General features: G+C 70.7%; 60 protein-coding genes (1 of these 60 only partly in view). 27 read left to right on the forward strand and 33 right to left on the reverse strand.

The features are described from left to right. Window positions 1-35 precede the first annotated feature (35 nt). A complete protein-coding gene (locus tag BLT43_RS16975; RefSeq protein ID WP_090114824.1) occupies window positions 36-965 on the forward strand; it encodes an electron transfer flavoprotein subunit alpha/FixB family protein in 930 nt (309 codons plus the stop codon). A 119-nt stretch (window positions 966-1,084) separates the two neighbouring features. Here the strand turns inward: BLT43_RS16975 and BLT43_RS16980 are convergent, their stop codons facing one another. From BLT43_RS16980 to BLT43_RS16990, 3 genes are read right to left on the reverse strand one after another with little or no spacing between them, the layout of a single operon-like run. After that, window positions 1,085-2,629: a PhnE/PtxC family ABC transporter permease gene (locus BLT43_RS16980; RefSeq protein ID WP_242652336.1), complete on the reverse strand. Its 1,545-nt coding sequence runs from the start codon at window positions 2,627-2,629 to the stop codon at window positions 1,085-1,087. A 1-nt stretch (window position 2,630) separates the two neighbouring features. Next, complete coding sequence (locus BLT43_RS16985) at window positions 2,631-3,311, reverse strand: ATP-binding cassette domain-containing protein (protein ID WP_090114826.1); 681 nt, start codon at window positions 3,309-3,311, stop codon at window positions 2,631-2,633. Then, window positions 3,311-4,180, reverse strand: a complete 870-nt coding sequence (locus BLT43_RS16990; RefSeq protein WP_090114828.1) for a putative selenate ABC transporter substrate-binding protein — start codon at window positions 4,178-4,180, stop codon at window positions 3,311-3,313. The genes BLT43_RS16985 and BLT43_RS16990 overlap by 1 nt, the downstream gene beginning before the upstream one ends. Window positions 4,181-4,332: 152 nt before the next feature. Between BLT43_RS16990 and BLT43_RS16995 the strand changes: the two genes are divergently transcribed. Beyond that, a complete protein-coding gene (locus BLT43_RS16995) occupies window positions 4,333-5,325 on the forward strand; it encodes an aldo/keto reductase (protein WP_207497632.1) in 993 nt (330 codons plus the stop codon). Window positions 5,326-5,394: 69 nt separating this feature from the next. On the opposite strand, the gene BLT43_RS17000 is transcribed toward BLT43_RS16995, so the two are convergent. From BLT43_RS17000 to BLT43_RS17015, 4 genes are all read right to left on the reverse strand, one after another. Beyond that, window positions 5,395-6,078 (reverse strand): type 1 glutamine amidotransferase domain-containing protein, encoded by a 684-nt coding sequence (locus BLT43_RS17000; protein ID WP_090114830.1) that lies wholly within the window; start codon window positions 6,076-6,078, stop codon window positions 5,395-5,397. A 34-nt stretch (window positions 6,079-6,112) separates the two neighbouring features. Next, window positions 6,113-7,141 (reverse strand): NADP-dependent oxidoreductase, encoded by a 1,029-nt coding sequence (locus BLT43_RS17005; protein WP_090114832.1) that lies wholly within the window; start codon window positions 7,139-7,141, stop codon window positions 6,113-6,115. A 15-nt stretch (window positions 7,142-7,156) separates the two neighbouring features. Further along, complete coding sequence (locus BLT43_RS17010; RefSeq protein WP_090114834.1) at window positions 7,157-7,735, reverse strand: TetR/AcrR family transcriptional regulator; 579 nt, start codon at window positions 7,733-7,735, stop codon at window positions 7,157-7,159. 78 nt (window positions 7,736-7,813) lie between these two features. After that, window positions 7,814-8,221, reverse strand: a complete 408-nt coding sequence (locus BLT43_RS17015; protein ID WP_090114836.1) for a VOC family protein — start codon at window positions 8,219-8,221, stop codon at window positions 7,814-7,816. A gap of 218 nt (window positions 8,222-8,439) precedes the next feature. Between BLT43_RS17015 and BLT43_RS17020 the strand changes: the two genes are divergently transcribed. Beyond that, complete coding sequence (locus tag BLT43_RS17020) at window positions 8,440-9,660, forward strand: MFS transporter (protein WP_090114838.1); 1,221 nt, start codon at window positions 8,440-8,442, stop codon at window positions 9,658-9,660. Window positions 9,661-9,675: 15 nt separating this feature from the next. Here the strand turns inward: BLT43_RS17020 and BLT43_RS17025 are convergent, their stop codons facing one another. The 5 genes from BLT43_RS17025 to motA all read right to left on the reverse strand — a co-directional run bounded on the left by BLT43_RS17025 (window position 9,676) and on the right by motA (window position 13,649). Next, window positions 9,676-10,911: a saccharopine dehydrogenase family protein gene (locus BLT43_RS17025; RefSeq protein ID WP_090114839.1), complete on the reverse strand. Its 1,236-nt coding sequence runs from the start codon at window positions 10,909-10,911 to the stop codon at window positions 9,676-9,678. 34 nt (window positions 10,912-10,945) lie between these two features. Next, entirely contained in the window at window positions 10,946-12,043 is a 1,098-nt protein-coding gene (locus BLT43_RS17030) for a carboxynorspermidine decarboxylase (RefSeq protein WP_090114840.1), read from the reverse strand. A 67-nt stretch (window positions 12,044-12,110) separates the two neighbouring features. Beyond that, a complete protein-coding gene (locus tag BLT43_RS17035; RefSeq protein WP_090114841.1) occupies window positions 12,111-12,554 on the reverse strand; it encodes a hypothetical protein in 444 nt (147 codons plus the stop codon). Continuing rightward, window positions 12,547-12,786, reverse strand: a complete 240-nt coding sequence (locus BLT43_RS17040; protein ID WP_090114842.1) for a hypothetical protein — start codon at window positions 12,784-12,786, stop codon at window positions 12,547-12,549. The genes BLT43_RS17035 and BLT43_RS17040 overlap by 8 nt, the downstream gene beginning before the upstream one ends. Next, window positions 12,783-13,649: a flagellar motor stator protein MotA gene (gene motA / locus BLT43_RS17045; RefSeq protein WP_090114843.1), complete on the reverse strand. Its 867-nt coding sequence runs from the start codon at window positions 13,647-13,649 to the stop codon at window positions 12,783-12,785. The genes BLT43_RS17040 and motA overlap by 4 nt, the downstream gene beginning before the upstream one ends. 130 nt (window positions 13,650-13,779) lie before the next feature. Here motA and BLT43_RS17050 point away from each other — a divergent pair, with 130 nt between their 5' ends. From BLT43_RS17050 to BLT43_RS17080, 7 genes are all read left to right on the forward strand, one after another. Further along, window positions 13,780-14,841 carry a hypothetical protein gene (locus BLT43_RS17050; RefSeq protein ID WP_090114844.1) on the forward strand — a complete coding sequence of 354 codons (1,062 nt, stop codon included), beginning with the start codon at window positions 13,780-13,782 and terminating at the stop codon, window positions 14,839-14,841. Then, on the forward strand, window positions 14,838-15,092 hold the full coding sequence (locus BLT43_RS17055) for a MucR family transcriptional regulator (protein WP_090114845.1): 255 nt from the start codon (window positions 14,838-14,840) through the stop codon (window positions 15,090-15,092). Before BLT43_RS17050 ends, BLT43_RS17055 begins: the two co-directional genes overlap by 4 nt. Before the next feature lie 136 nt (window positions 15,093-15,228). Then, window positions 15,229-15,693, forward strand: a complete 465-nt coding sequence (locus BLT43_RS17060; protein WP_090114846.1) for a Ros/MucR family transcriptional regulator — start codon at window positions 15,229-15,231, stop codon at window positions 15,691-15,693. Window positions 15,694-15,782: 89 nt separating this feature from the next. Beyond that, on the forward strand, window positions 15,783-16,757 hold the full coding sequence (locus BLT43_RS17065) for a flagellar motor protein MotB (RefSeq protein ID WP_090114847.1): 975 nt from the start codon (window positions 15,783-15,785) through the stop codon (window positions 16,755-16,757). A gap of 274 nt (window positions 16,758-17,031) precedes the next feature. Then, entirely contained in the window at window positions 17,032-17,748 is a 717-nt protein-coding gene (locus tag BLT43_RS17070; protein ID WP_090114848.1) for a hypothetical protein, read from the forward strand. A gap of 9 nt (window positions 17,749-17,757) precedes the next feature. Next, complete coding sequence (locus tag BLT43_RS17075; RefSeq protein WP_090114850.1) at window positions 17,758-19,254, forward strand: flagellar hook-length control protein FliK; 1,497 nt, start codon at window positions 17,758-17,760, stop codon at window positions 19,252-19,254. A 17-nt stretch (window positions 19,255-19,271) separates the two neighbouring features. Continuing rightward, window positions 19,272-19,943, forward strand: coding sequence for a flagellar hook assembly protein FlgD (locus tag BLT43_RS17080; RefSeq protein ID WP_090114851.1), 672 nt, complete (start codon window positions 19,272-19,274; stop codon window positions 19,941-19,943). A gap of 74 nt (window positions 19,944-20,017) precedes the next feature. Here BLT43_RS17080 and BLT43_RS17085 read toward each other — a convergent pair whose 3' ends face one another. From BLT43_RS17085 to BLT43_RS17105, 5 genes are all read right to left on the reverse strand, one after another. Then, window positions 20,018-20,641 (reverse strand): hypothetical protein, encoded by a 624-nt coding sequence (locus BLT43_RS17085; RefSeq protein ID WP_090114854.1) that lies wholly within the window; start codon window positions 20,639-20,641, stop codon window positions 20,018-20,020. 63 nt (window positions 20,642-20,704) lie between these two features. Next, window positions 20,705-21,478 (reverse strand): flagellar basal body L-ring protein FlgH, encoded by a 774-nt coding sequence (locus BLT43_RS17090; protein ID WP_090114856.1) that lies wholly within the window; start codon window positions 21,476-21,478, stop codon window positions 20,705-20,707. Next, window positions 21,475-22,143 carry a flagellar basal body P-ring formation chaperone FlgA gene (flgA, locus tag BLT43_RS17095; RefSeq protein WP_090114858.1) on the reverse strand — a complete coding sequence of 223 codons (669 nt, stop codon included), beginning with the start codon at window positions 22,141-22,143 and terminating at the stop codon, window positions 21,475-21,477. Before flgA ends, BLT43_RS17090 begins: the two co-directional genes overlap by 4 nt. Then, window positions 22,143-22,928 (reverse strand): flagellar basal-body rod protein FlgG, encoded by a 786-nt coding sequence (gene flgG / locus BLT43_RS17100; protein WP_090114860.1) that lies wholly within the window; start codon window positions 22,926-22,928, stop codon window positions 22,143-22,145. The genes flgA and flgG overlap by 1 nt, the downstream gene beginning before the upstream one ends. 34 nt (window positions 22,929-22,962) lie before the next feature. Beyond that, entirely contained in the window at window positions 22,963-23,718 is a 756-nt protein-coding gene (locus BLT43_RS17105; RefSeq protein ID WP_090114862.1) for a flagellar hook-basal body complex protein, read from the reverse strand. Window positions 23,719-23,915: 197 nt separating this feature from the next. Between BLT43_RS17105 and BLT43_RS17110 the strand changes: the two genes are divergently transcribed. The 11 genes from BLT43_RS17110 (at window position 23,916) to BLT43_RS17160 (ending at window position 34,326) form a co-directional block, all read left to right on the forward strand. After that, on the forward strand, window positions 23,916-25,574 hold the full coding sequence (locus BLT43_RS17110) for a hypothetical protein (protein WP_090114864.1): 1,659 nt from the start codon (window positions 23,916-23,918) through the stop codon (window positions 25,572-25,574). 85 nt (window positions 25,575-25,659) lie between these two features. Further along, entirely contained in the window at window positions 25,660-26,967 is a 1,308-nt protein-coding gene (locus BLT43_RS17115; RefSeq protein ID WP_090114866.1) for a flagellar hook protein FlgE, read from the forward strand. 57 nt (window positions 26,968-27,024) lie between these two features. Beyond that, a complete protein-coding gene (gene flgK / locus BLT43_RS17120; RefSeq protein WP_090114868.1) occupies window positions 27,025-28,449 on the forward strand; it encodes a flagellar hook-associated protein FlgK in 1,425 nt (474 codons plus the stop codon). A 12-nt stretch (window positions 28,450-28,461) separates the two neighbouring features. Continuing rightward, complete coding sequence (locus BLT43_RS17125; RefSeq protein WP_090114870.1) at window positions 28,462-29,526, forward strand: flagellin; 1,065 nt, start codon at window positions 28,462-28,464, stop codon at window positions 29,524-29,526. A 129-nt stretch (window positions 29,527-29,655) separates the two neighbouring features. Further along, window positions 29,656-30,783, forward strand: coding sequence for a flagellar basal body P-ring protein FlgI (locus tag BLT43_RS17130; protein ID WP_090114872.1), 1,128 nt, complete (start codon window positions 29,656-29,658; stop codon window positions 30,781-30,783). Next, window positions 30,783-31,085, forward strand: a complete 303-nt coding sequence (locus tag BLT43_RS17135) for a rod-binding protein (protein ID WP_090114874.1) — start codon at window positions 30,783-30,785, stop codon at window positions 31,083-31,085. The genes BLT43_RS17130 and BLT43_RS17135 overlap by 1 nt, the downstream gene beginning before the upstream one ends. After that, window positions 31,082-31,474, forward strand: a complete 393-nt coding sequence (locus tag BLT43_RS17140) for a hypothetical protein (protein ID WP_090114876.1) — start codon at window positions 31,082-31,084, stop codon at window positions 31,472-31,474. The genes BLT43_RS17135 and BLT43_RS17140 overlap by 4 nt, the downstream gene beginning before the upstream one ends. Window positions 31,475-31,577: 103 nt before the next feature. Beyond that, the gene (locus BLT43_RS17145) at window positions 31,578-32,522 is read left to right on the forward strand and encodes a flagellin N-terminal helical domain-containing protein (RefSeq protein ID WP_090114953.1); all 945 of its coding nucleotides are present in this window, start codon (window positions 31,578-31,580) and stop codon (window positions 32,520-32,522) included. A 160-nt stretch (window positions 32,523-32,682) separates the two neighbouring features. Further along, complete coding sequence (locus BLT43_RS17150) at window positions 32,683-33,081, forward strand: flagellar biosynthesis regulator FlaF (RefSeq protein WP_090114877.1); 399 nt, start codon at window positions 32,683-32,685, stop codon at window positions 33,079-33,081. Window position 33,082: 1 nt separating this feature from the next. Then, window positions 33,083-33,517, forward strand: a complete 435-nt coding sequence (locus BLT43_RS17155) for a flagellar biosynthesis repressor FlbT (protein ID WP_090114879.1) — start codon at window positions 33,083-33,085, stop codon at window positions 33,515-33,517. 14 nt (window positions 33,518-33,531) lie between these two features. After that, complete coding sequence (locus BLT43_RS17160) at window positions 33,532-34,326, forward strand: DUF1217 domain-containing protein (protein ID WP_242652337.1); 795 nt, start codon at window positions 33,532-33,534, stop codon at window positions 34,324-34,326. A 31-nt stretch (window positions 34,327-34,357) separates the two neighbouring features. Here the strand turns inward: BLT43_RS17160 and BLT43_RS17165 are convergent, their stop codons facing one another. From BLT43_RS17165 to fliF, 5 genes are read right to left on the reverse strand one after another with little or no spacing between them, the layout of a single operon-like run. Then, complete coding sequence (locus BLT43_RS17165; RefSeq protein ID WP_242652338.1) at window positions 34,358-35,452, reverse strand: flagellar motor switch protein FliG; 1,095 nt, start codon at window positions 35,450-35,452, stop codon at window positions 34,358-34,360. A 7-nt stretch (window positions 35,453-35,459) separates the two neighbouring features. Then, window positions 35,460-36,287 (reverse strand): flagellar type III secretion system pore protein FliP, encoded by an 828-nt coding sequence (fliP, locus tag BLT43_RS17170; RefSeq protein WP_090114883.1) that lies wholly within the window; start codon window positions 36,285-36,287, stop codon window positions 35,460-35,462. A gap of 4 nt (window positions 36,288-36,291) precedes the next feature. Continuing rightward, window positions 36,292-36,660: a FliM/FliN family flagellar motor switch protein gene (locus tag BLT43_RS17175; protein ID WP_341349853.1), complete on the reverse strand. Its 369-nt coding sequence runs from the start codon at window positions 36,658-36,660 to the stop codon at window positions 36,292-36,294. Then, a complete protein-coding gene (locus BLT43_RS17180) occupies window positions 36,657-37,316 on the reverse strand; it encodes a FliH/SctL family protein (RefSeq protein WP_090114886.1) in 660 nt (219 codons plus the stop codon). Before BLT43_RS17180 ends, BLT43_RS17175 begins: the two co-directional genes overlap by 4 nt. Next, window positions 37,313-39,076, reverse strand: coding sequence for a flagellar basal-body MS-ring/collar protein FliF (fliF, locus tag BLT43_RS17185; protein WP_090114888.1), 1,764 nt, complete (start codon window positions 39,074-39,076; stop codon window positions 37,313-37,315). The genes BLT43_RS17180 and fliF overlap by 4 nt, the downstream gene beginning before the upstream one ends. A 146-nt stretch (window positions 39,077-39,222) precedes the next feature. On the opposite strand from fliF, the gene BLT43_RS17190 reads away from it, so the two are divergent. Genes BLT43_RS17190 through BLT43_RS17205 form a run of 4 tightly spaced genes read left to right on the forward strand, consistent with a single transcriptional unit; the run spans window position 39,223 to window position 41,785 of the window. Then, window positions 39,223-39,816 carry a flagellar basal body-associated FliL family protein gene (locus tag BLT43_RS17190; RefSeq protein WP_242652339.1) on the forward strand — a complete coding sequence of 198 codons (594 nt, stop codon included), beginning with the start codon at window positions 39,223-39,225 and terminating at the stop codon, window positions 39,814-39,816. Between the two features lie 10 nt (window positions 39,817-39,826). Continuing rightward, the gene (locus BLT43_RS17195; protein ID WP_165612653.1) at window positions 39,827-40,780 is read left to right on the forward strand and encodes a flagellar motor switch protein FliM; all 954 of its coding nucleotides are present in this window, start codon (window positions 39,827-39,829) and stop codon (window positions 40,778-40,780) included. Then, complete coding sequence (locus tag BLT43_RS17200; protein ID WP_090114960.1) at window positions 40,764-41,132, forward strand: hypothetical protein; 369 nt, start codon at window positions 40,764-40,766, stop codon at window positions 41,130-41,132. Before BLT43_RS17195 ends, BLT43_RS17200 begins: the two co-directional genes overlap by 17 nt. Continuing rightward, entirely contained in the window at window positions 41,129-41,785 is a 657-nt protein-coding gene (locus tag BLT43_RS17205; protein ID WP_090114892.1) for a MotE family protein, read from the forward strand. Before BLT43_RS17200 ends, BLT43_RS17205 begins: the two co-directional genes overlap by 4 nt. 29 nt (window positions 41,786-41,814) lie before the next feature. Here BLT43_RS17205 and flhB read toward each other — a convergent pair whose 3' ends face one another. Genes flhB through BLT43_RS17245 form a run of 8 tightly spaced genes read right to left on the reverse strand, consistent with a single transcriptional unit; the run spans window position 41,815 to window position 48,030 of the window. Then, complete coding sequence (gene flhB / locus BLT43_RS17210) at window positions 41,815-42,936, reverse strand: flagellar biosynthesis protein FlhB (RefSeq protein WP_090114894.1); 1,122 nt, start codon at window positions 42,934-42,936, stop codon at window positions 41,815-41,817. A 10-nt stretch (window positions 42,937-42,946) separates the two neighbouring features. After that, window positions 42,947-43,702, reverse strand: coding sequence for a flagellar biosynthetic protein FliR (locus BLT43_RS17215; RefSeq protein ID WP_090114896.1), 756 nt, complete (start codon window positions 43,700-43,702; stop codon window positions 42,947-42,949). Continuing rightward, on the reverse strand, window positions 43,702-45,801 hold the full coding sequence (gene flhA, locus BLT43_RS17220; protein ID WP_090114898.1) for a flagellar biosynthesis protein FlhA: 2,100 nt from the start codon (window positions 45,799-45,801) through the stop codon (window positions 43,702-43,704). The genes BLT43_RS17215 and flhA overlap by 1 nt, the downstream gene beginning before the upstream one ends. Window positions 45,802-45,803: 2 nt before the next feature. Then, window positions 45,804-46,574, reverse strand: a complete 771-nt coding sequence (locus BLT43_RS17225; protein ID WP_090114900.1) for a lytic transglycosylase domain-containing protein — start codon at window positions 46,572-46,574, stop codon at window positions 45,804-45,806. After that, window positions 46,571-46,840, reverse strand: coding sequence for a flagellar biosynthetic protein FliQ (locus tag BLT43_RS17230; protein WP_090114903.1), 270 nt, complete (start codon window positions 46,838-46,840; stop codon window positions 46,571-46,573). Before BLT43_RS17230 ends, BLT43_RS17225 begins: the two co-directional genes overlap by 4 nt. A 28-nt stretch (window positions 46,841-46,868) precedes the next feature. Continuing rightward, on the reverse strand, window positions 46,869-47,192 hold the full coding sequence (gene fliE, locus BLT43_RS17235) for a flagellar hook-basal body complex protein FliE (RefSeq protein WP_090114904.1): 324 nt from the start codon (window positions 47,190-47,192) through the stop codon (window positions 46,869-46,871). Window positions 47,193-47,212: 20 nt separating this feature from the next. Continuing rightward, window positions 47,213-47,623 (reverse strand): flagellar basal body rod protein FlgC, encoded by a 411-nt coding sequence (flgC, locus tag BLT43_RS17240; protein WP_090114905.1) that lies wholly within the window; start codon window positions 47,621-47,623, stop codon window positions 47,213-47,215. 17 nt (window positions 47,624-47,640) lie between these two features. Beyond that, window positions 47,641-48,030: a flagellar basal body protein gene (locus BLT43_RS17245; RefSeq protein WP_090114907.1), complete on the reverse strand. Its 390-nt coding sequence runs from the start codon at window positions 48,028-48,030 to the stop codon at window positions 47,641-47,643. 66 nt (window positions 48,031-48,096) lie between these two features. Here BLT43_RS17245 and fliI point away from each other — a divergent pair, with 66 nt between their 5' ends. Next, window positions 48,097-49,476, forward strand: a complete 1,380-nt coding sequence (gene fliI / locus BLT43_RS17250) for a flagellar protein export ATPase FliI (protein ID WP_090114909.1) — start codon at window positions 48,097-48,099, stop codon at window positions 49,474-49,476. A 62-nt stretch (window positions 49,477-49,538) separates the two neighbouring features. Then, window positions 49,539-50,792 (forward strand): Hsp70 family protein, encoded by a 1,254-nt coding sequence (locus BLT43_RS17255; RefSeq protein ID WP_090114911.1) that lies wholly within the window; start codon window positions 49,539-49,541, stop codon window positions 50,790-50,792. A gap of 104 nt (window positions 50,793-50,896) precedes the next feature. Here the strand turns inward: BLT43_RS17255 and BLT43_RS17260 are convergent, their stop codons facing one another. The 3 genes from BLT43_RS17260 to BLT43_RS17270 all read right to left on the reverse strand — a co-directional run. Continuing rightward, complete coding sequence (locus BLT43_RS17260; RefSeq protein ID WP_090114913.1) at window positions 50,897-51,877, reverse strand: branched-chain amino acid ABC transporter permease; 981 nt, start codon at window positions 51,875-51,877, stop codon at window positions 50,897-50,899. Beyond that, window positions 51,877-52,764: a branched-chain amino acid ABC transporter permease gene (locus BLT43_RS17265; protein WP_090114915.1), complete on the reverse strand. Its 888-nt coding sequence runs from the start codon at window positions 52,762-52,764 to the stop codon at window positions 51,877-51,879. Before BLT43_RS17265 ends, BLT43_RS17260 begins: the two co-directional genes overlap by 1 nt. 110 nt (window positions 52,765-52,874) lie before the next feature. After that, window positions 52,875-53,190, reverse strand: the end of a protein-coding gene (locus BLT43_RS17270) for an ABC transporter substrate-binding protein (protein WP_090114917.1). Its footprint extends 887 nt past the window's final position; only the last 316 of its 1,203 coding nucleotides appear in the window; the start codon falls outside the window, past its right edge — the gene reads right to left on this strand; it ends in the stop codon at window positions 52,875-52,877.

A 53,190-nucleotide genomic window follows, 5' to 3' on the forward strand; every position in this document is an offset into this window, starting at 1 on the left:
CTGGTCGAGAAACTCAAAGATCTGGGGGTGGTGTGATGGCTGCTGTCCTGCTTCTGGCCGAGGTCACCGATGGCGAGCTGAACCGCGACGCCACCGCGCGCGCGCTCAGCGCCGCAAGGCAGCTCGGCGAGGTGACGCTGCTCTGCGTCGGCGCCAAGGCCAAGGGCGCGGCCGAGGCCGCCGCCACGCTCGAGGGTGTCTCGAAGGTCCTTTGCGCCGAGGACGCGCTCTACAGCCACCGCCTAGCCGAGCCGGTCGCGGCGCTGGTGGCGCAGATGGCCGAGGGCTTCGAGGTGATCGCGGCGCCCGCGACCACCGACGCCAAGAACGTCATGCCGCGCGTCGCGGCGCTCTTGGACGTGATGATCGTGCCCGACGTGCTGGCGGTGCACGAGGACGGGTCGTTCGACCGCCCGGTCTATGCCGGCAACGCGATCCAGACCGTGCGCTCGCGCGACGCGGTGAAGGTCATCACCATCCGCACCACCGGCTTCGAGCCCGCGGGCGACGGCGGCAGCGCCTCGGTCGAGGACGTCGCCGCGGCGGCCGATCCGGGCCTGTCGAGCTGGGTCGAGGACAAGCTCGCCGAGAGCGACCGCCCCGAGCTCACCTCGGCCGGCATCGTCGTCTCGGGCGGCCGCGGCGTCGGCTCCGAGGAGAACTTCGCGCTGATCGAGAAGCTGGCCGACAAGCTCGGCGCGGCGGTCGGTGCCACCCGCGCCGCGGTCGATTCGGGCTTCGCGCCGAACGACTGGCAGGTCGGGCAGACCGGCAAGGTGGTGGCGCCGTCGCTCTACGTGGCGGTGGGCATCTCCGGCGCGATCCAGCACCTCGCGGGGATGAAGGACTCGAAGGTGATCGTGGCGATCAACAAGGACGAGGAGGCGCCGATCTTCCAGGTCGCCGATTACGGCCTCGTCGCCGACCTCTTCACCGCGCTGCCCGAGCTCACCGAGAAGCTCTGAGCCGCGCGCCGCGCGGACGAGCCGAGGCCCGGCGCGGGATGCCCCCGCGCCGGGCCTTTCTCGTGCCGGGCCTACTTTTCTTTGGAAATACGCAAGAAGCGCGGCCGGGACCGGGCGCGTCAGGCGGCCTCCGCCGCCTCCGGCTCGGCCCGCCGCATGCCCGGCGCCGAGAGCCGCATCCGTGCCCTGATCCAGCCCGACAGCGCGTCGATGCCGAGCGTCAGCAGCGCCGAGACCAGCAGCAGGAGCAGCGCCCGGTCGATGCGCAATTCCTGCACCGCGGCGTCGACGTAGAAGCCGAGCGTGGCGATGCCCAAGAGGCCGAGTATGGCGCTGTCGCGGACGATGATCTCCCAGCGATAGAGGCAGAGCGCGAAGAAGTTGCCCGACAGCCGTGGCAGCAGCTCCCACGCCGCGAGCCTTAGCCCACGCGGCGCGTCCGGGCGCAGGCGCGGCACCAGCGCCTCGCCCTGCCGGCCGAGCAGGTGGGCGATGATCGCGCCGTTGTGCAGGCCGAGCGCGAGGATCGCGGGCAGCATGGAGGGGCCGGTGATTTGCAGGATCAGGAAGGCCAGCATGTAGTCCGGGATCGAGCGCGCCAGCACCAGAGCGAGGTGGCCCAGCAGCGCGCCTAGGCGCCCGGTGACGCGGCGCACGATCAGCGGAAAGCCGGTGGCGGCGACGAGGGCGGCGAGGGCGAGTGCGACCTGCGACAGGACCAGCGTGGCGACGAGGCCGGGCAGGGCCTGCTCGATCAGCACCTTGTCGAGCCAGGGCCAGAGGTCGCTCCAGCCCTGCGCCGAGGCCCAGTCGCCGTGGCGCAGCGGCGCGGGGGTGAGGTCCGACAGGAACCGCATCAGCGCGCCGTCGCCCATCGGCGGGCTGGGATGGCGCGCCAGCAGCCAGGCGGAGGCGGCGAGCCAGAGCGGCGCGAGCTTGAGGCGCATCCAGTGCCGGATCGGCAGGATCAGCAGCAGGTAGACTCCGAGCGCACTCGCGGCCGCGCCGTATTGCGCCTGCCGGAAATCGGTCTCGAGCAGGTAGCCCAGCGTCGGCAGCCCGACGAAGCCCAGAACCGCCGAGGAGCGCAGCCCGCATTCCAGCCGGTAGAGCGTGTAGGCGCCGAGTTCCGGCAGCGCCTGCGGCAGTCGGGCCCAGAGCAGCCGCGACAGGCGCGGCGTGCCGGCGGGCAGGGCGCGGGCGGCGGCGGGGTCGGCCTCGGTCAGGTATTCGGCGAAGACCTTGGCGAAGATGCCGGTATAGGGCAGGGCGATGGCAAGCACGCCGGTCAGCGGCCCGAGCCCGGTGAGGCCGAGCAGCAGGAGCGCCCAGAACAGCTCGTGCACCGAGCGGATCAGGATGCAGAAGGCCCGCACCGGCCGCAGCCCGTAGCCGAAGCTGAGAAGGAAACCCGCCGCCGCGCCGGCGAAGACGCCGCAGACCGCGAAGGCCACGGTCAAGGCAGCCGCATAGGCGAGGCCGCCGGGGTCGGAGAGGTCGGGCGACAACAGCCCCGCGCCGATCCGCTGCAGCGTCATCCACGGGTCGGGGCGCGACAGGTCGAGATCGGCGAAAAAGAGCGCCGCGAGCGTCAGCAGGCCGAAGCCGGCGAGCACGCGGCCGGCGCGCAGGCGGCGCGGCGGGGCGGGGGCCGCGCGCGCCACCTCAGTGCCCGTAGAGCGCGTGCAGGGTGGGCAGCGACAGCTCGGCGGCGGGCCGGTCGAACACGATGCGCCCCGCCTTCAGCCCGACGATGCGGGTGGCCAGCGCCCGCGCGCGCTCCGGGTCGTGCAGCGCCAGTGCCATGGTCGGGAAGCGGTCGGAGAGCGCGGCCAGCAGGTCGCCGGACTGGCGCGGATCGACCGCCGAGACCGGCTCGTCGGCGATCAGGGCTGCGCCGCCGCGCATCAGCGCGCGGGCCAGAGCGGTGCGCTGCTTCTGCCCGCCCGAGAGCGAGGCGACGCGCCGCCGTTCGAACCCCGAAAGCCCCACGCGCTCGATCACCGGCGCGAGGCGGGCGCGTTCGCGCGCCGGCGGGCGCAGCAGGGTCAGCAGACCGTAGGCGGCCGAGCGGTCGTCGAGACCGCCCATCCAGACGTTGTGGAACACCGAGAGCTGCGGCACGAGGCCCGGATCCTGCGGCACCAGCGCGATGCGCGGCGCGGGGCGGGCGGCCTCGAGCTTCAGGCGGATCGCGTTCAGCAACGTGCTCTTGCCCGATCCGCTGTGCCCGAGCAGGACCAGCCGCTCGCCCTCGCAGAGCGAGAGGGTGACGTCGTGCAGGACGGGCGCCCCGTCCCATGACAGGGTCTCGCCCTCGAAGCGGGCCAGCGGCCGTGGTTGCATCAGTCGATCAGATCGAGCTCGCGCGCGGTGTCCTCGATCGGCATGTAGAGGTCGTTGTCCGCCGCGATGAAGCCGGAACGCGGAAAGCTGTCGAGGATCTCGGGGTCGTCGAGCGCGATCAGCGCCTGCTGCACGCGCTCGGCGAAGCCTTCGCCCCAGCGATCGTCCACGTCGCCGCGGATGGTCCAGTTGTAGTCGGGATAGGGCGGGGTGCGCCAGATGATGTCGGTGGCCTCCGCCTCGGGCGTGCCGTCGGCCACGGCCTCGTCGTAGACCGTGTAGTTCAGCGCGCCGAGATCGTAGGCGCCCGAGGCCACCAGCCGCAGCGTCTGGCCGTGATCGCCCGAGAAGCCGACCTCGGAGAAGAGGTCGCGCGGCGCCTCGCCGGTGATGCGGCGCAGGTGGTATTCCGGCATCAGGCGACCCGAGGTCGAGCTTTGCGAACCGAAGGTGAAGCTGCGGCCTTCGAGGCCCTCGGGAAAGCTGCCGTCCTCGGGCTCGGCGAGGCCGGTCTCGGCATTGGCGATGAAATAGGTGACGAAGGTCTCGTCCTCCATGCCCTGCGCGATGGCCCGGCTGCCGGGCACCGCGAGACGGGCCTGCACGCCCGAGAGACCGCCGAACCATGCGAGCTGGATCTGGTCGTTGCGAAAGGCGGTGACGGAAGCCGCGTAGTCCTTCACCGGGACGTATTCGACCGGCACGTCGAGCGCCTCTTCGAGATAGTCGGCCACCTTGCCGAAGCGGGCCTCGAGCTTGGTCTCGTCATTGTCGGGGATCGCGGAGAAATACAGCGTCGGCGCGTCCTGCGCGGCGGCGGGGGCCGCGAGCGCGGCAAGAACGAGGGCGCAAATGCGTGTCGTCGGCATGGGGGTCTCCTTGCGGGTTGCCCCCATCTAGGGCAGCCGCCGCCCTCGTGGAAGCCCCCGATCATGCCGCCGGGCTTTGGACCGCGGGGCGCGGCGGTCTAGCTCTGCGGCAAGGCCCCGTGGCGGGGCGCATGCCAGAAGGAGAGACGGCAATGAGCATGGCGAGCCGCAGTTTCGGCCGGACCGGCCGCAAGGTCAGCGAGATCGGGTTCGGCGCCTGGGCGATCGGCGGAACCTGGGGTGAGGTGAGCGAGGCCGATGCCAAGGCGGCGCTGAACGCCGCGCTCGATGCGGGCGTCACCTTCATCGACACGGCGGATGTCTATGGCGACGGCCGGTCCGAGCGGATCATCGGCGAGGTGCTGCGCGAGCGCGGCGGCGAGCGGCCCTTCGTGGCCACCAAGCTCGGCCGCAGGCTCGATCCGCACGTGGCCGACGGCTACACGCCCGAGGCGATGGAGGGCTTCGTCGACCGCAGCCTCAAGAACCTCGGCACCGATCGGCTCGACCTCGTGCAGCTGCACTGCCCGCCGACCGAGATCTACTACCGCCCCGAGGTGTTCGGCGCGCTCGACGACCTCGCCGCGCGCGGCAAGATCCGTGGCTACGGCGTCTCGGTCGAGAAGGTGGAGGAGGGGCTGAAGGCGATCGAGTATCCGCGCGTGGAGTCGGTGCAGATCATCTACAACATGTTCCGCCAGCGCCCGGCCGAGCTGTTCCTGCCCGAGGCGAAAAGGCGCGACAAGGCGGTGATCGTGCGAGTGCCGCTGGCCTCCGGCCTGTTGACCGGCAAGATGGGTCCCGACACGCGCTTCGCCGAGGACGACCATCGCCGGTTCAACCGCGAGGGCGCGGCCTTCGACAAGGGCGAGACCTTCGCCGGGGTGCCCTACGACGTCGCGCTCGACGCCGTCGCGGCGATCCGCGACCTGCTGCCGGCGGAATCGAACATGGCGCAGGTGGCGCTCAGGTGGATCCTGATGGAAGAGGCGGTGACGGTGGTGATCCCGGGCGCGAAGAACCGCGACCAGGCCAACTCCAACGCGGCGGCCAGCGGGCTGCCGGTGATCCCGCAGGAGCTGATGGACGGGGTGCGAGAGATCTACGACGCCCGCATCCGTCCGCATGTGCACGACCGCTGGTAGGAGCCCTGATGAGAAAGGCCCGCCCGCGCAGGGCGCGGACGGGCCTCGTTGTCCCGATCGGACAGGGCTTCAGCCCTTCAGCAGCTCAAGGAGCTTTTCGGCCGCACCTTCGGACGAGGCCGGGTTCTGGCCGGTGACGAGCTTGCCGTCGGTCACCACGAAGGCGCCCCAGTCGTCGCCCTTCTGGTAGTCCGCGCCCTTCTCCTTCAGCATGTCCTCGAGCAGGAAGGGCACCACGTCGGTGAGGCCCACGCCCTCTTCCTCGCCATTGGTGAAGCCGGTCACGCGGCGACCCTTGACCAGCGGCTCGCCCGCCTCGGTCTGGGTGTGGCGGAACACGGCCGGCGCGTGGCAGACCGCGCCCACCGGGCGGTCGGACTGCGAGAACGCCTCGATGATGCGGCGGCTGTCGGCGTTCTCGGCGAGGTCCCACATCGGGCCGTGGCCGCCGGGGTAGAACACCGCGTCGTATTGCGACGGGTAGATCTCGTCGAGCCGGTGGGTCGAGGCGAGCTGCTCCTGCGCGTCCTTGTCGTCCTTGAAGCGACGGGTGGCCTCGGTCTGCGCGTCCTCGGCGTCGCTCTTGGGGTCGAGCGGTGGCTGGCCGCCCTGCGGCGAGGCCAGCGTGATCTCGGCGCCCGCGTCCTTGAAGACGTAGTAGGGGGCCGCGAACTCCTCGAGCCAGAAACCGGTCTTCTCGCCGGTGTCGCCGAGCCGGTCATGCGAGGTCAGGATCATCAGGATCTTGGACATGGTCGTTCCTTTCCGTGGTGGTGCGGATGCCCGATCAGGCGACGCGGATCACCCGCTTGCCGAAGGCCTCGCCGCGCAGCAGGCCAACGAAGGCCTCGGGCGCCTGTTCCAGACCGTCGATCATCTCCTCGCGGTACTTGATCCGGCCCTGCTGGACCCAGGGGCCGACCTCCTTGGCGAAATCCTGGTAGAGATGGCCGAAATCGTCGAAGATGATGAAGCCGCGCATGGTGATGCGCTTGCGCAGGATCAGCCCCATCAGCCAGTTCATCCGGTCCGGCCCCTCGGGCAGCGAGGTGGCGTTGTACTGCGAGATCAGGCCGCAGACCGGCACGCGGGCATTGGTGTTGAGCTGTTCGACCACCGCGTCGAGCACCTTGCCGCCGACATTCTCGAAATAGATGTCGATGCCGTCCGGCGTCTCGCGCTTGAGATCATCGGCGAAGCTCGCGGCCTTGTAGTCGACGCAGGCGTCGAAGCCGAGCGTCTCGACCGCATGGGCGCATTTCTCGGGGCCGCCGGCGACGCCGACCACGCGCAGACCGAGGATCTTGCCGATCTGGCCGACGGTCGCGCCCACCGGGCCGGTCGCGCCCGCGACCACCAGCGTCTCGCCTTCCTTCGGCTGGCCGATCTGCGTGAGGCCGGCCCAGGCGGTGAAGCCGGGCATGCCGAGCACGCCGAGCGCCCAGGAGGGGTTGGGCATGTTCGGGTCGAGCTTGATCAGACCGGTGCCGTCGGAGACGGCGTAGTCCTGCCAGCCGGAGAAGCTGACGACGCGGTCGCCCTCGGCGAAGTTGTCGTTCTTCGAGGCCGCGACGCGGGCCACGGTGCCGCCGACCATCACCTGGTCGATCTCGACCGGCGCGGCGTAGGAGGGCGCGTCGCTCATCCGGCCGCGCATGTAGGGGTCGAGCGAGAGGAACTCGGTCCGCAGCAGGACCTCGCCGTCCTTGGGCTCGGGCACGTCCACGGTCTCGAGCCGCAGCGTGTCGTCGTTCGGCTCGCCCTTGGGGCGTTCGGCCAGAACCCAGCGGCGGTTGGTTTCGTTGCTCTGCGGCATCTGAGGTCTCCTTGGTTATTGGTGATCGAGCAGCCGGGCCGTGCTGGCCTCGGCGCTGGCAAACGGGGCGGCGTCGTCCGAAAGAGCGGCCATCAGGCTGGCGCCGAGCCAGATCTGGTAGAGCGTCTCGGCGATCCGTTCGGGCTCGGCATGGCGCGGCAGCGAGCCGTCCTCTGCGCCGTCGCGCACCGCCTTCGCGAGGCGGGCGGTGATGCGCGCCACGCCGCGGTCGAGGATGTCGCGCATGCCCGGCGACAGGTCCGCGATCTCGGCCGAGAGCTTGACCACGAGGCAGCGCGCCTCGGGCGCGTCACCGGTCTGGTTGGCACGCCAGCGGGCGAAATAAGCCATCAGCCGGTCGCGCGCTGGCCGGCCGGGCGCGTCGAGCGTCTGCGCGAGGTCGGTGCCGTAGCCCTCGACGAAACCCTCGACCAGCGCGCAGCCGAAGGCCTCCTTCGACTTGAAGTAGTGGTAGAAGCTGCCCTTCGGCACGCCGGCCTCGGCCAGCAGCTCCGACAGCCCGACGGCGGTGTAGCCGCGCCGGGCCGCGAGGCGGCGGCCGGTGGCGATGATATGGTCTCGCGTCTCGCTCATGGCCGCCAGATGGGGCCGACTAGACCGGTCGTCTAGAGGTGCTGACGCGAAGGCAGCCCGCGGGCTGCCCTCGATGGCTCAGAGGTCGGCGAAGCGGCCGGTGCGGGCCAGAACCTCGATCTGGTAGCCGTCGGGGTCGGCCACGAAGAAGAACTTGGCGATCACCTCGCCGCCGGGCTGGAACTCGACGATGCTGCGCGGCTGGTGGCCCAGCTCGGCCAGCTTGTGGTGCAGCGGCTCCAGCTCGGCCTCCTCGACCGAGACGGCGAGATGGCCGTAGCCGTCGCCGAGGTCGTAATCCTTCGGCTCGCCCTTGTTGACGGTCAGCTCCAGCTCGAAGCTCGACTCGGCGTTCGAGAGGTAGATCAGCGCGAAGTCGTCGAAGTCGAGCTTCTGGGCGACCTTCAGCCCGAAGGCCTTGTCGTAGAATTCCAGCGAGCGGGCCTCGTCGCGCACGCGGATCATCGAATGGATCATCTTGGCCATGGCGGCCTCCTTTCCGGGTCGGGTCTGCCAGCCGAATGCCAAAGCCCCCGCGCCGGGTCCAGCGACCTCTCGACACGGGCCGCGCGCCGCGCGAGGGTCGCGGCGCAGCAGGAGAGGTGCATGACGGATCGCGACACAGGCCACGGAACGAAGCCTCCATTTTCGTTCCGCCATTCCGGTTTCCTCCTGCAAGGCAACATGTTGCCGGGGCCCCGCCCATGACCGCCGCGGTCGCGGCCGGGCGCTGGCGCGCGCTGGCGCTGATCTGCGCGGGCGTGGTCTGCGCGATGACCAGCTGGTTCTCGGCCACGGCGATCCTGCCGGACCTCGTGCACGAGTGGGGCCTCGGCCCCGGCGCGCAGGCGTGGCTCACCAACGCGGTGCAGCTCGGCTTCGTGGCGGGCGCCGTGGCGGCGAGCCTCGTCAACCTGCCCGACATCGTGGCGCTGCCGCGGCTGATGGCGGTCTCGGCCGTCGTCGCGGCGCTGGCCAACGCGGTGCTGCTCATGGAGCCGGGGGCGGGCGCGGCGATCGCGGCGCGCGCCGTGACCGGCGCGGCGCTGGCAGGCGTCTACCCGCCCGCGATCAAGCTGATGGCGACGTGGTTCACGCGCGGGCGCGGGCTGGCACTCGGCTTCCTGATCGGGGCGCTGACGCTCGGCTCATCGGTGCCGCACCTGCTGCGCGCGCTGACCGAGGGGCTCGACTGGCGCGCCGTCGTGATCGGCACGACGGCGGCCACGGGCCTCGCGGCGGCGCTGTTCGGGCTGGGCCTCTCGGAGGGCCCGCACGGCTTCGGACGCGCCACCTTCGACCCGCGCCAGAGCCTCGCCGTGCTGCGCGACCGGGGCGTGATGCTCGCCAATCTCGGCTATTTCGGCCACATGTGGGAGCTTTACGCCATGTGGGCATGGTTCCTTGCCTTCGCCACGGCGGCGGAGGCGGAAATCATCCCGTTTCCAACGGGTTCGGCCTCGATGCTCACCTTTCTCGTGGTGGCCTCGGGTGCGGTGGGTTGCGTGCTGGCGGGGGCGCTGTCGGACCGGATCGGGCGCTGCGCGACCACCGCGTGGATGATGGCGCTGTCGGGCGCCTCGGCGCTCTTGATCGGCTTCGCCTACGACGGGCCGGGCTGGCTTCTGGCGCTGGTGGCGCTGGTCTGGGGCATCACCGTGGTCGCCGACAGCGCGCAGTTCTCGGCCGCCGTGACCGAGCTTGCGAAGCCGCAGCTGGTGGGGACCTCGGTCACGCTGCAGCTCGGCATCGGCTTCGCGCTCACCGTGGTGGCGATCCAGATCATGCCGCTGGTGGCGGAGGCGATGGGCGGCTGGCGCTGGGCCTTCCTCGTGCTGGTGCCGGGGCCGGTGATCGGCGCGGGGGCCATGCTTGTGCTGCGCCGCCTGCCGGAGGCGGCGCAGCTGGCGGGCGGGCGGCGCTAGGCCGCCCAGGCCCGGTCAGTAGAGGCGCTCTTCGACGCCGTCCTTGCGGACCCAGGTGCCGAGGCCGATCTCGCTCAGCACCTTGAGGAAGGGCTTGGGGTCCATTTCCTCGACGTTGCGCATCTCGCGCGCGTCCCACTCGCCGGTGGCGATCAGCATCGCCGCGGCCACCGGCGGCACGCCGGCGGTGTAGGAGATGCCCTGGCTGCCCACTTCCTCGTAAGCTTCCTTGTGGTCGGCCACGTTGTAGACCAGCACCTCGACCTCTTCGCCGCCCTTGGTCCCCTTCACCAGGTCGCCGATGCAGGTCTTGCCGGTGTATTCCGGCGCGAGGCTCGACGGGTCGGGCAGGCAGGCCTTCACCACCTTGAGCGGCACGACTTCCTGCCCCTCGGCCAGCTTGACCGGCTGCTCGGACAGCAGGCCGATGTTCTTCAGCACGGTGAAGACGTTGATGTAGTGCTCGCCGAAGCCCATCCAGAAGCGCACGTCGGCATGGGGGTAGTTGGTCGCGAGCGAATGCACCTCGTCATGGCCCGACATGTAGGCGCGCTGGGTGCCGACGACGGGCAGGTCCCAGTCGCGGCCCACCTCGAACATCTCGTTCGAGGTCCATTCGCCGTTCTGCCAGGCATAGACCGTACCGGTGAACTCGCGGAAGTTGATCTCCGGGTCGAAGTTCGTGGCGAAGTACTTGCCGTGGGAGCCGGCGTTGATGTCGACGATGTCGATCGACTTCACCTCGTCCATGTACTCGTCGATGGCGAGGCGGGCATAGGCGTTGACCACGCCCGGGTCGAAGCCGGCGCCGAGGATCGCGGTCACGCCCTTTTCGGCGCAGCGTTCCTTCCGCTTCCACTCGTAGTTGCCGTACCAGGGCGGGGTTTCGCAGATCTTGTCGGGCTCTTCATGGATCGCGGTGTCGATATAGGCGACGCCGGTCTCGATGCAGGCTTCGAGCACGTGCATGTTCACGAAGGCCGAGGCGACGTTGATGACGATCTGCGCGCCGGTCTTGTCGATCAGCGCGGCCACGGCCGCGCTGTCGGTCGCGTCCACCGCGTGGGCTTCGAGGGCGCCGTCGGTCTTGTGGGCCCCCTTTTCACGGACGCTGGCGAGGATCGCCTCGCATTTCGCCTTCGTGCGCGAGGCGATGTGGATGTCTCCGAGCAGGTCGGCGTTCTGGGCGCATTTGTGCGCCACGACCTGGGCGACGCCACCGGCGCCGATGATGAGGACGTTCTTCTTCAAGACCCTCGAGCCTCCTTTCGTGTTGCGCCGCACCTCAGGACAGGGCGGCTTCGAAGTCACCATAGCCGAACTCGCGCACGGTGTTGACCGTGCCGTCGAGCTCGCGCACCGCGATGGCGGGCATGCGCACGCCGTTGAACCAGTTCTTCTTGACCATCGTGTAACCCGCGGCGTCGCGGATCGAGACGCGGTCGCCGGGCTTCAGCGGCGCCTCAAACCGGAACTCGCCGAAGATGTCGCCCGCGAGGCAGGAGTTGCCGCAGACCATCCACTCGTGATCGCCGGTGTCGGGGTGCACCTTGGCGCTCTCGCGGTAGATCAGCAGGTCGAGCATGTGCGCCTCGATCGAGCTGTCGACGATGGCGAGGTTCTTGCCGTTGTCGAGCGTGTCGAGCACCGTCAGCTCCAGCGTGGTGGAGTTGGTGATCGCCGCCTCGCCGGGCTCGAGATAGACCTGCACGCCGTAGTCGTCGGCAAAGCGCTTGAGCCGCTCGGCCAGCTTCTCAAGCGGGTAGCCCTCGCCGGTGAAGTGGATGCCGCCGCCGAGGCTGATCCATTCCATGCGCTTGATCAGGTGGCCGAAGCGGTCCTCGATATGGCCGAGCATCGCGTCGAAGCGGTCGAAATCCGCGTTCTCGCAGTTGTTGTGGAACATGAAGCCCGAGACCCGGTCGGTGACGCGGGCGATGGCCTCGGGGTCGTGCTCGCCCAGCCGCGAGAAGGGGCGGGCCGGGTCGGCGATGTCGAAGCTCGAGGAGCTGATGCCGGGGTTCACGCGCAGGCCGCGGACATGGTCCTTCGCCGCCTCTCCGAACCGCTCGAGCTGGCCGATCGTGTTGAAGATGATCTTGTCGGAGTTGGCGAGCACCTCCGCCATGTCCGCCTCGTCCCAGGCCACCGAATAGGCGTGGGTCTCGCCCGGAAAGCGGCTGTGGCCGAGCTTGACTTCGAAGGGCGAGGACGAGGTCGTGCCGTCCATGTACTGGCTCATCAGGTCGAACACCGACCACGAGGCGAAGCATTTCAGCGCCAGAAGCGACTTGGCGCCCGAAAGCTCGCGCAGCCGGGCGATCTTCTCGAGGTTGGGCAGGAGCGCCTGCTTGTCGATCAGGTAGTAGGGCGTGCGCGGCATGGCGGGGCTCCGTGGCGGCGGTGAAACCTTCGTGAAGCCCGCGATATAGTGACCCCGCGCGCGAGGCTCAACAGCCTCCCTGCGCCGCGTCGCGAAGCCGCATCCAGCGCTGCAGCGCGCTTTCCTCGGCCTGCGCGGCCTCCTGCGCGGCGCGCGCCTCGGCGTGGCGCGCCTCCAGGCGCTGGGCCAGCTTGGCGTGGGTCTTCATCTCGCGGAAGCGGTCGCGCATCTCGTCCTCGAGCGCGCGGGCCTCCGGCTCCAGCGCGGCGCGGGCCTGGTCGAGCCGGCCGATCTCGGCCCGGGCGCTGCGGATGTAGTCCCCGACATAGGGCGCGGATTCGATCGAGACGATATGGCCGTCGCGCTCGAGCGCCGCGCCGGTCTCGCGGCTTTTCGCCTGCAGCTCGTCCATGCGGGCGTGCAGGCTCTGCAGCTCGGTCACGCGCGCCTCGACCTCGAGCCGGCCGAGCCGCTCCAGAAGCGCCAGCGCCCGGACCCGGCGGTCAGCCATCCTTGCCCTCGATCGCGACCAGCGCGGCACGTACCCGTTCGAGGATCTCGGGTGGAAAGCCGTGCATCGCGGGGGGCGGCAGCACGGGGTAGGGGGCGAGCGGGTCGATCTCGGCCTCCGCCTCGGCCTTGTCGCCCTTGTCGGCCTTGCCCTTGTCCTTCTCCGGCGCCTCGCCGGCGGCCAGGGTCAGGCCGGGCCAGAGCGCCAGCAGGACGATCAGCGCGCGCCTCATGCCGCGGGCAGCTCCTTCTGTGCGGCCTCGACCTTGTAGAAGTCGGGCTGCTTGTTGGTCGGGATGTTGCCGCGGCCGATCTCGACGCAGATGTTCGGCGGGTGGTTGGCCACCATGGCGACGAAGATGTCGCGGATGATCGCGTAGAAGGCGCCGTCCTCCTCCTCGATCTGCTTCAGCCGGCCCGAGACCGGGGCGACCATGCAATAGGCGAGGAACACGCCGAGGAAGGTGCCGACCAGCGCGCCGCCGATCATCTTGCCCAGCACCGCCGGCGGTTGGTCGATCGAGGACATGGTCTTGATCACGCCCAGAACGGCCGCGACGATGCCGATCGCCGGCAGGCCGTCGGCCATGGCCTGGATCGCGCCCACCGCGCCCAGCGACTCCTTGTGGTGCTTCTTGATCTTGCGGTTGATCACCTCCTCGGTCTGGTGGTGATCGTCGAACTGCATCGCCAGCATGCGGAAGCTGTCGGTGATCAGCTCGGTGGCGAAGTGGTCCTTCAGGATCTCGGGGTAGCGCTGGAAGATCGAGCTTTCGGCGGGCTTCTCGATGTGCTCGTCGAGCGCGAGGATGCCCTTCATCTTGTAGAGCCGGGTCAGCTCGTACATCAGGTTGAGCAGCGCCTCATAGTGCTGGCTCTTCCATTTCGGGCCCTTCATCACCTTCAGGACACCGGCGCCGGACTGCTTCACCACCGTCATCGAGTTGGCGATCACGAAGGCGCCGAGCGAGGCACCGCCGATCATCATCCCCTCGAAGGGCAGGGCGTGCATCACGATGTCCATGTTGCCGCCCGATAGCATGAAGCCGCCGAACACCAGACCGAACACCATCAGAAGACCAATGATCAGTGTCATCGCCCACTCCACCGCTTTGGCTCGCACGACACGATCGCCATGCGCTATGGGGAAATTGGGATAAGGATAATTGACACCGTTTCAAGCATAAACAAGGATAGTTCCCAAGATTGCACGATCGGTGTATGAAATGAGCAGCGTCGAGACCCTCGCCTACTTTCTCGAAGAAGACAGTCTGCGCGGCGTGATGCGCGACTGGCCCGAGGGCATGCAGCTTCTGGTCTGTCTCGACGAGACCGGGCGCTGCGACCTGATCGTGCATCACGGCGAGGAATCCGCGCGCGTGCTCGAGACGCTGCGCCTCGGGCTCGGTCTCGCGCCAGACGAGCTCGCGGTCGTGCCTGAGGTCGAGGGCTATGCCACGCGCCGCACCCGTTTCTCGCAGGAACAGCAGCTCCTGGCGCTCGCCGCCGCGACCGAGGGGCTGGGCGAAAGCGCGCAGGACTACGCGATCAACTACCGCTTCGCCCGCGAGGAGGGGCTCGACCCCGAGCTGGTGGTCGGCAAGCGGGCGCTGCGCCGCGCCTCCGACGAGGCCGAGGCCGCGGCGCTGCCGCGCGTCGCCGAACGCCCCGGCAGCCGCCGCAGCCTGCCGGCCGAGCCGCGCCAGTTTCCCGAGGGCTACGCCCCGGCCAGCGACCCGGAGCGGCGCGACGGCCGGATCGTCGAGGGGCGCATCCACGGGCAGGGTGGCCGGGTCCGGGTCGAGATCGCGCCCGGCGCACCCGGTGCCGATAAGCCGGTGACGGTCGATCAGGTCGGGCTGAGCGAGGATCTCGGCCGCTTCGCGCTGCCGCGCGAGACGCTGGAGCATTGGCGGCCGGGGCGGTCGCTGCAGATCGACATCCCGCAGGACCGGTTCCCCGAGGCGCTGGCGGAGATGTTCCGCCACGAGGCGCATGCCGCCCAGATCACGGTCACGCCGCGCGCGGTCTTCGTGCGGCCGCTCGGCCCCGTGCCGCCCGAGGCGGCCGAGCCGGACGAGGCGCCGATGGTCGAGGTGGCCGAGGGCTGGGCGCCCGGTCGGGCGATGCGCGCGGCGCTGATCGCGGTTGGCGTGGTGCTGGTCAGCGGCTCACTCGCCGCCGCCTGGAACCCCTTCGCCACGCCCGAGGAGCACGCCGTCACCGCCGCCCCGCCGCAGCAGGGGCTGGCGGCGCTGGCCGCCGGCGCGGCGGAGGCGCGTCCATGAGTGGCACAGGTGCCGGCGACGGTTCCGGCCGGGGGCTGCGGCCGCGGCCGGCGGTGCCGGTCGAGACCAGCGTGACGCCCGACTACATCATCTGCCTCGAGACCGGCCGGAAGCTGGTGCTGCTGCGCCGCCACCTGCGCGAGCGGCTGAACCTGACGCCCGAGGAATATCGCCGCAAATGGGGGCTTCCGCCGGAATATCCGATGGCCGCGCCCAATTATGCGCGAAAACGTGCCCAAATTTATCCATGATTGGGAAAGACTAGTTGAGAATTCCCCGGCTACGTGCAAGGATAAGTCGTAGCCCGTCGAAGAATTCGACGCCGTGCCGCCCGGGGCCAGATCTGCCCCCGGTTGCGCATGAGGTCCCCGCACCAGAGGGCAGAACATGACCAAATCGAATTCGAAAACCGACCTTCTCAGTACCATCGTCGCCTCCTATGCCGCCCGCCCCGACGTCGATTCCGACGACATCGTCGCGCTGGTCGCCAAGCTCAGCCGGGAGCTGGGCCTCGAGGTGGAGACCGAAACCCAACCCGCCGCGACGCCGGCCGCCACTGCGCCCGCCCCGGGCGGGCTGACGCCGGCGCTGCCGCTCGACAAGGCGGTCACCGAGGAAAAGGTGTACTGCCTGTGCTGCGGCAAGGGCTTCAAGATGCTCAAGCGGCACCTGGGCGCCGAGCACGGCCTGACCGAGGCCGAGTACCGCACCGCCTTCGGCCTGCCCGAGGACATGCCGCTGGTCGCGCCGAGCTATTCGCGCCGCAAGGCGAGCTACGCCAAGGAGGTCGGCTTCGGCAAATACGCCCGGACCGGCGGCGGCGTGCCCGGCAAGGGCGAGCGCGTCTCCTGATCGGGGCGGGCCGCGCCCGGCGCGGCCGTTTTGGCAATGACGCAAGGCCGGGCGCGAACCCGGCCCGCACGAGGCTGGGATAGGCAGGCATGGCTGGCGGTCAGACGATCATCATCAAGAAGCACGACGACGACCACCATGACGATCATCACGGCGGCGGCTGGAAGGTGGCCTATGCCGACTTCATGACCGCGATGATGGCGTTCTTCCTGCTTCTGTGGATCATCGCCGCCACCGACGAGGAAAAGCTCGAGGGGCTGGCCGAGTACTTCACCCCCAGCCTGTCGCCCCTGCAGGGCGGGGGCAGCCAAGGGATGCTGCAGGGCCAGCTGGTCGAGCTGGACGGGCAGATGTCCGCCTCGGAGGGGCTGCCGCCGCAGCCCGACATGCCCGATTTCGGCGCCGCCGACCCGCTCGCCGCCTTCGACAGCCGGATGCGCGACCAGCCGCCCGAGGTGGTGGTGGAATACCTGCCCGCCGAGGACGCGCCGCCGAGCCCCGAGCAGATCGAGGCCGAGCGCATGGCGCAGGCCGCCGCCGAACTGCAGGCCCGCCGGGTCGAGCGCGACGCCGATCTCGACCGCATCGAGGCCGAGATCGAGGCCAAGATCGCTGCCACGCCCGAGCTCGCCGGCATCAGCGACAACCTGCGTTTCGACCGCACCGCCGAGGGGCTGCTGATGCAGATCCTCGACGAGGAGGAGCGGCCGATGTTCGACACCGGCTCGGCCCGGATCGTGCCGCATACCCAGGCGCTGATCGAGATCGTCGGCGAGGCGCTGCGCGAGATGCCGCAGGATCTCGCGATCTCCGGGCACACCGATTCGCTGCGATTCGCACGGCAGGACGGCTACGGCAACTGGGAGTTGTCGAGCGACCGCGCCAACGCCACCCGCAGGGCATTGGTCGCGGCCGGGATCTCGCCCGACCGCATGGCGCGGGTCTCGGGCCTGGCCGACACGGTGCCGCTCTATCCCGACCGGCCCGAGGCGCCGCAGAACCGCCGCATCGGCGTTCTGCTGCAGTATCCCGAGCCCTCGATGACCGAGCCGGCCCGGCCCTGAGCGGCCGGGCCGCCCCGATCGGCCGGCGGTGCAGTTCCGCCACGTCGTGGCGGCATTGAGGCAATCGGGACCAAGCTGCCCCATTTCGGCCTCATTTCGCGCTCATCCCCGACATGTCGCCGGATTAAACCCAAACAGGCATGGGCCCGGCGGCAGATAACGAGTTGCCCCGGCCGACCGGAGAGTCGGGAAGGGCTGCAGACAACCAGACCCGACAATACAGGGCGGATAGATGCAGAGCAGTGAACTACTGAAAGCCATCTGGCGGGGCGATTTGGCACGCCCGCAGGCGAGCGCGCCGCAGCTGCGGTTCGCCCGTCTTCTCGACGCGCTGCTGCCGATGCGGCGCGTCGACCTCGTGCGGTCGGGTCCGGGCTATGCCCGCGCCATGCCGGAGCGGACCGAGCTGATGCCGGCGCTCAGCCTCGGCGACGTGATCGAGGAAGAGCTGGCGCTCGCCACGCCTTTCGGGGCGCTGGTCGCCATCGCCGAGGCGCGCGCGCTGCGCGATACGGCGGGCGATGCCGCGCGCTCGGAAATGCTCGGCCGGATGGTCGCGGAGGCGCTGATCGGCACGGCCGGGCAGGGGCTGTTCCCGATCGACCGCGAGACCGACGCGCTCTACCTGCTGGCCCTGTCCTACGACGCGCTGGCGCAGGAGCCGGCCATGGCGGCGCTCGGCCTCGTCGCCGCGCCGTTCCGCGCCGGCCTCGGCGCGGTGCTGGCGAGCTACTGGATCGGCCCCGCCGTGCCCGGCTCGGCCGCGAACCGGCTGCTCAGCGGTCCGCGCGGCCTGTGCAGCCCGCAGTTGCGGGCCTATCTCGCCGATCTCGATGGCAGCTTCACCGCGCCCGATCCGGCGCTGGCCGACCCGGCGCTGGTCCGGCTCGAGGGCGCCCGCCGCGATCATGCCGCCTGGCTGCGCGAGCTCGAGGCGCGGGTTTCGGTCCGGCTCGGCTGGATGGCCGGCGCGCCCGCCCGCGAGGGCTGAGACCGCCCCATGCAGATCCTCACTGCCCTCTCGACCCCGTCCGCCAGCCGCGCCGCCGGCGCGGCCGGGATGGCGGGAGAGGCGGGGGAGAGGACGGGCTTCGCGCGGATGCTGGCCGCCGCCCGCCCGGCGGCGAGCGCACAGCCGGATGACACGGCCGCGACGGGGCAGGCCGACGGGATCGGCGAGATTTCGGCCGATCTGGACAGGCTGGTGGAAGCGACGGCTGCCGCGCTCGACACGGCCGAGGGCGCGGAGCGCATGGCGGTGCTCGAGGGCGCCGCGATCCGGCTCGAAGCCCTGGTCGAGCGGGCCGAAGCCCTTGGCGGCGGCGGGATCGCGCAGGCGGTCGCGGCGGCCGGGTCAGCGGCGGCGGCGGCAGGCGCGCGTCTCGAGGGCCAGATCGTGGCGGGGATCAAGGCGCTGCGCGCCGGTCTTGCCGCGGCCGCGCCACATGGCACGGCACAGGGCCCGCAGGCCGGTGCCCGGCTGTCGGAGGCTGCAACTTTCACCGCCGCCCTGCCGCCCGACCAAACCGGGGCTGCCGCGCCGGCCCTCATCGTCCCTGCAGCGGCTGCTGGCAGCGCCACTGTGGGGCTGCCCGGCGATCCGACGCGGACGACCGGCCTGTCGGCCAAGGCGACCGAGACCGGCGCATTTGCTGCGCTCGCCGTTCCTCGTGGCGGCGCAGCCACGGGGCAGACGGCGGCAACGGCACCGAAGGCCGGCGCCAATGCCGCCATCCCCGGGTCCGGCGATCTAACCGCGCCGGCGCGGATGCCCGGTGCGATGGCCGCCCCGATGACCGCGTCGCCGGAGGCAGGCGCACCGCAGGCCGACGCGGCCGAGGCCGGGGCGGACAAACGCGGTGAGGCGATCAAGGCGGCGGCACTCGCCGAGCCCGGCGGCGCGACCCCGGAGCCGAAGGCGCAGGCCACGCGGTTCTCGGAACTGCTGGCCCGGCTCGAGCCCGCCGGCGAGCCCGGTGGCGAGCGTAGCGATCTGGCGCAGCTGCCGCAGCGGGCCGCCGAGGCCGCGCCTCAGCGCGCGGCACCGGCCATGACCAACGCGGCGCCCGCTGCCGCCGGCCCGCCTCAGCCGGCCAACGGCTTCTCGCGCGCCCTGACCGGACAGATCCGCGACGTTTCACTGGTCGAGGGGCGCACGCGCATCTCGCTCAACCCGCGTGGCCTGGGCGAGCTGGAGATCGAGCTGGTCCGCGACGCCGGCCAGCTCAAGGTCGTGATCCGCGCCGAGCAGGCACCGGTGCTGCAGGCCCTGCGCGCCGACCGCGACGGCCTTCTGAGCCTGCTCTCCGATGGCGGCACGGCGATCGAGGACGGCCAGCTCGACTTCGAGGAGTTCGACCGGGGCGGCGAGCAGCCGGCCCGGGGCGAGGGCGCGCCCTCCGGCTCCGCGCCGGGGACGGCCGCGCCCGAGGCCGAAGACCAGACCACGCAGCCGCAGGCCCCCGTCGCCGCGGGCCGGCTCGACATCACCACCTGACCGGATCGGAGCATTCCATGGACAGCCTGACCCCGACCTCCGGCGCCGCGGCCGCCGCCAGCAAGAGCGCCGCCGCCGAAAGCCGCGACAAGCTCGGCGCCGACTACCAGAGCTTTCTCAAGCTGCTGATCGCGCAGGTCTCGAACCAGGACCCGCTGGAGCCGATGGATTCGACCACCTTCGTGTCGCAGCTGGCGCAGCTGACGCAGGTCGAGCAGTCGATCACCACCAACGAGACGCTCGAGAAGATCGAGGCGCAGCTCGCCGCCGGCAGTGCGCGCGCCGATGTCGCGCTGATCGGGCGCGAGGTGCTCGCGCCGACCGACCAGATCAGGCTCGCGGATGGCGAGGCCGCCTTTGCCTACCGGCTGAATGGCGAGGCGCGCTCGGCCGCGGCGCTGATCCGCGACCCGGACGGCACGCTGCTGCGCCGGATCGACGACCTGCCGACCGGCCCGGGCCAGCGCCACGACGTGGTCTGGGACGGTCTCGACAGCGAGGGGCTGCCGGTGCCGCCGGGCCGGTTCCGGGTGGAGATCGAGGCGCTCGACGCCGAGGAGGAGGCGGTGCTCTTCACCACCTACGCGCCCAGCACGGTGGAGCGCATCGCCTTCCGCGACGGCGCGCCGGTGCTGCGGCTCGAGAACCAGGACGAGATCGCGGCGGGCAGCATCCTCGAGCTGCGCTGACGCGCGGGCGCGCCCCGTCGCGGCGGCCCCGGGCGGGCCGCAGCGACGGAGCGAAAGGGGGCGGGGCGCCCGGCTCAGTTCGACAGCAGCGCCGTTTCCTGCGAGTCGGGGGCCGCCTCGGGCGCGGCCTGCGGCAGATCGCGGCGCGCCACGTCCTGCTTGAAGAAGTTCGGGAACAGCACGTCCTCGACCGGCAGGCCCAGCGCCTGCAGGTCGGCGAGGAGCAGCTCCGACAGCGCCTCCGTGTCGATCGCGGCGCCGGCCATGACCGGCTTCTCGGCCGCCTTGTTCAGCGCGGCGAGCAGCGCGTCGCGCAGCCGCAGCTGCGCCTCGGGCGCGGCGTGCCGGGCGGCGCTCTCGGCGTCGTGCATCGCCAGCGCGACCTCGGCGATGACATAGGTCACGCTGCGCGGCTTCACCACCGGGACGGTCATCCGGCCCAGCTCGACCAGCCGCTCGGTCTTGTCCTTCAGCGCCGCGGCTGCGGCCTCGGCCGTCTCGGTGCCGGCCTGCGCGGCGAAGGCCGCCTCGGCCGCCGCCACCGGGTCCTCGGCCGCCAGCGGCGCGACCTCGGGCGCGGCGGTCTCGGTCGGCGCGTCGGCGCTGGCGGGCGGCGCCGGAAACAGTACGAGCCCCGCGCCGTAGCCTGCCGCGAGGCAGACCACGGGTAGGGCGATCAGGATCAGTTTGGGCTTCATCGGTCCGTCGCTGTCTGTGCGTCACGGTCCCTTCTGCCCGACCAACATGGCGCAAATTGCGTGTCAGTAGGGCAAGATGATGTCGAGCGCATCCTCGCCGTAGCCGCGCTCCTGGGTGCGCGACAGCTGGCCGCGCCCGCCATAGGTGATCCGCGCCTCGGCGATCTTCTCGTAGGGAATGGTGTTGTTCATCTGGATGTCCTCGGGCCGGATGATGCCCGCCACTCGCAGCTCGCGCAGCTCCTGGTTCACCTTCACCTCCTGGCGCCCGGCGATCACGAGGTTGCCGTTGGGCAGCTCCTGCACCACGAGGGCGGCGACCTTCAGCTCGATCGTCTCGCCGCGGGTGATGGTGCCCGAGCCCGAGACGTCGATCGAGGAGCCGATATCGACGATCTCGCCCGAGGGCAGGTCCTCGGGCCCGACGCCGGGCAGGATCCGGTCGATCTGGGTGCCGTAACCGAACAGCACCGGGAAATCGATGCTCGACTGGCCGTCGCGCGAACGCTGGCCGGCGTTCCTGAGCTGGGCGCGGTCGTCGATGCGGATGTCGACGGTCAGGATGTCGCCCACCTCGCTGGCGCGCTGGTCGGCGAAGAAGCCGCCAGAGCCGCCGCGCTCCCACAGCGAGGCGGCCTCGGCGCGCTGGTAGACGCGCGGCGGGGCCGGCGGCGGCATCGGCACCGAGACGGCGGCCGCCTCGGGGATGGTGACCGGGTTCACCGCGATCTGCGTGGTCTGCGGATCGCGGTCGAAGCGGTCGCGCACGCCGCAGGCCGAAAGCAGGGCGGCGCCGGCGAGCAGCAGGACGGCGGGGCGAAGGGGGAGATGGTTCAACGGATGACCTCGACGATGCCCTCGGCGGCGGCGATGCCGGTGAGGGTGGTGTTGCTGGCGGTGTTGACGATGCGCAGCTCCTGGCCGCGATGCGCGTCCGACAGCGCCCGGCCCGGCGCGGTCAGCCGCAGCGGGCCGTCGGAGAAGCGGATCGTCACCTGGTCGCCGCGGTCGATGACCAGCGGCTGCATGACGGACTGCACCATCACCGGCCGCCCCTCGGGCAGCATCCGGCGCACCTGCATGCCGACGATGTTCTCGGGCTCTGTCACGGCGTAGGCGCCGATCCGCGCCTGCGGCAGGCGCAGCTCGACGAGGTCCTCGGCGGCGACGATCTCGCCCGGCATGAGCCGCCGCAGCGGCACCGGCAGCGGCACGGTGACGGCGGCCAGCCCGCTGACCCGGTGCAGGCCGCCGCCGGCATCGACCGCGTTGGCCACGAAGCGGCCCGAGGCCGGGTCGATCCAGAACTCGGCGATCAGCTCGGCCTCGTCGGGCCCGCCGCGGGCGAAGCCGATCTCGAACTCGGCACGCTGCGGCAGCTTCGGGCCGAGCTCGGCGCGCGCGCGCTCCTCGACCAGCACCGCGAGGCTTTCGGCTGCGGCCGGGCCGGACAGCGCGCCGAGCGCGAGCGCGAGCGCGAGGGCGGCGAAGCGGCGGCGCATCACTTGATCTGGTTGGCGGCGGTCATCATCTGGTCGGCGGTCTCGAGCGCCTTGGAGTTCATCTCGTAGGCCCGCTGCGCCGAGATCAGGTCGGTGATCTGCTGGATGATGTTGACGTTGGAGTTCTCGAGATAGCCCTGCCGCAGGAATCCGACGCCGGCGTCGCCGGGGTTGGCGGGCACCGCCTCGCCGGAGGCGGTGGTGGCCTGCAGCAGGTTGTTGCCCAGCTGCTTCATCCCGGCCTCGTTGGTGAAGGTGGCCATGGTGATCCGGCCCAGCTCGACCGGGTTCGGATCGACCCCGACATAGGCCATGACGACGCCGGTCTCGCTGATGTCGACGTCGACGGTGTTCTCGGGGATCACGATGCCCGGGTCGAGCTCGTAGCCCTGCAGCGTCACCAGCTGCCCCTCGGGCGAAAGCTGGAAGGCGCCGTCGCGGGTGAAGGCCTGGCCGCCATCGGGCAGGTTGACGGTGAAGAAGCCGCGCCCGTCGATCGCGAGGTCGAGCTGGTTCTCGGTCGCCAGCAGCCCGCCTTGCGTGTTCAGCCGCACCGTGCCCGCGGTCTCGACGCCGAAGCCGACATCGACCCCGGTGGGCCGGGCGGTGCCGGCCTCGGAGGTCAGCGCGCCCTCGCGTTGCATGGTCTCGTAGATCAGGTCCTGGAACGCCGCGCGGCTGGCCTTGAAGCCGGTGGTGTTGGCGTTGGCGATGTTGTTCGAGATGACGTCGACATTGGTCTGCTGCGCGAGCATCCCGGTGGCGGCAATTCCGAGGGCCTTCATCTGCAAGCTCCTTGGTGGAAAACGGGTGGGGGCGTCAGGTCTGGCCGCCGAGGCGGCGCAGCATGTCGCGCTTGAGGTTGTCCTCCTCGCCGATCAGCTTCAGCGCCCGGTCGTAGGCCTGCTGGATCGACATCATCCGGGTCATCTCGACCACCGGCTGGACGTTGCTGGTTTCGATCGCGCCCTGCACGAGCCGGGTCTCGCGCGCCGCCGGCGGCAGCCCGCCCGGCGCGGCCTCGGGCGGCACCAGCATGCCGGCGCCGAGCCGCTCGTAGGATTGCAGGTCGCCCGGCGCGAAGAGGCCCACGCGCCCCATGACGCCGTTCGCCTCGGAGGAGATCGTGCCGTCCTGCGACACGGTCAGCGCGCCGGCCCCCAGATCGGGCGGCAGCACGATCGGCGCGCCGCCCGGGTCGAGCACCCGCGCGCCGTTCAGCGTCACGAGATTGCCCTCGGGGTCGATCGCGAAGCGGCCGTCGCGGCCCAGGGCGGTGCGGCCCTCGGGCGTCTCGTAGGCGAACCAGCCGTCGCCTTGCAGCGCCAGGTCGAGCGGGTTGCCGGTGCGGCTCAGCGCGCCCTGGCTTTCGTCGAGGAACGAGCCGCGATCGATCAGGAAGTCGGTGTCGCGCCGTTCCGACGGGCTGCCCTCGCGGTGCAGGTAGCTGTCGAACACCACCTTCTCGCTCTTGAAGCCGGCGGTGTTGGCGTTGGCGATGTTGTTGGCCGAGACGTCGAGCGCGGTCTGCATCGCCGTGGCGAGCGACAGGGAGACAAAGGTACTGTTGTCCATGGCTGTTTCCCGTTTCCCACTATGCCGCAACGTCTTTTGACGGCGCCTAACGCTGTTGTTGCGTCATTTGCGGATTCGATCAAGGATAGTCCTTGTCAATTCATGGATACGTGGCGGAATTGCCAAGATTTGCAGCGATATGTTTGGGGCTGGCCCTTGGGGCCGGGGGCGCTGGCGGCGCGGCGGCGGAGGATTACGTGACGCGTCGCGCGGCGCTGATCGCCGCTCTGGCCGAGGCGCCCGAGTCCGCCTCGCCGGCGCGGCCGCTGCTCGACCTCGCCGCCCTGTCGCTGTCGCATGGCCTGCTGCCCGAGGGGCGCTCCTTCCTCGATCGGCTCGGGCCCGATGACACGCTCGATCCGGCCCCGCGCCTCGCGCGGCACAAGCTGGCGCTGCTGGCCTGGGCGCTCGACGGGCAGAGGGTGCCGGCGGACCGGCCCGAGCGCGCGCTGCTCGAGGCCGAGGCCGAGGACGGCTGGGCCGACCGGCCGCTGCACCTCGCGCTCGACCGGGCCCGCTCGGGCGACGCGGCCGCCGCCGCGCCGCATCTGGGGCTGGCCGAGATGCGGCTCGACGCGCTGCCGCCGGCCGTGGCCGAGGCGCTGCTGCCCGAGCTTCTGCAGACCGCGATCGATGCCGGCGCCTGGGAGACCGGGCAGGCGTTGGCGCGACGCTTCGACCGTCATGCCGGCCTGCGCGGCGGCAGCGCCTACCGCTACCTTCTGGGCCGCGCCGCCGCGGCGCATGGCGATCTCGTGCTGGCCTTCGACAGCTTCGCGCTGTCGGCCGAAGGGGCGGATGCCTGGGCCCAGAGGGCCCGGATCGCGCTGATCGATCTGGGCCGCGACAGCGGCGCGCTGCAGGTCGAAGACGCCCGCAGCCTGCTCGAGCATGCCCGCCGCCAATGGCGCGGCGACGAGCTGGAGCTGGCGGTGCTGGAGCGGCTGGTCGAGGCCGAGCTGGACCTGGGCGACCGTGTGGCCGCGCTTTCGGTGCTGGGCGAGATCATCCGCCGCCACCCCGGCAGCACGGCCGCCGAGGCCGCCGGCCCGCGGGCCGACCTGCTGATCACCGCGCTCTACGAGGCCGGCGCCGCGGGCGAGCTGCCGATCGCGGGCTTCGTCGCCGCGCATCGCCGGCTGGCCCCCGAGTTCATGTTCCGCCCCGGCTTCGCCCCGGCGACCGAGGCGCTCGCCGCGCGGCTGCTCGAGGTCGGCGCCACCGATGCCGCGGCGCGCGAATACCGCATGCTGCGCGATCAGCTCGCGGTGCAGCGCGATCTCGACCTCGCGGAGGTCGCGCCCGGCCGCATCGCCCGGCTGGCGCTGGACGAGACCGAGGCGCTGCTGCAGGGCGGGCAGGCCGACCGCGCCGCCGCGGTGCTGGCCGAGGCCGAGCCGATGCTGACCGCCGATCTGGCCGACCGCGCCGCGCTGTTGCGCGCGCGGCTGCACAGCGCCACGGGCGAAAGCGACGCGGTGATCGCCACCCGCATGGGCGCGCCTTCCGAGGGCTACCTGCTGATCCGTGCCCGTGCGCATTTCGCGCGCGGCGAATGGGCCGAGGCGCGCGACGCCTACGCGGCGCTGCGCGCGCGGCCGGGGGCCGAGGTTCCGGCGGGCGACGAGATCAACCTGCTGCTCGCCGCGCATCGCGCCGGCGACGCGGCGCTGGTCGAGACGCTGCTCGCCGACGCGCCCGCGCTGGTCGGCCGGCCCGAATGGGCCGAGGTCGCCCGCCATCTCGCGCCGGCGCCGCCACTTGCGCTGCCGCTGCGCCAAAAATCCGCCCAAGACCGGGTGCAGACTGCCGCCGACGCCTTGCGCCGGCTCGAACTCGTCGCGGGGGACGGCTGATGCCGCCCGCCGCCAAGATCCGGCGCCAAGGCGCCACAGTGCCGTCGGGCCCGTACGCCCGCGATGTTCAAGAAGGACGCGTGACATGAGTATTTCCAACGCGATGCAGACCGGTGTGAGCGGTCTGCGGGCCAACGCCACCGCCGTGGGGCGGATCTCCGAGAACATCGCCAACGCCAACACCGACGGCTACCGGCGCAGCTTCGTGCAGATGGTGACCAGCTCGACGCTCAGCTCGGCCGCCGCACCGGCGCCCGCGGGCGTGCGCGCCATGCAAAGCCAGGACGTCAGCCTCGAGGGCGCGCTGCGCGCCACCGAGCGGCCGACCGACCTCGCGATCGGCGGCAACGGCTTCTTCGTGGTCACCAAGCAGCCGAACGACCCGGTCGAGGCGAACTACATGCTGACCCGGGCGGGCTCCTTCCTGCCCGACGAAAACGGCAACCTGCGCAACGCCGCCGGCTACTACCTCGCGGGCTTTCCCTACGACCAGACCGCCTCGCTCGGCGTGATCGACCGCAACCAGTTCGAGGGGATGCGCACGGTCAATCTCGGCAGCCTGTCGCAGACCGGCTCGCCCACCGCCGCGATGACCGTCGCCGGCAACCTGCCGGGGCAGCAGACCGGCCAGGCCGATCCGGGCGAGCCGTTCCTGAGCTCGGCGGAGTTCTACACGCCGCTGGGCGAGGCGCAGCGACTGCAGTTCTCCTGGCAGCCGACCGACCAGGAAAGCACCTGGGACCTGTCCTTCGCGCATGAGGACGGCACGCAATACGGCGACGTGCGGGTGAAGTTCCACAACAGCGGCCCGCTGGCCGGGGCGCCCGAACTCTACTCGAACGGCAACTCGACCGCCGTGGCGCCCTCGGCCTTCACCTTCGACCCGGCCACCGGCACCGCGACGCTGACCATCGAGAGCGGCGACGCGCCGCAGACCGTCACCGTGGCGCTCGGCGCGCCCGACGAGCACAGCGGCATGACCCAGTTCGCCGGCGACTACTCGCCGCTGAAGATCACCGCCGACGGCGCCGAGAGCGGCGTGCTGGTGCGCACCGAGATCGACGAGCGCGGCGATGTCTACGGCGTGTTCAACAACGGCTCGCGCAAGCCGCTCTACAACATCCCGCTGGCCGAGGTGGCCAACCCCGACGGGCTTCTGGCGACCGACGGCAACGCCTACCTCGTGTCGCGCGCCTCGGGCAACTTCCGCCTGAGCCAAGCGGGCGAAGGCTCGGCCGGCACGTTGACCTCGGGGGCGCTCGAAAGCTCCAACGTCGAGGTGGCGCAGGAGCTGACCGACCTGATCCAGACCCAGCGCGCCTATTCCTCGAACGCCAAGATCGTGACCACCGTCGACGAGATGCTCGACGAGACCACCCGACTGAAGCGCTGAACGCGGGGGTGACGGGCCGCAGAAGGCGCCCGAACCCGACCCCACCGGAGAATCGCAATGAGCATTACCGGCGCCTTCCTGAACGCCCGGAGCGGCCTGGCCGCTGCCGAGGGCTGGGCCGACATCGCCGCGACCAACATCGCCAACGCCAACCGCACCGGCTATGCCCGGCGCAGCGCGCCGCTGACCCAACTTCCGGGCGGCGGCGTCGCGATGACCGGCTTCCAGCGCGCCAGCGACGCCGCGCTCGAGCAGGCACATCGCAAGGAGATGGCGCGCGTCGCCACGCAGCACGCGACCGCCTCGGCGCTCGAGGTCTATGCCGCGACGCTGGGCGAGATCGATTCGCAGACCGGCATCCCGGGGCGGATCGCGCAGTTCCAGAGCGCGCTCGACACGCTGGCGGCGACGCCCTCGGACCCGGCGCTGCAGGAGGCCGCGGTGCGCGCCGCCGATGGCGTCGCCGCCTCGCTGCGGTCTGCCAGCAGCACCCTCCAGCGCAGCGAGGAGGGGCTGCGTCAGGCGGTGGTCGAGGACGTGGCCGAGATCAACGCCCGGCTGGCCAAGGTGGTCGAGCTGAACCAGCAGATCGAGGGGCAGCAGTTCGGCACCGAACGCCGCGCGATGTTCGAGGACCAGCTGTCGGAAAGCCTCGACGGGCTGGCCGAGCTGATCGACGTCCGGGTCCAGCATGACGGCGCCGGCCGGATCTCGGTCTACACCGCCGCCGGCGCGGCGCTGGTCGAGGACAACACCCTCTATTCGCTGGAGTTCGACACCGACGCCACCGCGGCGCGGCTGAGCGTCAACGGCGTCGACATCACCCCCGGCATCGAGGGGGCGCGCGGCTCCGAGGAGGGGGCGCTGGCCGGGCGGCTGGGGTTTCTCGCCCGCGACCTGCCGCGCATGGAGCTGCAGCTCGACGAGCTCGCGCGCGGCCTCGTGATGGGCTTCGAGCAGGCCGATGCGACCGTCAGGGGCGTGGCGGGGCAGGCCGGGCTCTTCACCGATGACGGGTCGGCCTTCAATGCCATGCAGGTCACCGGGCTCGCGGGTCGGATCGCGGTGAACGAGGTGGTGACCGCGGAGGGCGGCGAAAGCTGGCGGATCCGCGACGGCATCGGCGCGGCCGGGCCGGGGCCGGCCTCTGACGGCACCCAGCTTCTGGGCTTCGTCGCAGCGCTGACCCAGACGGAGGAGTTCGACGCGACCGCCGGGCTTGGCACCCGCCGCACGATCGGCGACTTCGCGGCCGGCGTGGTTTCCGCCCATCAGCAGCTGCGCAACGACGCGCTGGGGCGGGCGGAGGCCTTCGCCGCCGGCCGCGACGCCATCCAGAGCTCGCGCCAGTCGGTGCAGGGCGTGAACGTCGACGACGAGCTGCAGCAGCTGATGCTGATCGAGCAGAGCTACGCCGCCAACGCCACGGTGATGAAGACGCTGGGCGAGATGCTCGACACGCTGCTGAACGCGGTCCGTTAAGGAGGGATTGCCATGATCACGATGTTGCGGACCCTGTCGACGATGCAGTCGAACCTGAACGGCCGGCGCCAGGTCGCCGATCTGAGCCGGCAGCTGCAGGAGGCCGGGCAGGAAGCCACGACCGGCGTCAAGTCCGACCGCTACCGCGCGCTCGGCAGCCGGGCCGAGGGCGCGATGATCACCCGGGCGCGGCAGAGCCGGCTCGAGGGCTTCGCCAGCTCGAACGCCACGCTCGACCGGCGGCTGGAGATGATCGGCCGGAGCCTCGACGACATGCGCGAGAGCCTGCAGACCGTGCTGACCCTCGCGGCGCCCAACCTCGGCGAGCAGACGGTGACCGGGCCGCAGCTCCAGGCCGCGGCCGAGGTCGCGCTGGCGCAGATCACCGGCCAGGTCAACCGCAGCTACGAGGGCGTCTCGCTGTTCGCCGGCGTCGAGAACGGCGTGCGGGCCCTGCAGCCCTTCGACGAGCAGAACCCGGCCACCGGCCTGTCGCCGCGCGACGTCGTGGCGGGGGTCGTCGGGGCCGGACCCGGCAACGCGGCCGCCGCCGCGACCATGGCCGACGATCTGGCTGCGAAGTTCGACGCCGCGGCCCCCGGTCCCGACAGCTATGCCGCGACCTTCTACAACGGCGCGGCCCGCAACGGGGACGGCAAGGGCCTGCAGGCCCGGATCGACGAGGAGGAGATCCTCGACTACGGCGTCCAGGCCGACGACCCCGCCTTCGCGAACCTCGTGCGCGGCCTGTCGATGCTGGCCGCGGTCGATGTCGGCGACCTCTCCGACGAGACCGCGCAGGTCTGGGTGAACCGGGCGGTCGAGGCGATGGAGCGGGGGCGCGACGGGCTTCTGTCGGCCGAGACCCGGATCGGCGCGCAGCGCCGCCATCTCGAAAGCACGATGCAGGCGCAAGACGCGCGGCTGACCCTCTACCGCCAGCAGGTCAACGAGCTGGAGGGCGCCGACCCCTACGAGGCGGCGACCCGGCTGACCCAGCTGCAGACCCAGCTCGAGGCCAGCTACGCCGTCACGGCGCGGCTGTCGAAGCTGAGCTTCATCGACTTCATGCGGTGACGCTAGTGGCATGAACAGGGTGCATGAATGCCACCTGTTCATGCCAATCTTTGCAACTGTTCTTGATGCCGGGGCGGCCCCGGCGCTAGCCTGCCCATGATGGCATCACCTGCTCGGAGCCCCCTTGGCATGATCGCACGACTGAGCGCGCGGATACCGGCCCTGGCGCTGGCCATCGCTCTGGCCATGGGGCCGGGCGGTCTTGGCCCGACGCCCGCCGCGGCCGACGTGCGCATCAAGGACATCGCCAGCTTCGAGGGCGTGCGCGAGAACCAGCTCGTGGGTTACGGGCTCGTGGTCGGTCTGAACGGCACCGGCGACAGCCTGCGCAACGCGCCCTTCACCGAGCGTTCGATCGAGGGGATGCTGGAGCGGCTGGGCGTCGGCAACCTGACCGACGAGCAGATGCGCACCCAGAACACCGCCGCGGTGATGGTCACCGCCATGCTGCCGCCCTTCGCGCGGCGCGGCTCGACCATTGATGTGGTGGTCTCCTCTCTCGGCGACGCCTCGTCCCTGCGCGGCGGCACCCTGATCGTCACGCCGCTGACCGGCGCCGACGGCGAGGTCTACGCCGTGAGCCAGGGGCCGATCGCGGTGGCGGGCTTCGCGGCGCAGGGCGCCAACGCCTCGATCGTCGAGGGCGTGCCCACCGTTGCCCGGATCGAGAACGGCGCCACGGTCGAGAACGAGATCGACTTCCGCCTGGCCGAGATGAACAGCATCCGCATCGCTTTGCGCACGCCCGACTTCACCACCGCCAAGCGGGTCGAGCAGGCGATCAACGCGCATATGGGCGGCATCGCCAAGACGCTCGATTCCGGCACGATCGAGGTCCGCTCAGCCGCCAAGACCGACATCCCCGGCATGCTGGCCGAGATCGAGGGCCTGACGGTGCAGCCCGATTCGGTCGCCAAGGTGGTGATCGACGCGCGCTCGGGCACCATCGTGATCGGCGCCGACGTGCGCATCGCCGAGGTGGCGGTGAGCCAGGGCGGCCTGACCGTCATCGTCAAGGAAGAGATCGAGGTGTCCCAGCCCGAGCCCTTCTCGATCGGCAACACCGTGGTGGTGCCGCAGACCGAGGTGGCGGTCGAGGAGCAGGAGGCGCAGTTCTCGATCCTCGAGGGCGATGTCAGCCTGCAGCGGCTGGTCGACGGTCTGAACGCGATCGGCGTGACCGCGACCCAGACCATCTCGATCCTGCAGGCGATCAAGGCCGCGGGTGCGCTGCATGCCGATCTGGAGATCATCTGATGGACCCGACCCTTACCGCCATTTCGCCGCGCCAGCCGGCCGCGCGCCTTGAGGCGACGTCGACCGGGGCGGTCTCCGACAAGGCGCGCGAATTCGAGGCGATGTTCCTCGCTCAGACCGTGGACGAGATGCTCAAGAGCGTTGATCTCGGCGGCATCGGCGGCGGCCACGCCACCGAGCAGTGGCGCAGCTTTCTCGCCCGGGCCTTCGCCGACGAGATGGCGGCGCAGGGCACGACCGGAATCGCGCAGAACATCCAGCGGGCAATCGACCAGTACGGCAAGGGGGAGGGCGGCGCATGAGCGTCCAAGACGACATCGACGCGCTGATCGAACTGCTCGAGGAGGAGATCGCCGAAGTCGGGCAGGGCCGATTCGACGGTCTCGCCGAGGCGATGGTCCGCAAGCAGGCGTTGAGCGATTCGATCGAGGCCGCCACTGGCGAGATCGAGGCCGCGCTCGCCCCCGAAGATGATGAGGCCGAGGCGCTGCGCGACCGGCTCGACCGGCTCTCGGCGCTGGCGGCGCGCGACATGGCGCTCCTGCAGCGGATGGCGCAGGTTTCGGGCGAGGTCGCGCGCGACATGAAGCGCCTGCGCGACCGCCACGGGCTGGGCGGACTCTATGGCTCCGACGGCAAGCGTGGCCGCGACGCCACGTTATCTCCGGCCTCCATGGATAAATCGGTGTAGTGCCACAAACGCGCCCCAATTCAACACTTTAACAAACCTACCGCGGCGGAAGAGCCGACATCGTCAGAAAGACGATCGAACAGTCAGAAACTGGAGAATGACCATGTCTTCGATCCTCACCAACAACTCCGCGATGTCCGCCCTGTCGACCCTGCGGAACATCAACCAGGGCCTGAGCAACACCCAGGACCGCATCTCGACCGGTCTCAAGGTGTCCTCGGGCAAGGACAACGCCGCCTACTTCGCGATCTCCGAATCGATGAAGGGCGACAGCTCGATGACCAAGTCGGTCAACGAGAGCCTGACCCTGACCAAGAACTCGGTCGCGACCGCGCGTCTCGGCGCCGAGCAGTTCTCCTCGCTCGCCTCCGAATTCCGCAACAAGGTGGCCTTCGCCCAGGAGAACAAGGGTGGTCTCGACGAGATCGAGGCCGACCTGACGCGTCTCGTGGCCGACATGGACGCGATCATCTCGCAGTCGACCTTCAACGGCGACGACCTGGTCAACGCGTCGGGCGGCGACGGCCTCGGCGGTGCCGCGACCGGTGACAGCTCGTTCGCGGCGGACGGCACCTATACCGGCGAAACCACCGCGAGCGGTGCCGCGGCCTCCCGCAACGTCGTCAGCGGCGTGAGCCGTGACGCTGCCGGTGCGCTGACGACCACCACGATCTCTGTGGCTCCGGTCGATCTCAACGCCGAGCGTGAGATGTTCCGCGCGATCGCCGACGGCTTCGCGGGCAAGGCCGGCTCCGCCACCGGTGAAGCCTACCTGACGGCGGTTCTGAGCCGCGCCGATACCGCGCAGAGCAACGCCGTCAGCGCCGCAACCACCCTCGGCCAGGCCGAGAAGTCGATCGAGACCCAGCAGGAGTTCCTGACCAAGCTGGCCGACAACCTCGACAGCGGCGTGGGCGCGATGGTCGACGCCAACATGGAAGAGGAAGCGGCCCGCCTGCAGGCGCTGCAGGTCCAGCAGCAGCTGGCCTCGCAGTCGCTGTCGATCGCCAACCAGGCGCCGCAGAACATCCTGAGCCTGTTCCGCTAAACCTCCCGCGGCCCGCCCTTCGGGGCGGGTCGCACCTCCGGGCCGAGCCCGATCCTGCAGACATCTTCGACCGGCCGACGCGTCCGCGCGATCCCGCCCGCGTGTCCGCCGCCCACCGCGCCCCGCCAGAAGTGCAGGGCCCTGAGCGAGAGCAGAACGCATGAGCATCGCCGCCTACAAGACCACCATCCGCGAAAGCGAAAGCCCCCGTCAGATCGAACGTCGCGTGCTGAGCCGCGTCACCGGCCAGCTGGCCGAGCGGGCCGAGGCCTTCGACCGGGCCGAGAACCTTCGCGACCGCAGCACGCTGCTGACCGACGGGCTGCGCGACAACCTCGCCACCAACCAGAAGTTCTGGAACGAGCTGAAGTTCGACCTGTCGCAGCCGGGCAACGGCCTGCCGGCCGAGCTGAAGGCGAGCCTGATCTCGCTGGCGCTCTGGGTCGATCGCCAGACCAGCGCCGTGATGGGCGGCCAGCCCGGCGTGCGCGCCCTGGTCGACATCAACCGCTCCATCGTCGCCGGCCTCGCGGGGCAGGCCACCACCGAGGTGGCGTGACATGGCGCTCAAGCTCACCCTGCGCCCCGACGAGCGGATCGTCGTCAACGGCTGCATGATGCGCAACTCCTCGCGCCGCCACGTGCTGACCATCGAGAGCCACGCCGACGTGGTGCGCGGCCATGACCTTCTCGACGAGGACGCGCCCGTGACCCCGGTCACGCGGGTCTACTATCTCGTCCAGAACGCGCTGATCCACGCCAAGCTGCGCGACGATCTCGTGCCGATCATCCAGAGGGAAATGGCCAACCTCGCCACCACCTTCGGCCATCCCAGCCTCGGCCACATCTTCGAGGCGGCGAACCATGTCAGCACCGGCGACTACTACAAGGCGCTGCGGGCACTGCGCCCGGTGATGGCGCATGAGAGCGAGCTGTTCGAGCACCTGGCCCGCTCCGCCGAGCCGGCCGGGCCCGTCGCCGAGCCCGCGCGGTGATCTCGATCTCGGGCATGACCGCCCGGTTGGGGCTGCAGCTGGCGGACTCGACGCGCGACCGCCAGCTCGAGCTCATCCGCAAGCAGCCCGAACACCAGCGCGCCATCGCCGCCTTCGAGGAGCGGATCGGCAGCGTCACGACGGTCGACCAGCTGATGGAGGACCGGGAGCTCTACGTCTTCGTCATGAAGGCCTTCGACCTCGAGGACCAGATCTTCGGAAAGGCGATGATCCGCAAGGTTCTCGAGAGCGACAAGTCCGACCCGAAGGCGCTGGTGAACCGGCTGACCGACTCCCGCTTCCGCGAGCTGTACGACAACATGGGCTTCGGCGGCGGCGGCACCTTCAACACCAAGACCCTGCAGGCGAGCTGGCGGACCGAGATGGTCGAGCGCTATGTCGGCCAACGCTTCGAGAGCGCCCAGGCCGAGCAGAACGAGACCGTCGGCACGGTGCTTGAGTTCCGCCGCAAGGCCGGTGACATCCGCAGCTGGTTCGACGTGCTCAAGGACGCCGAGATGGGCGAGTTCATGCGCACCGCGCTCGGCCTGCCCAAGGAGATGGTGCGGCTCGACGTCGACAAGCAGGTCGAGCTGTTCAAGTCGAAATTCGACCTCGCCAAGCTCAAGGACCCGGCCGAGCTGGAAAGGCTCGAGCGCCGCTACGTGGCGATCAGCGACGTCAAGGCCGGTGCCGATGCCAGCGCCAACCTGGCACTGCAGCTGATGAACGTGGCGGGGGCGGGGGGGCGGTTCACCCCCGTGACGCTCGACATCACCATGATCACCTCGATCCGCAAGGGCTACTGAGACCGGGGCAAGGCCACCGGCCCCCCGCGGTTCATTCGAGGATGTCCTCCTCCTCATCGCCGGCGCTCGGCAGCTCGATCGCGCCGTCCTCGGCCAACTGCCGCGTGAAGTCGACGATCATGGTCTGCGCGGCGCGGGCGTCGCGGCCGCGCACCGGGCCCATCGTGTTCATCTCGTCGAGCAGCATGTCGCGCGCCCGCGCCGTCAGCGCGTCGAGGAAATGCGCGCGCATCTCCTTGCTCGCCCCCCTGAGCGCCAGCGGCAGCGTGTTGCCCTGCAGCCCGCGCATCACCCGCGCCAGGCTCTGCGCGTCGAGCCGGATCAGGTCGTCGAAGGTGAACATCTTCGCCTTGATCCCCTCAAGCGCGCCTGGCACGCGGGTCTCGAGCGCCTCCTGCAGGGTCTCGAACAGGTCTCGGTCGAGCTTGTTGAACAGGTCGGCCATGCGCTGCTCCATCTCGACCTCGCCCGACTGCGCCCCGGCCGAGAGCATGTCGCTCTGCAGCGTCTCCTCGATCTGCTGCATCATCTTCGGCGGCACCGCCTCCATGCGGATCATCCGTTCGACCACCTCCTGCATCCGCTCCTCGCCCAGAAGCGGCAGCACCTTGGCCGCCACGTCGGGCGAGACGTTGCCCAGGATCGCCGCGGCGGTCTGCTCGTGCTCGCCCTTGAGGTAGCCCGCGATCGCCACCTCGCCCATGTTCGAGAACTTGGTCCACAGGTCGCGCTCGCGCAGCGGGCCGCGGATGTCCTTCAGGATCGCCTCGACCTGATCCTCGGGCAGGAAGCCGCGCAGCATCGCCTCGGCGGTGGCGATCGAGCCGACCACGCCGCCGCCGGTGTCGACCTCGGCCGAGAACTCGGCCAGCACCGCCTCGACCGTCTCGGCCTTGACCAGCCCCAGCCGCGCCACGGCGCGGGTGATCTTCTGGATGTCCTCGGGCGAGAGCTTGCGCATCAGCTCGGTGCCGCGCTCCTCGCCCAGGCACAGGAACAAGATCGCCGCCTTCTCCGCGCCCCTGAGCCGGCGCTGCGGCGGGGTGGGCGGGGTCGCGGCGTGGCGCACCGGCCCTGTGGCGGCCATCGGGTTGGCGATCGGCAGGTCCTGGGGTTCCGTGGTCATGCGCACCTCATCCGCCGGCGACCGGCATGTAGCTTTCCATCAGGCTTCCGGCCAGCATGTACCAGCCGTCGATCAGAACGAAGAAGATCACCTTGAAGGGCAGGGAGATCAGCACCGGCGGCAGCATCATCATGCCCGCCGACATCAGCACCGAGGCGACGATCAGGTCGATCGCCACGAAGGGCAGGTAGATCAGGAAGCCGATCGAGAAGGCCCGGCGCAGCTCCGAGATCATGAAGGCCGGCACCAGCGTCCGCCACGACGCCTCGGCCGCCGTCTCGGGCAGCACCAGCTCGCCCGCCGTGCCGTCCGAGCGGTCCGCGAGATCGGCGAAGAGCTCGATGTCGCGCGGCCGCGTGTTGGCGAACATGAAGGCCTTGAACGGGTCGCCCACCCGCATCAGCGCCTGCTCCTCGGTGATGGCGTTGTTGAGCAGCGGCTGCAGACCGCCCTCCCAGGCATCCTCGAAGACCGGCTGCATGACGAAGAAGGTCATGAACAGCGCCATTGAGGTCAGTACCATGTTGGGCGGGGTCTGGTTGAGCCCCAGCGCCGAGCGCAGGATCGAGAAGACGATCACGAAGCGCGTGAAGCAGGTCATGACGATCAGCAGGCCCGGCGCGATCGACAGCACCGTCATCAGCGCCACGAGCTGCAGGATCCGCCCCGAGAGCGAGGCCCGCTCGTCCGAGCCGTCGGGCGCGTCGGACAGCACGTCGCCCAACGCGTCGAGCAGCCCCGCGCCATCCTGCGCGAGGGCCGGGCCGGCGAGGGCCACGAGCGCCAGCACGGCGATCCACGCCGCGCGGCCGGGGAGGGCGCGCCTCGGGCTCAACGGGTCATTCCTCGGAGACGTAGTCCTTGACGATGTCGGTCAGCGACACGCCGATCCGGTTCTCGCCCAGCTTGACGAGGTCGCCGCGCGCCACGAGGCGGTCGTTGATCATCACGTCCACCGGCTCGCCGATTCGCTTGTCGAGCTCGATCACCGAGCCGCGGCCGAGCTTGAGCAGCTGCGCGATCGGCATCTTGGCGTGGCCGAGCACGATCTGCACGTCGAGGCCGACATTCAGCATCGCCTCGATGTTGCGCCCGCCCTTGGGCGCCTCGGCCTGCGGGGCGGCGTCGAACACCGCCGCGCCGTCGCCCTCGATCTCGGGGAACTCGGCGCCCGCCGCCTGCGGCGCCTGCTGTTTCGTGTCACTCACGTCCGGTCCTCCGGCTGGTCGGTTGCGGGCCCGGCGGCGGTCTCGAGCGCGCCGAGGATGGTCTGGCAGATCTGGTCGAAGCTGTAGTCGAGCCGGCCGCCGTCCCAGGCGACACGGGCCGCGCCGTGCGGCAGGGCCGGGTCGGGGCGCAGCTCGACCCGCTCGCCCAGCCCGAGCGCGGCCGCCTCGTGCGCCACGCGGGGCCCGAGCGCCCCGGCCGCCTCGGCCGGCAGCGTCACCACGAGGCGCGGGCTCGACAGGCCCAGCGACAGCCCGCGCCGGATCTGCGCCAGCGCCCGGTCCTGCCCCTTGCGCGCGAGTATCTCGGGCAGCACCTGCTGCGCCACGCCGGCGGCATAGGCCAGCACCTGCCGCTCGAGCGCCGCGCGATGGGCGGCCTCGCTGCGGCCCAAACCCTCCAGCTCGGCGCGCAGCGCCTCGAGCGTCTCGCCCTGGCGCCGTGTCTCGGCGGCCTCGGCCTCGGCCAGCGCCTCGGCCCGGCCCTGCGCGCGGCCCTCCTCGCGCGCGGCGGCGCGCGCCTCGGCCAGCGCGGCGGCGAGATCCTCGTCGCTGTGGCGCGCGGCCGGGGCCTGCGGGCCGCCGCGGCGTTCCTCGGCCAGCTCGCGGTCGAAGTCGCGGTCGAAGATGAAGCTCACGCGCGGTCCTCCTCGGCCAGCCAGCCCTGCACGACCTTCAGCGCGGCCACGGGCTCGCTTTCCACGAGGTCGCCGACCGAGACTAGCCGCTGGCGGCGGACCTTGCCGTCGACCGAGGCCAGCGCGACCATCTCGTCGGGGTCGTAGGAGGCGAGCTGCTGCTCGGGCAGCATGGCGCGCAGCTGGGCGGCGGCGCCGTCGGGGGCCGCGCCGCCGGCGACGGCCGCGGCAGAGGTCCCGGCGGCGGGCAGGGCGCCCGGCTCGGCCTGCTGGCGGCTGCCGCCCGGCAGCATCTGGCGCGCGCCCTCGAAGGCCTGCCCGAGCGCCGGGGTGCCGCCACCGCCGAAGCCTGCATCCGCGCCGGCCAGCGCCAGCCCCGGCTCGGGGACCATGCGGCGCAGGAGCGGCCGCAGCCCGAAGGCCAGCACCGCCGCCACCAGCGCCAGCGCGAAGCTGCCGCGCAGGATGGCGCCGAAATTCTGGGCGATGGTCTGGCCCAGCGACAGCCCGACCGGCGCGCCGAGATCCATCGAGTAGTCCATGAAGCGCAGGCTGTCGACGGAGACCTGGTCGCCGCGCGCCTCGTCGAAGCCGATCGCCGAGCGCACCAGCTGGGTCAGGCGCTCGATCTCTTCGGGGCTGCGCTCCTGATAGGCGGTCTCGCCGTTCGAGGCGACGTTGTAGATGCCGTTGACCAGCACCGCGACCGAGATCCGCTGCACCGCGCCGGGCTCGCGCACCGTCTCGGACTGGGTCGAGCCGATCTCGTAATTGACGATCTCGTCGTTGCGGGTGGTGTTCGAGGCCGACCCGGCGCCGCCATCGACGCCGCCGCCGAGCTCGGCCGGCAGGTTGTTGGCGACCCCGACCTCGGGCTCGCCGCCGTCGCGGTCCTGGCTTTCCTCCTGCCGGGTCTCGGTCGAGCGGACCACCTGCTGGGCCGGATCGAAGCTTTGCTGGCGGATCACCTCGCGCGCGTTCGACAGCTCGACATTGACCTGCACGCGGGCGTTGCCGGCGCCGACGCGGGCGGTCAGCATCTCGGTGATCGAGCGTTGCAGCCGCTCTTCCATGGTGGCGCCGGCGGCCTGGATGCCGGCCTCTCCCTCGACCTCCTCCGACAAAATTGTCTCGCCGCTGGCCGAGAGCACGGTGACGCGCGAGGGCGACAGCTCCGGCACGGCGGAGGCGACCAGCGCCCGGATCGCGAGGCCCTGGCGGCGGCTGATCTGGCTGGTCACGCGGCCGCGCACGATCACCGAGGCCGAGGGCTCGGGCCGGGTGCGCGAGAAGGCCTCGCGCTCGGGCAGCACCAGGTGCACCCGCGCCGCGTCGACGCCCTCGATTGTCTGGATCGAGCGCGCGAGCTCGCCCTCGAGCGCGCGCAGCCGGCTGACCTGCTGCATGAAGCTGTTCATGCCGAGCCCGGAGGACTGGTCGAAGATCTCCCAGCCGGCCGTGCCCTCGTCGGGCAGGCCCTGCTCGGCCAGCGCCATGCGCGCGCGCGCCACGTCGGGCTGCGGCACCGAGACGATGGTGCCGCCGCCCGACAGCTCCACCTTGAAGCCGTCCTGCTCCAGCGCGCTCACCACCCGGCCGGCCGCGCCGAGCGACAGGTCGGTGTAGAGCGGCGCGAAGCTCGGGGCGAGCGCGAGGTTCAGCCCGATCACGAGCGCCAGCACCAGCCCGAGGCCGGTGGCGCCGAGCGCGATGAGCTTTGTCCGGCCCAGGGCCAGCAGATTGTCCAGGATCGGTTTCACGGAAAAGGCCTCGCCGGTACGGGTCTTTCTACCCAAACTATCCTTATTTGGTCACACTCATCAAGTATAGTTGGGTGAATGTTCTTGCCTGTTCGACCAAAAGACCACATATTGTTTGCAAGTCTAACAGAGCGTGGGCGGGACCGATGGCCAAGCCGGCAACAGCGCAGGCGATGCAGTCCGGTGAGGCTGCCAAGCCGGGCAAGCTGCGATTCCTGCTGCTCGGCCTGGTGTCCATTCTGTGCCTGGGCGGCGGGCTGGCCGCGGCGGTCGGGCCGGCGCGCCTGGCCGAGATGGCCGGGCTCGGGGATGCACCGGCCGAGGCCGAGAAAGCCGACGCGCCGGAGGCCGCCGCTGCCTACGCGTCGAGTGACAAGGGCGAGAAGGGCGACAAGGGCAAGGGGCAGGCCGCGGCGACGGGGCACATGCTGATGCCGTTCGAGCAGATCATCGTCAACGTCACCGCGACCACCGCCGCGGGCCGCCAGACCAGCCGGTTCCTCAAGATGGACCTCGCGCTGGTCTACGACGCCGCGCTGCCGGGGGCGGATCTGCTGGAGCAGCGCCGCATCTACCTGCGCGACAGCTTCCAGGATTACCTGCGCCAGCTCGACGAGCGCGACCTGCAGGGCTCGGCCGGCCTCGCCGGAGTGAAGTCCGAGCTGCTGCGCCGCGCCCGCGCGGTGGGCGGCGGCGACGCCCCGCGCGAGATCCTCGTCTCCGACATGATCGTGCAATAGGGCCATGGCGATGATTCAACGCACGCTCCGCCTGCCCGAGGGCGGCCTCACCCAGGGCAGCATCGAAGAGCAGATCATAGAGATGGCCTCGCTCAGCTACGAGCGGCTGCCGCTGCTCGAGGCGATCGTCGAGCGCTACGCGCTCGGGCTCGGCGCCGCCTTCAAGAGCTTCTGCGGCAGCCCCTGCGAGGTGACGGTCCGCTCCTTCGACTACCTGCCCTGCGGGCCGGCGCTCGAATCCCTGCCGGCGCCGGCGCTGACGGCGGTGGTGCGGGTCCAGCCCTGGGACGGCCGGCTCGGCCTGACGATCTCGCCCGAACTGATGTTCTCGCTGCTCGAGCTGATGCTCGGCGGCCGGTCGGGGCCGAGCAAAAGCTGGACGCCGCGCAGCTTCACCGCGATCGAGAAGCGCTTCGCCGAGCGCGTCGCCGGCGTGGCGCTGCGCGATCTCGAGAACGCCTTCGAGACCGTCGACGAGATCAGCTGCCGGATCGAGCACCTCGAGACCAGTCCGCAGAACGCCATGCTCGCGCCGCCGGCCGCGGCCGCGATCCGGGTGGTGCTGCGCGTCACCGTCGAGGAGCGGCAGGGCGACCTCGCCCTGGTGATCCCCGACAGCCTGATCGACACGGTCCGTTCGCTTCTGGTCCAGAGCTTCCCGGGCGGCGAGATCGCCGGCGGCGACGGCGGCTGGCGCGCGGCGCTGAGCCGGTCGATCACCGGCTCGGAAGCCCGGTTGACGGCGGTTCTGCACGAGGTGAAGCTGGAGCTTCGCGATGTTCTGGAGTGGCAGCGCGGTCAGGTGCTGGACCTCGGCATCGGGATGGACCACGAGGTGGAGGTGCGGTGCAGCGGCCACGCGATGTTCCGCGCCGCGATCGGCCGGCGCAAGACCGGCGCGATGGCGCTGCGGGTGACCGAAGAAATCGGCCAGGGGGACGACGAGGATGGCCCTGTTGATTGACGCTCTGATCCTGGTCCTGCTCGCGGGCGTGCTGGCCTATGCCTGGGTAGTGGACCGCCGGGTCAGGACGCTGATGCAGCATCTGCGCGATCTGCAGCCGCTGATCGGCGAGTTCTCGGCCGCGGTCGACAAGTCCGAGCAGTCGGTGCGCGGCCTGTCCGAGGCGGCGCGCGACCTGCAGGAGCCGCCGGCCCCCCGCGCGCCGCGGGCGCCGGCGCTGCCCGGCCGCACCGCCGAGAAGGCCGCCCGCGCCGCCCGCGCCCGCAATCAGGCCGCCGGTGTGACCCGTGTCACCGGCAAGGCCGACCTGGTGCAGAGCTTCTTCGACCGTGTGAAGGATCGCGAAGAATGAGATTTCCGCGCCCCGTCCCGCTGATGATCGGCGCGCTGGCCCTGGCCGGCATCGCCAAGGCGAGCCTGCTGGTGAACGGCGCCGCGCCCGTGCCCACCGCGCCGGCGGTGTCGAACTTCTTCGTCGGGGCCGCCAACGCCGCCGCCGGCGCCGAGGAGAGCGCGCCCGCGCCCGCCGCGGTGTCGCAGCCCGCGCCGCAACCGGCGATCCCGCAGGCCTGCGCCGCGCCCGAAGAGGTGCTCTCGGCCATCGCCCGCGAACGCGACCTGCTCGAGGAGCAGCGCGCCGCGCTGGCCCAGCGCGAGGCCGAGATCGAGCTCGCGCGCGAGACGCTCGCGGTCGAGACCGCGCGGCTCGAGGAGCTGCGCGGCGAGCTGGTGGCCCTGCTCGAGAAGGCCGAGGCGGCGAACCAATCCGACATCGACCGGCTGGTGGCGCTCTACGTCAACATGAAGCCGCGCGAGGCCGCGACCATCATGAACGATCTCGACATCGGCGTGGCGGTGACGATCCTCGGCGCCATGCCCGAGCGCGACGCCGCGCCGGTGATGGCGGCGATGGACGTGGTGCGCGCGCAGGCGATCTCGATGATCATCCTCGAGCGGGCCAAGCTGCCCGGTGACCAGCGGCTCGACGGCATCCGCGTCAGGTAACGCAAGCGGGCCGCGTCACGCGGCGATGCTCATTCCTCGGGCCGCAGCCGCGATCCCTCCGGGGGCTTGCGCTTGGTGCGCCGCCTGAGATCCATCACCCAACCGATGATCTCGGCCACCGCCTGCCAATGCTCGACCGGGATCGCCTCGTCGACCTCGACCGCGGCGTAGAGCGTGCGCGCCAGCGGCCGGTTCTCGACCATCGGCACCTCGTGCTCGGCGGCGAGTTTGCGGATCTGCGCGGCGACGAGGTCGGCGCCCTTGGCGACGCAGACCGGCGCGCTGTCGACGCCCGGCGTGTAGCGCAGCGCCACCGCGTAGTGGGTCGGGTTGGTCAGCACCACGGTCGCGGTCGGGACCGAGATGGCGATGCGCTGCTTGGCGCGCTGGCGCGCGATCTCGCGGCGCTTGCTCTTGATGAACGGGTCGCCCTCGCTCTCCTTGTGCTCGTCGCGCACCTCCTTGAGGCTCATCTTCTGCTTGCGGGTGTAGTCGGCGCGCTTCCACAGCACGTCGACCAGCGCCACCACCGCCAGGAAGGAGACGGTGCCGATCAGGATGCGGACCACCGCGTTGCGGGCATGCGGCAGCAGCGTCTCGGGCGTGAAGAGCGGCGCCTGCCAGATCCCGGTGACCGCCTCGCGCACCGCGAAGCCGGCGATCAGCGCGATCACCGCGACCTTGGCGACGTTCTTTGCGAACTCGACCAGCGCGTCGGCCGAGAACAGCCGCTTCAGCCCCTTGAGCGGCGAGAGCTTCTCGAGCTTGGGCTTGATCCGCTCGCCGGCCACCACCACCGGCCCCGAGATCAGCACCCCGAACACCGCCGCCAGCACCATCACCAGCACCACCGGCGCGAGCGTCCCGGCCACCGACAGCGCCAGCCGCCGCGCGACCGCGCTCACGTCGTTCAACCCCGAGGCGCCGTTGCCGATCTCGATCTGCCCGGCCGCGCCGAGCAGGCCGCGCAGCTCGCCCGCGAGCGACGGCAGCAGCGGTGGTAGAACGAACAGCGTGACGGTGAGCAGCGCGAAGGCGCTCATCATGTTGCCGGTTTCCTTGGAGGAGGGGACGTCGCCCTTCTGCCGCGCCTTCCTGAGCTTGGCCTCGGTGGGCTGCTCCGTCTTGCTGCTCTTGTCCTCTTCCGACATCGCGCCCCTCTCAGAACCGCAGCCCGGCCAGCCAGCCGGCCAGCGCGTCGGTCATGCCGGTCAGCATCGCCCCGGCCGAGGCGGCGAGGCCGATCAGCCCGGCGGCGATCAGGAGCGGCTGCGCCACGAAGAACACCGGCAGGCTGGGCATCGCCCGGTTGGCCAGCCCCATGCCGAGATTGAGCACCAGCGCCAGCACGTAGAAGGGCGCGGCGAGCGAGACGCCGAGATAGAAGCTCTGCGCCACCGCCCGCACGCTCTGCGCGGCCAGATCGCCCCAGATGATCCGGCCGGGCGGGAAGATCTCGTAGCTGTCGAGCAGCGCCGCGATCATCAGCCGGTGCAGGTCGGTGACGAAGATGAGCGCGGTGCCCGCCATCAGCAGCACGCCCGCGATCAGGGTCGAGCCTTCGAAGGTGCCGGTGCCGGGCGCGAAGGCGTTCGACAGCCCCGCCACCATGCCGACCTGGTAGCCCGCATATTGCAGGGCGCTGAACAGGATGCGCGCCGTGGTGCCGATCCAGATCCCGACCGTGACCTCGAGCGCGAAGGCCGCCGCCAGCCGCGGCGGCGCGGCCTCGGCCAGCCCCGCCACCGGCGCCAGCGGCGCCAGCGCCGCGCTCAGCGCCAGCGCCAGAAGCAGCCGGTGCCGCGCCGGGATGGCGTTGTCGCCGAAGCCCGGCAGGAACATCATCGCCGCGCCGAGCCGGGCGAAGACCAGCCCCGCGGCCACCGCCTGCGCGACGAGGAAGGGGCCGAGCTCCATCAGCCGCCGATCACCGCGACGGTGCGCAGAGAGGCCTTCCGGTGCACCTCGTTGTGCGAGATGATCTGCGTCATCGGGCTGACCCGCTCGAGCATCGAGCGCACGAAGCCGCGCACCTCGGGGCTGACCATCAGCGCCGGCCACTCGTCGCGCTGCGCGAACTTCTGGATCTCCTTGCGCGCCTCGAGCACGAATTCCTGCACCCGTTGCGGCGACATCAGGAAGTTGCGCTCCTCGCCGTTCATCCGCACCGCGCCGTTGAACTCGCTCTCCCAAGCCGGCGACATGGTGATCACCGGGATGAAGCCCTGGCCGTCGGTCAGCGCGTGGCAGATCTGGTTCGACAGGCGGCGGCGCACGTGTTCGGTGATCAGGGTGACGTTCGAGGTGGTGCGGTTGGCCTCGGCCACCGCCTCGACAATCAGCGGCAGGTTGCGGATCGAGATCCGCTCGGTCAGCAGCGCCTGCAGCACGTGCTGCAGCAGGATCGCGGGCGAGGCGCCCGAGATCTCGCCGGCGAGCTTCTGGTACTCGCGCGGCAGCCCCTCGATCAGCTGCTGCACCGCGCCATAGGTCAGAAGCTCGGGCATGTGCTGCTTGATCACCTCGGTCAGGTGGGTGGTGATCACGCTTTCGGGGTCGACCACGGTGCAGCCCGCCGCCTCGGCGCGGTCGGCGTTCTGGGCGTCGACCCAGACCACGTCGAGCCCGAAGGTCGGGTCCTTGCCGCGCGGGCCGGGCAGGTCGATCCCGGCCTCGGCGGGGTTGATCACCATCATGCCGGTGGCGCGGACCTCGCCGCGCGCGGCCTCGACGCCCTGCACGGTCACCGCATAGGTCTCGCTCCCGAGCAGCGGGTCGTCCTTGATCCGCACCGAGGGCAGAACGAAGCCGTATTCGCGCGCGAAGAGGTGGCGCAGGCTCTTGATCTTGCCGGGCAGGGCGGCGTCGGCGCGGTTGATCAGCGGCACCAGACCGGCGCCGAGATCGAGCCGCAGGTCGTCGAGCTTCAGCGTCTGGCGCACGTCGTCGCCCTCTTCGCCCTTGCTCTCCTCGGCCCGCTGGGCGGCCGCGGCCTCCCGCGCCTCGCGGGTGACGGTGCGCTCGGCCTCGCGCTGCATCACCCGGCCGAGACCGGCCAGCATCAGCGCCAGCACCGCGAAGACCGGCAGCGGAAAGCCCGGCAGCAGGCCGATGCCGAAGAGCAGCGCGCCGGCCATGTAGAGCGCCTTCGGGAACTTCCCGAGCTGGCTCAGCACCGCCTCGTTGGCCGCGCCCTCGGTGCCGCCCTTGGTGACGATGAGGCCGGCGGCGAGCGAGACGATCAGCGCCGGGATCTGGCTGACGAGGCCGTCGCCGATGGTCAGGGTGGTGTAGGCGTTGGCCGCCTGTCCGACCGGCAGGCCGTGCTGCACCACGCCGATCAGGATGCCGCCGAGGATGTTGATCGCGGTGATGATCAGCCCCGCCACCGCGTCGCCGCGCACGAATTTCGAGGCACCGTCCATGGCCCCGAAGAAGCCGCTCTCGTCCTCGAGCTCCTTGCGCCGGGCGCGGGCCTGCTCCTCGTCGATCAGGCCGGCGCCGAGATCGGCGTCGATCGCCATCTGCTTGCCCGGCATCGCGTCGAGCGAAAAGCGGGCCGAAACCTCCGCGATCCGGGTCGAGCCCTTGGTGATGACGATGAAGTTGATCACCACGAGGATCGCGAAGATCACGATGCCGATCACGAAGTTGCCGCCGACGATGAAGCGGGCGAAGCCCTCGATCACCCCGCCGGCCGCGCCCGGGCCGGTGTGGCCCTCGCTCAGGATCAGCCGGGTGGAGGCGACGTTGAGCGACAGCCGCAGCATGGTGACGACCAGAAGCAGCGTCGGAAAGCTGTTGAACTCCAGAGGCTTCGGAATCCAAAGCGCGACCATCAGGATCAGCGCCGACAGCGCCAGAGAGATCGCGAGCCCGAGGTCGAGCAGGATCGGTGGCAACGGCACGAACAGCACCGCCAGCACCAGCGTCACGCCGATCGCGAAGCCGACGTCGCGGTTGGCGAGGCTGACCGTGAGCCACTGCGCGGGGCCGGTCGGGTTCGGATCGGCCATGCTCAGGATCTCCCGGAAAAGCGCGGCAGGACCGGCTGGATCGGCGCGTCGCTGTAAAGGCCGAAGCTGTCGCCGCCGCCGCCGCGCGACCAGCCGCCGCGCCGAGCCGGAACGGCCGGCGCGGCGGGCATGGCCTGGCGCGGCGCCGCGGCGGCTAGGTCGCGAAAGCTCGAGATCCGATCATTGGCGACGGCCACGTTGCGACGCAGCGAGGCCAGATAGACCTGCTGCGCCTCGGGCGTGCGCGAATGATAGGCGCCGGCCGCGGCGGTCCAGTCGCCCAGCTCCTCGTAGAGCCCGCGCAGGAAGCGCGCCGCGTAATCGACGTTGACCGCCGGGTCGAAGCCCTGCGCCGTGTCGCGGAAGGCGTCGGGATGCCAGCGCATGTTGATCTGCATGCAGCCCACGTCGATCGACGAGACGCCCGCGGCACGGCGCGCGGCGATCCAGTCGAGCGCGGCGGCACGGCTGTCGAAGAGCCGGCCCTCGCCGGCGGCGTTGACCGCCCAGGGCCAGATCGTCAGCCGGCCGCCGCGGGTGACGCCGGCCTCCTGGATGCCGATGCCGAGCAGCAGGTTGCCGGGGATGTCGTATCTGAGTTGGGCGCGCAGGATGGCGTTGACGCACAGGCCGCGCTCGACCGGGCCGGCGGCCTCGGGGGCGCGCGCGACGGCTGCGGCCGCGGCGGAGGGGCGGTAGAAGCCGCTCCAGTCGGCCGGGGCCGGACCTGCGGCGAGGGCGAGCCCCAGCGCGAGGAGGGCGCGGCGGATCATGCTCCGCCGCTCGCGATCAGGTCGAAGACCCGGTCCGACAGGCGGGTGAGCGTGGCGTAGATGAACGGGGTCGAGGCCAGCAGGCCGAGAAAGATCGCGACGATCTTCGGCACGAAGGTCAGCGTCATCTCCTGCACCTGGGTCAGCGCCTGGAAGAAGGCGATCGCGAGCCCCACGCCGAGCGCCAGCGCGAGGATCGGCCCGGAGCCGAGCAGCACCGCGAGGATCGTCTCGGACAGGATGTCGTAGGTGTCGCTCTCGGTCACGCGTGCGTCCCTCCCGGACCGGCCGTCCTCAGATCGGCATGCGCAGCACTTCTTGGTAGGCTTCGACCACCTTGTCGCGCATCGAGACCATCACCTTGACCGTGCTCTCGAGCGCCAGCGTCGCCTCGACCACCTGCTGGGTGCCGACCTGCCCAGCGAGACCCTGCTGCGCCACGCCTTCGGCGGTGCGGATCTTGTCGACCGTGCCGCCGGCGCTGTCGCGCAGCATCTCGGCGAAGCTGGGCTTCGCGGCCTCGGGTTCGGCCGTGCTCGGCGCGACGCTCAGCTCCTGCGAGGAGCGGTAGGCGCCACGGACGCCGGAGGTGGAGAGGATCGATGAGAACTCGGTCATCGGGGCGGCCCTTCAGACAATCAGCGCAGCAGGTCGAGGATCTGGCTGCGCATCCGGCGGCCGGCCTCGTACATGTTCAGGTTCGCCTCGTAGCTGCGCGAGGCCTCGCGCATGTTGCTCATCTCGAGGATCGGGTTGACGTTGGGCATCTTGACCATGCCCTGCGCGTCGGCGGCCGGGTGGGCCGGGTCGTAGAGCAGGGCGAAGTCGGCCTTGTCGCGGCCGATCCTGTCGACCTCGACCATCGAGCTGCCGCTCTCGCGGTCGAGCATCTCGGCGAAGGAGATGGTCTTGCGGCGATAGGGGTCGGCGCCGGGGCTGTCGCCGGTGGAGTTGGCGTTGGCCACGTTCTCGGCCACGACCTTCAGCCGCTCGCCCTGGGCGCGCATGCCTGAGGCGGCGATGGCGGTGATCGACTTCAACGGATCCATGTCGCGTTCCTTCCCCGTCAGCGCAGGCCGGTGGCCGAGAGCGCCAGAAGCTCGTGGCCCTTGCGGTAGAGCTGGGTGGCGAGCTTGTACTGCTCGCTGATCTCGCTGGCTTTCACGGTCTGCTGTTCGAGCACCACGGTGTTGCCGTCGAGGCTGGTCTCCCAGCCGGTCTCGTCGGGCCGCACCGACAGCGTGCCGCCCATCGCGCCGCCGCCGATATGGCCGGAGGCGGTGGTGGCGAGACCGGTGCGCGTGCCTTTCACCATGGCGTCGAACGGCGTCACGTCGCGCGCCTTGTAGGCGGGCGTGTCGGCATTGGCGATGTTCTCCGACACCACCTTCTGCCGGGCCGAGAGCCAGCTGAGCCGCTGCGATGCGAGTTTGAAGAAGGACAGCCCGTCAAGCATAAGCGTTTCCTTTTCCGTCGAGCATGGATAGCATGTATAAATCAGTCCGACTACCGGATAGAATTCATGCAAACCGTATTCTCCGATCTGACGTCACGTATCCGCACCAGTCCCGAGGCCGCGATCACCGGCGAGGTGACCGGCGTGCTGGGGCTGTCGCTCACGGTGCGGGGGCTGGAGCGCGCCGTCGGAATCGGCGGACGCTGCACGGTGATGGGCGCGCGCGGCCCGGTGCTGGGCGAGGTGGTGGGCATCGACGGGCGCGGCACGCATCTTCTGCCCTTCGGCAGCTGGGAGGGCGTGGTGGTCGGCGACACGGTCGCGCACAGCCCGCGCGGCGACATGGTGCGCCCGGACGGCAACTGGATCGGCCGGGTGGTCAACGCGCTGGGCGAGCCGCTGGATGGGCGCGGGCCCTTGTCGGAGGGCGAGGCGCCGCGCCCGGTCAAGGGCGCGCCGCCCGCCGCCTTCGCGCGCCGCCGGGTGGGCCCGCGCATGGACACCGGCATCAAGGCGCTCGACGTATTCGTGCCGCTCTGCCGGGGCCAGCGCATGGGCGTCTTCGCCGGCTCGGGCGTCGGCAAGTCGACCCTGATGGCGATGCTGGCGCGCGGCGCGCAGGCCGACGTGATCGTCGTCGGCCTCGTGGGCGAGCGCGGCCGCGAGGTGCAGGACTTCATCCAGGAGGATCTCGGCCCCGAGGGCATGGCGCGCTCGGTCCTCGTGGTCTCGACCGGCGACGAGCCGCCGCTGATGCGCCGGCAGGCGGCCTGGACCGCGACCGCCGTGGCCGAGCATTTCCGCGACCAGGGGCTGCAGGTGCTGCTGCTTGTCGACAGCGTCACCCGCTTCGCCATGGCGCAGCGCGAGATCGGCTTGGCCGCGGGCGAGCCGCCCACCGCCAAGGGCTACCCGCCCACCGTCTTCGCCGAGCTGCCGCAGCTTCTGGAACGCTCCGGCCCTGGCGCCGAGGGGCAGGGCGACGTGACCGGCCTCTACACGGTTCTGGTCGATGGCGACGACATGAACGAGCCGGTGGCCGACGCGGTGCGCGGCGTGCTCGACGGGCACGTGGTGCTCGACCGCGCCATTGCCGAGCAGGGCCGCTTTCCGGCGGTGAACCTGCAGAAGAGCATCTCGCGGATGCTGCCCGACTGCCATTCCCCGGCCGAATACGCGGTGCTGCAGGCAGCGCGGCGCAGCCTCGCGCGGCATGCCGACATGGAGGAGCTGATCCGCATCGGCGCCTACAAGACCGGCTCGGACGCGCAGGTCGACGCCGCGATCCGCTTTGCCGAGCCGGCCGACGCCTACCTCACCCAGCGCAAGGGCGAGAGCGTGCTGGCCGACGAGAGCTTTGCCGAGATCTATCGGATGCTGGGCGAGGCGGGGATCGACGTGGCGATCCCGAAGCCGCCCGCACCGCTGCGCCGCGCGCCGGGCTGAAGGGGCTTTCGCACGGGCGCGCCAGCGCGTAGACCGGGCCGCTCCAACCTCGGGAGCGCGCCATGACCCCCACTGCCTGCGGCATCGATTTCGGCACATCGAACTCCACGCTCGGCCTCGGCCATGCGGATGGCGGGCGGCTGATCGCGCTCGAGGGCGGCGAGGCGACGCTGCCCAGCGCCGTGTTCTGGGAGGTGGACGACCCCGAGCCGATCTTCGGTCGCGCTGCCATCGCGGCCTATGCCGATGGCGAGGACGGGCGGCTCCTGCGCGGGCTGAAGAGCACGCTCGGCTCATCGCTGATCCACGAGCGCACCGCCATCGGCCGCCGCGCGGTCAGCTTCCGCGAGATCCTCGGCCGCTTCTTCGGCCACATGCGCGACAGGCTCGACGCCGTGGCACCGGGGGTAGAGCGCGCAGTGCTGGGCCGGCCGGTCCATTTCGTCGACGGCGACGCCGAGGGCGACCGCGCCGCCGAGGACGTGCTGGCCGAGATCGCCCGCGCGGCCGGCTTCAGCGACATCTCCTTCCAATACGAGCCGATCGCCGCCGCGCTGCATTACGAAAGCGGCATCGCGGCCGAAGAGCTGGTGCTGATCGTCGACATCGGCGGCGGCACGTCGGACTTCTCGATCGTCCGCGTCTCGCCCGAGCGGGCGCGAGTGGCGGACCGGGCGGCCGACATCCTCGCCAATGACGGCATCCGCGTCGGCGGCACCGATCTCGACCGGCTGCTGAGCCTGTCGCAGGCGATGCCGCATCTCGGCCTCGACAGCCCGATCCGCGGCGGCAAGGGCGCGATGCCGCGGCACTACTATGTCGACCTCGCCACGTGGCACCGGATCAACCGGCTCTACACCGGCAAGGCGCTCTCGGACCTCAAGGCGCTGCGCCGCGAGGCGGACCGGCCCGAGCTGGTCGAGCGGATGCTGTGCGCGGTCGAGGACCGGCGCGGCCACGCGCTCGCCATGGCGGTGGAGGGGGTGAAGATCGCGCTGACCGCGGAAGAGGCGGCGCGACTGGAGCTGAAACCGCTGGTCGGCGGCCCGAACCCGGTGGTGGCGCGCGCGGCCTTCGAAGAGGCCGTGGCGGCGCCGCTCGACCGGATCTCGGACAGCATGGCCTCGGTGCTGGCGCAGGCCGGGCTCGAGGCCGGCGCGATCGGCACGGTGTTCATGACCGGCGGCTCGAGCCACATCCCGGCGCTGCGCGCCCGCGTGGCCGCGCGGTTTCCGGGCGCACGGATCGCCACGGGCGACATGCTGGGCTCGGTCGGCACCGGGCTGGCGCTGGAGGCCGGGCGCCGCTTCGGCTGAGGTCTACTTTTCTCCGCAAATACGCCGGCGCACGGCATCGGCCGCCGCAACGAAAAAGGCCCGGGGACGAACCCCGGGCCTTTTTCTTTCTCTTTGACGCCGTCTCAGAGCGGCCGCTTCAGCCATTTCGACAGCACGCCGATGATGCCTTCGCGGAACAGCAGCACGCCGAGCACGAAGATCACGCCCTGGATCACCGTCACCCAGGCGCCCATCGAGGCGAGGTAGTTCTGCATGGTCACCACGATGGTCGCGCCCAGAAGCGGACCGAACACCGTGCCGACGCCGCCCAGCAGCGTCATCAGCACTACCTCGCCCGACATCGACCAGTGCACGTCGGTCAGCGAGGCGAGCTGGAACACCTGGCTCTTGGTCGCGCCGGCGAGGCCAGCCAGCGTGGCCGAGAGCACGAAGACCGTCAGCTTGTAGCGGTTGACCCGGTAGCCCAGCGACACGGCGCGCGGCTCGTTCTCGCGGATCGCCTTCAGCACCTGCCCGAAGGGCGAGTGCACGATGCGGTAAAGCAGCAGGATGCCGCCGAAGGTGATGGCCAGCACGAGGTAGTAGAGCGCCTCGTTCTCGTCGACCGGGAACAGGCCGAAGAGCGAGCCGCGCGGCACCGACTGGATGCCGTCCTCGCCGCCGGTGAACTCGGCCTGCAGCGCGAAGAAGTAGACCATCTGCGCGAAGGCCAGCGTCACCATGGCGAAGTAGATGCCCTGCCGCCGGATCGCCAGCGCCCCGATCGCGAGGCCCAGAATGCCGGCGGCGAGCGTGCCCACGAGGATCGACAGCTCGGGCGACCAGCCCCAGACCTTGGAGGCGTGGGCCGCGACGTAGGAGGCGCCGCCGAAATAGGCGGCGTGGCCGAAGGAAAGCAGGCCGCCGAAGCCCAGCAGCAGGTTGAAGGCCGCCGCGAAGAGCGCGAAGCACATCACCTTCATCGCGAAGACCGGGTAGACCAGTATCGGCAGCACGGCGAGCACCACCAGCAGCGCGGCGAAGATCGCCTTGTGCAGCATCGGCATGCCCTGCGTCGCGGGGCGGTGCAGCTCGGGCGCGGGTTGGGTGTCGGTCGCGGACATCAGGCGTTCCTCCCGAACAGGCCCTCGGGCTTGATCATCAGCACGATGGCCATGATGACGAAGATCACCACCGCGGAGCCCGCGGGGTAGAACACCTTGGTCAGGCCCTCGATGATGCCGAGGCCGAAGCCGGTGACGATCGCCCCCATGATCGAGCCCATGCCGCCGATCACGACGACCGCGAAGACGACGATGATCAGGTCCGCGCCCATGTTCGGGTTGACCGAGTAGATCGGGGCGGCGAGGACGCCCGCGAAGCCCGCCAGCGCCACGCCGAAGCCGTAGGTCAGCATGATCATCAGCGGCACGTTGATGCCGAAGGCGCCGACCAGCGTCGGGTTCTCGGTCGCGGCGCGCAGATAGGCGCCGAGCTTGGTCTTCTCGATCACGAACCAGGTGCCGAAGCAGACCACCACCGAGGCCACCACGACCCAGCCGCGGTAGTTGGGCAGGAACATGAAGCCGAGGTTCTGCCCGCCCGAGAGCTGGTCGGGGATCTGGTAGGGCAGGCCGGAGATGCCGTAGTAGTTGCGAAACAGCCCCTGGATGATCAGCGCCACGCCGAAGGTCAGCAGCAGGCCGTAGAGGTGGTCGAGATGGTAGAGGCGCCTCAGCGCCAGCTTCTCGAGCACGAGGCCGGTGGCGCCGACGATCACCGGCGCGAGCAGCAGCGCCCACCAGTAGCTGATGCCCAAGTATTCCAGAAGCATCCAGGCCACGAAGGCGCCGAGCATGTACTGCGCGCCGTGGCTGAAATTGATGATGTTGAGCAGGCCGAAGATCACCGCCAGCCCGAGCGACAGGACCGCGTAGAACGACCCGTTGATCAGCCCGAGCAGGAGCTGCCCCATCAGAACCTGCGGCGGTACGCCCAAGAGTTCGAACATGCCTGTCCCGTTTTGCTAGTGGCCCCGTGCCGGGGCGGGGTGGGGCGCGCCCTGCCGGACGCGCCCCCTGGGAATGCCGGGCGCGCCGTGGCGCGCCCGATACGTGGGCGTCAGCCCGCGTTCGCGAAGGCGCAGCCCGACCCTTCCATCGGCAGGAAGGCTTCCTCGCCGGGGATGGTGGCCACGAGGTTGTAGAGGTCCCACTCGCCGGTCGACTCGTCGGGCGACTTCACCTCGTAGAGATGCATGTCGTGGATCACCCGGCCGTCCTTGCGCACGTAGCCCTCGCCGAAGAGCGGATCGTCGAAGGGGTTGGCCTTCATCCATTCGGCCACCACGTCGCCCTCGGTCGAGCCGGTGGCCTCGACCGCGCGCAGGTAGTGCATGGTGCCCGAGTAGACCCCGGCATGGACCATGGTGGGCTTG

The sequence above is a fragment of the Limimaricola pyoseonensis genome, from assembly GCF_900102015.1.
GTDB classification, from domain to species: domain Bacteria; phylum Pseudomonadota; class Alphaproteobacteria; order Rhodobacterales; family Rhodobacteraceae; genus Limimaricola; species Limimaricola pyoseonensis.

What these genes read in the sequence shown, in the direction of transcription:
- motA (WP_090114843.1), bottom strand. Translation starts at nt 13,649, where the DNA reads ATGACACTGATCATTGGTCTTCTGATGGTGTTCGGTCTGGTGTTCGGC.
- flhB (WP_090114894.1), bottom strand. Translation starts at nt 42,936, where the DNA reads ATGTCGGAAGAGGACAAGAGCAGCAAGACGGAGCAGCCCACCGAGGCC.
- BLT43_RS16975 (WP_090114824.1), top strand. Translation starts at nt 36, where the DNA reads ATGGCTGCTGTCCTGCTTCTGGCCGAGGTCACCGATGGCGAGCTGAAC.
- BLT43_RS17050 (WP_090114844.1), top strand. Translation starts at nt 13,780, where the DNA reads ATGAGCAGCGTCGAGACCCTCGCCTACTTTCTCGAAGAAGACAGTCTG.
- BLT43_RS16985 (WP_090114826.1), bottom strand. Translation starts at nt 3,311, where the DNA reads ATGCAACCACGGCCGCTGGCCCGCTTCGAGGGCGAGACCCTGTCATGG.
- BLT43_RS16995 (WP_207497632.1), top strand. Translation starts at nt 4,333, where the DNA reads ATGAGCATGGCGAGCCGCAGTTTCGGCCGGACCGGCCGCAAGGTCAGC.
- BLT43_RS17000 (WP_090114830.1), bottom strand. Translation starts at nt 6,078, where the DNA reads ATGTCCAAGATCCTGATGATCCTGACCTCGCATGACCGGCTCGGCGAC.
- BLT43_RS17165 (WP_242652338.1), bottom strand. Translation starts at nt 35,452, where the DNA reads ATGACCACGGAACCCCAGGACCTGCCGATCGCCAACCCGATGGCCGCC.
- BLT43_RS17200 (WP_090114960.1), top strand. Translation starts at nt 40,764, where the DNA reads ATGGCCCTGTTGATTGACGCTCTGATCCTGGTCCTGCTCGCGGGCGTG.
- BLT43_RS17205 (WP_090114892.1), top strand. Translation starts at nt 41,129, where the DNA reads ATGAGATTTCCGCGCCCCGTCCCGCTGATGATCGGCGCGCTGGCCCTG.
- BLT43_RS17265 (WP_090114915.1), bottom strand. Translation starts at nt 52,764, where the DNA reads ATGTTCGAACTCTTGGGCGTACCGCCGCAGGTTCTGATGGGGCAGCTC.
- BLT43_RS17010 (WP_090114834.1), bottom strand. Translation starts at nt 7,735, where the DNA reads ATGAGCGAGACGCGAGACCATATCATCGCCACCGGCCGCCGCCTCGCG.
- BLT43_RS17105 (WP_090114862.1), bottom strand. Translation starts at nt 23,718, where the DNA reads ATGGACAACAGTACCTTTGTCTCCCTGTCGCTCGCCACGGCGATGCAG.
- BLT43_RS17130 (WP_090114872.1), top strand. Translation starts at nt 29,656, where the DNA reads ATGATCGCACGACTGAGCGCGCGGATACCGGCCCTGGCGCTGGCCATC.
- BLT43_RS17015 (WP_090114836.1), bottom strand. Translation starts at nt 8,221, where the DNA reads ATGGCCAAGATGATCCATTCGATGATCCGCGTGCGCGACGAGGCCCGC.
- BLT43_RS17065 (WP_090114847.1), top strand. Translation starts at nt 15,783, where the DNA reads ATGGCTGGCGGTCAGACGATCATCATCAAGAAGCACGACGACGACCAC.
- flgC (WP_090114905.1), bottom strand. Translation starts at nt 47,623, where the DNA reads ATGGATCCGTTGAAGTCGATCACCGCCATCGCCGCCTCAGGCATGCGC.
- BLT43_RS17215 (WP_090114896.1), bottom strand. Translation starts at nt 43,702, where the DNA reads ATGGAGCTCGGCCCCTTCCTCGTCGCGCAGGCGGTGGCCGCGGGGCTG.
- BLT43_RS17140 (WP_090114876.1), top strand. Translation starts at nt 31,082, where the DNA reads ATGAGCGTCCAAGACGACATCGACGCGCTGATCGAACTGCTCGAGGAG.
- BLT43_RS17195 (WP_165612653.1), top strand. Translation starts at nt 39,827, where the DNA reads ATGATTCAACGCACGCTCCGCCTGCCCGAGGGCGGCCTCACCCAGGGC.
- BLT43_RS17060 (WP_090114846.1), top strand. Translation starts at nt 15,229, where the DNA reads ATGACCAAATCGAATTCGAAAACCGACCTTCTCAGTACCATCGTCGCC.
- flgK (WP_090114868.1), top strand. Translation starts at nt 27,025, where the DNA reads ATGAGCATTACCGGCGCCTTCCTGAACGCCCGGAGCGGCCTGGCCGCT.
- BLT43_RS17260 (WP_090114913.1), bottom strand. Translation starts at nt 51,877, where the DNA reads ATGTCCGCGACCGACACCCAACCCGCGCCCGAGCTGCACCGCCCCGCG.
- flgA (WP_090114858.1), bottom strand. Translation starts at nt 22,143, where the DNA reads ATGCGCCGCCGCTTCGCCGCCCTCGCGCTCGCGCTCGCGCTCGGCGCG.
- BLT43_RS17055 (WP_090114845.1), top strand. Translation starts at nt 14,838, where the DNA reads ATGAGTGGCACAGGTGCCGGCGACGGTTCCGGCCGGGGGCTGCGGCCG.
- BLT43_RS17155 (WP_090114879.1), top strand. Translation starts at nt 33,083, where the DNA reads ATGGCGCTCAAGCTCACCCTGCGCCCCGACGAGCGGATCGTCGTCAAC.
- BLT43_RS17020 (WP_090114838.1), top strand. Translation starts at nt 8,440, where the DNA reads ATGACCGCCGCGGTCGCGGCCGGGCGCTGGCGCGCGCTGGCGCTGATC.
- BLT43_RS17115 (WP_090114866.1), top strand. Translation starts at nt 25,660, where the DNA reads ATGAGTATTTCCAACGCGATGCAGACCGGTGTGAGCGGTCTGCGGGCC.
- BLT43_RS17030 (WP_090114840.1), bottom strand. Translation starts at nt 12,043, where the DNA reads ATGCCGCGCACGCCCTACTACCTGATCGACAAGCAGGCGCTCCTGCCC.
- BLT43_RS17085 (WP_090114854.1), bottom strand. Translation starts at nt 20,641, where the DNA reads ATGAAGCCCAAACTGATCCTGATCGCCCTACCCGTGGTCTGCCTCGCG.
- fliI (WP_090114909.1), top strand. Translation starts at nt 48,097, where the DNA reads ATGCAAACCGTATTCTCCGATCTGACGTCACGTATCCGCACCAGTCCC.
- BLT43_RS17225 (WP_090114900.1), bottom strand. Translation starts at nt 46,574, where the DNA reads ATGATCCGCCGCGCCCTCCTCGCGCTGGGGCTCGCCCTCGCCGCAGGT.
- BLT43_RS17040 (WP_090114842.1), bottom strand. Translation starts at nt 12,786, where the DNA reads ATGAGGCGCGCGCTGATCGTCCTGCTGGCGCTCTGGCCCGGCCTGACC.
- flgG (WP_090114860.1), bottom strand. Translation starts at nt 22,928, where the DNA reads ATGAAGGCCCTCGGAATTGCCGCCACCGGGATGCTCGCGCAGCAGACC.
- BLT43_RS17245 (WP_090114907.1), bottom strand. Translation starts at nt 48,030, where the DNA reads ATGCTTGACGGGCTGTCCTTCTTCAAACTCGCATCGCAGCGGCTCAGC.
- BLT43_RS17125 (WP_090114870.1), top strand. Translation starts at nt 28,462, where the DNA reads ATGATCACGATGTTGCGGACCCTGTCGACGATGCAGTCGAACCTGAAC.
- fliE (WP_090114904.1), bottom strand. Translation starts at nt 47,192, where the DNA reads ATGACCGAGTTCTCATCGATCCTCTCCACCTCCGGCGTCCGTGGCGCC.
- BLT43_RS16990 (WP_090114828.1), bottom strand. Translation starts at nt 4,180, where the DNA reads ATGCCGACGACACGCATTTGCGCCCTCGTTCTTGCCGCGCTCGCGGCC.
- BLT43_RS17135 (WP_090114874.1), top strand. Translation starts at nt 30,783, where the DNA reads ATGGACCCGACCCTTACCGCCATTTCGCCGCGCCAGCCGGCCGCGCGC.
- BLT43_RS17080 (WP_090114851.1), top strand. Translation starts at nt 19,272, where the DNA reads ATGGACAGCCTGACCCCGACCTCCGGCGCCGCGGCCGCCGCCAGCAAG.
- BLT43_RS17145 (WP_090114953.1), top strand. Translation starts at nt 31,578, where the DNA reads ATGTCTTCGATCCTCACCAACAACTCCGCGATGTCCGCCCTGTCGACC.
- flhA (WP_090114898.1), bottom strand. Translation starts at nt 45,801, where the DNA reads ATGGCCGATCCGAACCCGACCGGCCCCGCGCAGTGGCTCACGGTCAGC.
- BLT43_RS17160 (WP_242652337.1), top strand. Translation starts at nt 33,532, where the DNA reads ATGACCGCCCGGTTGGGGCTGCAGCTGGCGGACTCGACGCGCGACCGC.
- BLT43_RS17005 (WP_090114832.1), bottom strand. Translation starts at nt 7,141, where the DNA reads ATGCCGCAGAGCAACGAAACCAACCGCCGCTGGGTTCTGGCCGAACGC.
- BLT43_RS17190 (WP_242652339.1), top strand. Translation starts at nt 39,223, where the DNA reads ATGGCCAAGCCGGCAACAGCGCAGGCGATGCAGTCCGGTGAGGCTGCC.
- BLT43_RS17075 (WP_090114850.1), top strand. Translation starts at nt 17,758, where the DNA reads ATGCAGATCCTCACTGCCCTCTCGACCCCGTCCGCCAGCCGCGCCGCC.
- BLT43_RS17255 (WP_090114911.1), top strand. Translation starts at nt 49,539, where the DNA reads ATGACCCCCACTGCCTGCGGCATCGATTTCGGCACATCGAACTCCACG.
- BLT43_RS17150 (WP_090114877.1), top strand. Translation starts at nt 32,683, where the DNA reads ATGAGCATCGCCGCCTACAAGACCACCATCCGCGAAAGCGAAAGCCCC.
- BLT43_RS17035 (WP_090114841.1), bottom strand. Translation starts at nt 12,554, where the DNA reads ATGGCTGACCGCCGGGTCCGGGCGCTGGCGCTTCTGGAGCGGCTCGGC.